This window comes from Paludisphaera sp., from assembly GCF_037189885.1.
Taxonomy (GTDB): domain Bacteria; phylum Planctomycetota; class Planctomycetia; order Isosphaerales; family Isosphaeraceae; genus Paludisphaera.
The window spans coordinates 114437-171951 of sequence record NZ_JBBCIR010000004.1 but is presented as its reverse complement, the minus strand read 5'-3'; the positions used below and the strand labels follow the sequence as shown (position 1 = coordinate 171951).

At 71.0% G+C, this 57515-nt stretch carries 47 protein-coding genes (1 of these 47 cut by a window edge); 21 read left to right on the top strand and 26 right to left on the bottom strand.

Features of this window, described 5'->3' with window-relative positions; genetic code table 11:
- Positions 1-328 precede the first annotated feature (328 nt).
- Both WG209_RS01325 and WG209_RS01320 read left to right on the top strand, forming a co-directional pair.
- Entirely contained in the window at positions 329-1549 is a 1221-nt protein-coding gene (locus tag WG209_RS01325) for a C45 family peptidase (RefSeq protein WP_337173187.1), read from the top strand.
- Positions 1546-1905 (top strand): hypothetical protein, encoded by a 360-nt coding sequence (locus WG209_RS01320; RefSeq protein ID WP_337173186.1) that lies wholly within the window; start codon positions 1546-1548, stop codon positions 1903-1905. Before WG209_RS01325 ends, WG209_RS01320 begins: the two co-directional genes overlap by 4 nt.
- A 13-nt stretch (positions 1906-1918) precedes the next feature.
- On the opposite strand, the gene WG209_RS01315 is transcribed toward WG209_RS01320, so the two are convergent.
- Positions 1919-2227 (bottom strand): hypothetical protein, encoded by a 309-nt coding sequence (locus tag WG209_RS01315; RefSeq protein WP_337173185.1) that lies wholly within the window; start codon positions 2225-2227, stop codon positions 1919-1921.
- Positions 2228-2524: 297 nt separating this feature from the next.
- Here WG209_RS01315 and WG209_RS01310 point away from each other — a divergent pair, with 297 nt between their 5' ends.
- The 4 genes from WG209_RS01310 to WG209_RS01295 all read left to right on the top strand — a co-directional run bounded on the left by WG209_RS01310 (position 2525) and on the right by WG209_RS01295 (position 7212).
- Positions 2525-4192 carry a protein kinase gene (locus WG209_RS01310; RefSeq protein WP_337173184.1) on the top strand — a complete coding sequence of 556 codons (1668 nt, stop codon included), beginning with the start codon at positions 2525-2527 and terminating at the stop codon, positions 4190-4192.
- A gap of 56 nt (positions 4193-4248) precedes the next feature.
- Positions 4249-4449, top strand: coding sequence for a hypothetical protein (locus WG209_RS01305; RefSeq protein WP_337173183.1), 201 nt, complete (start codon positions 4249-4251; stop codon positions 4447-4449).
- Positions 4450-4840: 391 nt separating this feature from the next.
- Entirely contained in the window at positions 4841-6220 is a 1380-nt protein-coding gene (locus tag WG209_RS01300; RefSeq protein WP_337173182.1) for a Gfo/Idh/MocA family oxidoreductase, read from the top strand.
- A gap of 305 nt (positions 6221-6525) precedes the next feature.
- Complete coding sequence (locus tag WG209_RS01295; RefSeq protein ID WP_337173181.1) at positions 6526-7212, top strand: GDSL-type esterase/lipase family protein; 687 nt, start codon at positions 6526-6528, stop codon at positions 7210-7212.
- 35 nt (positions 7213-7247) lie between these two features.
- Here the strand turns inward: WG209_RS01295 and WG209_RS01290 are convergent, their stop codons facing one another.
- The 5 genes from WG209_RS01290 to trpS all read right to left on the bottom strand — a co-directional run bounded on the left by WG209_RS01290 (position 7248) and on the right by trpS (position 13016).
- Positions 7248-8414, bottom strand: a complete 1167-nt coding sequence (locus tag WG209_RS01290) for a hypothetical protein (RefSeq protein ID WP_337173180.1) — start codon at positions 8412-8414, stop codon at positions 7248-7250.
- The gene (locus WG209_RS01285; protein WP_337173179.1) at positions 8415-11042 is read right to left on the bottom strand and encodes a serine/threonine-protein kinase; all 2628 of its coding nucleotides are present in this window, start codon (positions 11040-11042) and stop codon (positions 8415-8417) included.
- Positions 11039-11599, bottom strand: coding sequence for a sigma-70 family RNA polymerase sigma factor (locus tag WG209_RS01280; protein WP_337173178.1), 561 nt, complete (start codon positions 11597-11599; stop codon positions 11039-11041). Before WG209_RS01280 ends, WG209_RS01285 begins: the two co-directional genes overlap by 4 nt.
- A 149-nt stretch (positions 11600-11748) precedes the next feature.
- Entirely contained in the window at positions 11749-12000 is a 252-nt protein-coding gene (locus WG209_RS01275) for a GlsB/YeaQ/YmgE family stress response membrane protein (protein ID WP_337173177.1), read from the bottom strand.
- A gap of 41 nt (positions 12001-12041) precedes the next feature.
- Positions 12042-13016, bottom strand: coding sequence for a tryptophan--tRNA ligase (gene trpS / locus WG209_RS01270; RefSeq protein WP_337173176.1), 975 nt, complete (start codon positions 13014-13016; stop codon positions 12042-12044).
- A 455-nt stretch (positions 13017-13471) separates the two neighbouring features.
- Between trpS and WG209_RS01265 the strand changes: the two genes are divergently transcribed.
- A complete protein-coding gene (locus WG209_RS01265) occupies positions 13472-13894 on the top strand; it encodes a hypothetical protein (protein WP_337173175.1) in 423 nt (140 codons plus the stop codon).
- Positions 13895-13943: 49 nt separating this feature from the next.
- A complete protein-coding gene (locus WG209_RS01260; protein WP_337173174.1) occupies positions 13944-14963 on the top strand; it encodes a DUF1559 domain-containing protein in 1020 nt (339 codons plus the stop codon).
- A gap of 81 nt (positions 14964-15044) precedes the next feature.
- Here the strand turns inward: WG209_RS01260 and WG209_RS01255 are convergent, their stop codons facing one another.
- Positions 15045-16484, bottom strand: a complete 1440-nt coding sequence (locus WG209_RS01255) for a sulfatase (RefSeq protein WP_337173173.1) — start codon at positions 16482-16484, stop codon at positions 15045-15047.
- 209 nt (positions 16485-16693) lie between these two features.
- Between WG209_RS01255 and WG209_RS01250 the strand changes: the two genes are divergently transcribed.
- The 3 genes from WG209_RS01250 (at position 16694) to WG209_RS01240 (ending at position 20655) form a co-directional block, all read left to right on the top strand.
- Positions 16694-17125: a hypothetical protein gene (locus WG209_RS01250; protein WP_337173172.1), complete on the top strand. Its 432-nt coding sequence runs from the start codon at positions 16694-16696 to the stop codon at positions 17123-17125.
- Positions 17126-17353: 228 nt separating this feature from the next.
- A complete protein-coding gene (locus WG209_RS01245) occupies positions 17354-19294 on the top strand; it encodes a tetratricopeptide repeat protein (protein WP_337173171.1) in 1941 nt (646 codons plus the stop codon).
- 248 nt (positions 19295-19542) lie between these two features.
- Positions 19543-20655: an acyltransferase gene (locus WG209_RS01240; RefSeq protein ID WP_337173170.1), complete on the top strand. Its 1113-nt coding sequence runs from the start codon at positions 19543-19545 to the stop codon at positions 20653-20655.
- 1 nt (position 20656) lies between these two features.
- Here the strand turns inward: WG209_RS01240 and WG209_RS01235 are convergent, their stop codons facing one another.
- Complete coding sequence (locus tag WG209_RS01235; RefSeq protein WP_337173169.1) at positions 20657-23170, bottom strand: hypothetical protein; 2514 nt, start codon at positions 23168-23170, stop codon at positions 20657-20659.
- Between the two features lie 917 nt (positions 23171-24087).
- On the opposite strand from WG209_RS01235, the gene WG209_RS01230 reads away from it, so the two are divergent.
- From WG209_RS01230 to WG209_RS01220, 3 genes are all read left to right on the top strand, one after another.
- Complete coding sequence (locus WG209_RS01230; RefSeq protein WP_337173168.1) at positions 24088-25533, top strand: YdiU family protein; 1446 nt, start codon at positions 24088-24090, stop codon at positions 25531-25533.
- A gap of 155 nt (positions 25534-25688) precedes the next feature.
- Entirely contained in the window at positions 25689-25982 is a 294-nt protein-coding gene (locus tag WG209_RS01225) for a hypothetical protein (RefSeq protein WP_337173167.1), read from the top strand.
- 115 nt (positions 25983-26097) lie between these two features.
- Positions 26098-29637, top strand: a complete 3540-nt coding sequence (locus tag WG209_RS01220) for an FAD-dependent oxidoreductase (RefSeq protein ID WP_337173166.1) — start codon at positions 26098-26100, stop codon at positions 29635-29637.
- 79 nt (positions 29638-29716) lie between these two features.
- Here WG209_RS01220 and WG209_RS01215 read toward each other — a convergent pair whose 3' ends face one another.
- From WG209_RS01215 to WG209_RS01205, 3 genes are read right to left on the bottom strand one after another with little or no spacing between them, the layout of a single operon-like run.
- A complete protein-coding gene (locus WG209_RS01215) occupies positions 29717-30586 on the bottom strand; it encodes a lipase family protein (RefSeq protein WP_337173165.1) in 870 nt (289 codons plus the stop codon).
- A gap of 36 nt (positions 30587-30622) precedes the next feature.
- A complete protein-coding gene (locus tag WG209_RS01210) occupies positions 30623-31282 on the bottom strand; it encodes a leucine-rich repeat domain-containing protein (RefSeq protein WP_337173164.1) in 660 nt (219 codons plus the stop codon).
- Positions 31283-31334: 52 nt separating this feature from the next.
- The gene (locus tag WG209_RS01205; RefSeq protein ID WP_337173163.1) at positions 31335-32624 is read right to left on the bottom strand and encodes a hypothetical protein; all 1290 of its coding nucleotides are present in this window, start codon (positions 32622-32624) and stop codon (positions 31335-31337) included.
- A gap of 103 nt (positions 32625-32727) precedes the next feature.
- Here WG209_RS01205 and WG209_RS01200 point away from each other — a divergent pair, with 103 nt between their 5' ends.
- Complete coding sequence (locus WG209_RS01200; RefSeq protein WP_337173162.1) at positions 32728-33444, top strand: hypothetical protein; 717 nt, start codon at positions 32728-32730, stop codon at positions 33442-33444.
- 315 nt (positions 33445-33759) lie between these two features.
- On the opposite strand, the gene WG209_RS01195 is transcribed toward WG209_RS01200, so the two are convergent.
- The 5 genes from WG209_RS01195 to WG209_RS01175 all read right to left on the bottom strand — a co-directional run bounded on the left by WG209_RS01195 (position 33760) and on the right by WG209_RS01175 (position 40317).
- Positions 33760-36657 (bottom strand): FG-GAP-like repeat-containing protein, encoded by a 2898-nt coding sequence (locus WG209_RS01195; protein ID WP_337173161.1) that lies wholly within the window; start codon positions 36655-36657, stop codon positions 33760-33762.
- A gap of 104 nt (positions 36658-36761) precedes the next feature.
- On the bottom strand, positions 36762-37880 hold the full coding sequence (locus WG209_RS01190) for a DUF1559 domain-containing protein (protein WP_337173160.1): 1119 nt from the start codon (positions 37878-37880) through the stop codon (positions 36762-36764).
- A 264-nt stretch (positions 37881-38144) separates the two neighbouring features.
- Positions 38145-38327: a hypothetical protein gene (locus WG209_RS01185; RefSeq protein WP_337173159.1), complete on the bottom strand. Its 183-nt coding sequence runs from the start codon at positions 38325-38327 to the stop codon at positions 38145-38147.
- Positions 38328-38730: 403 nt separating this feature from the next.
- Complete coding sequence (locus tag WG209_RS01180; protein WP_337173158.1) at positions 38731-39888, bottom strand: DUF1559 domain-containing protein; 1158 nt, start codon at positions 39886-39888, stop codon at positions 38731-38733.
- Between the two features lie 123 nt (positions 39889-40011).
- Entirely contained in the window at positions 40012-40317 is a 306-nt protein-coding gene (locus WG209_RS01175) for a hypothetical protein (protein WP_337173157.1), read from the bottom strand.
- 445 nt (positions 40318-40762) lie between these two features.
- Here WG209_RS01175 and WG209_RS01170 point away from each other — a divergent pair, with 445 nt between their 5' ends.
- The 3 genes from WG209_RS01170 (at position 40763) to WG209_RS01160 (ending at position 44719) form a co-directional block, all read left to right on the top strand.
- Positions 40763-42097, top strand: a complete 1335-nt coding sequence (locus tag WG209_RS01170) for a MotA/TolQ/ExbB proton channel family protein (protein ID WP_337173156.1) — start codon at positions 40763-40765, stop codon at positions 42095-42097.
- Between the two features lie 306 nt (positions 42098-42403).
- Entirely contained in the window at positions 42404-43180 is a 777-nt protein-coding gene (locus WG209_RS01165) for an Ig domain-containing protein (protein ID WP_337173155.1), read from the top strand.
- Between the two features lie 165 nt (positions 43181-43345).
- A complete protein-coding gene (locus WG209_RS01160; RefSeq protein ID WP_337173154.1) occupies positions 43346-44719 on the top strand; it encodes a hypothetical protein in 1374 nt (457 codons plus the stop codon).
- A 74-nt stretch (positions 44720-44793) separates the two neighbouring features.
- Here WG209_RS01160 and WG209_RS01155 read toward each other — a convergent pair whose 3' ends face one another.
- A complete protein-coding gene (locus WG209_RS01155; RefSeq protein ID WP_337173153.1) occupies positions 44794-45501 on the bottom strand; it encodes a hypothetical protein in 708 nt (235 codons plus the stop codon).
- Between the two features lie 163 nt (positions 45502-45664).
- On the opposite strand from WG209_RS01155, the gene WG209_RS01150 reads away from it, so the two are divergent.
- Both WG209_RS01150 and WG209_RS01145 read left to right on the top strand, forming a co-directional pair.
- The gene (locus WG209_RS01150) at positions 45665-46177 is read left to right on the top strand and encodes a cupin domain-containing protein (protein ID WP_337173152.1); all 513 of its coding nucleotides are present in this window, start codon (positions 45665-45667) and stop codon (positions 46175-46177) included.
- 137 nt (positions 46178-46314) lie between these two features.
- Positions 46315-47952, top strand: a complete 1638-nt coding sequence (locus tag WG209_RS01145; protein WP_337173151.1) for a TolC family protein — start codon at positions 46315-46317, stop codon at positions 47950-47952.
- A gap of 18 nt (positions 47953-47970) precedes the next feature.
- Here WG209_RS01145 and WG209_RS01140 read toward each other — a convergent pair whose 3' ends face one another.
- The 9 genes from WG209_RS01140 to WG209_RS01100 form a co-directional block, all read right to left on the bottom strand.
- Complete coding sequence (locus WG209_RS01140; RefSeq protein ID WP_337173150.1) at positions 47971-48957, bottom strand: HTTM domain-containing protein; 987 nt, start codon at positions 48955-48957, stop codon at positions 47971-47973.
- Positions 48954-49499, bottom strand: a complete 546-nt coding sequence (locus WG209_RS01135) for a hypothetical protein (RefSeq protein ID WP_337173149.1) — start codon at positions 49497-49499, stop codon at positions 48954-48956. The genes WG209_RS01140 and WG209_RS01135 overlap by 4 nt, the downstream gene beginning before the upstream one ends.
- Positions 49500-49673: 174 nt before the next feature.
- Positions 49674-50726, bottom strand: coding sequence for a DUF1559 domain-containing protein (locus WG209_RS01130; protein WP_337173148.1), 1053 nt, complete (start codon positions 50724-50726; stop codon positions 49674-49676).
- 59 nt (positions 50727-50785) lie between these two features.
- Positions 50786-51022, bottom strand: coding sequence for a hypothetical protein (locus tag WG209_RS01125; protein WP_337173147.1), 237 nt, complete (start codon positions 51020-51022; stop codon positions 50786-50788).
- A gap of 218 nt (positions 51023-51240) precedes the next feature.
- A complete protein-coding gene (locus WG209_RS01120) occupies positions 51241-54171 on the bottom strand; it encodes a DUF5060 domain-containing protein (protein ID WP_337173146.1) in 2931 nt (976 codons plus the stop codon).
- Positions 54172-54238: 67 nt separating this feature from the next.
- Positions 54239-54700, bottom strand: coding sequence for a type II toxin-antitoxin system VapC family toxin (locus WG209_RS01115; protein WP_337173145.1), 462 nt, complete (start codon positions 54698-54700; stop codon positions 54239-54241).
- Positions 54701-54703: 3 nt separating this feature from the next.
- Entirely contained in the window at positions 54704-54997 is a 294-nt protein-coding gene (locus WG209_RS01110; RefSeq protein ID WP_337173144.1) for a hypothetical protein, read from the bottom strand.
- 72 nt (positions 54998-55069) lie between these two features.
- Positions 55070-56206, bottom strand: coding sequence for an agmatine deiminase family protein (locus tag WG209_RS01105; protein WP_337173143.1), 1137 nt, complete (start codon positions 56204-56206; stop codon positions 55070-55072).
- A gap of 75 nt (positions 56207-56281) precedes the next feature.
- A complete protein-coding gene (locus WG209_RS01100; RefSeq protein WP_337173142.1) occupies positions 56282-57169 on the bottom strand; it encodes a carbon-nitrogen hydrolase in 888 nt (295 codons plus the stop codon).
- A 190-nt stretch (positions 57170-57359) separates the two neighbouring features.
- On the opposite strand from WG209_RS01100, the gene WG209_RS01095 reads away from it, so the two are divergent.
- A protein-coding gene (locus WG209_RS01095; RefSeq protein ID WP_337173141.1) for a RidA family protein crosses the window boundary here: on the top strand, positions 57360-57515 show its beginning. Its footprint extends 306 nt past the window's final position; the window shows 156 of its 462 coding nt (coding positions 1-156); it begins with the start codon at positions 57360-57362; the stop codon falls past the right edge of the window.

Sequence of the window (57515 nt, the reverse complement as noted above, 5' to 3'; positions counted from 1 at the left end):
CCCTCCCGACCCCGGCCCCCTACTCCCTAACCATGTTAGCCGCCGACTTTCAAGGCTACGGAAGCGGATCACGCCCGTCGCCGGCGGAGCGAAGACGTCCGTGACGACGATCGAGGAATCGTGTGAGAACCGCGGCCGCGCAAGCCCCTCGGCGTGGCGTCTGGAGTCAACTCTCGCCAGCCCCGGGGCCAGCGCCCCCGCGCCGGCGATCGCCAGCGGAGCCATCGCGAGGAAACCGTGTTGGAGCGGGCCGGCGGGTGGGGTAGAGTCGGGTCGTCCGTCCCGCGTCGACTCGTCGCCCCTCCTCCCGCACGAAAGGACGCCCGCAATGCCGGCCCGAGGATCGTTCCGAGCCGCCCTGGCCTGCCTCGCCCTGCTCGCGGCCGCCGTCGCGGCGAGGGCGGAGACGAAGACCATCGCCCGCTGCGGCGAGGGCTTCCTGGAGGAGGTGGACGGCTACCGCGTGCTGCACGTCAAGGGGACGCCCTACGAGATGGGCTTCCAGCAGGGCGCCCTGCTCCGCGACTCGATCCGCGAGAATGTCCATTACCTGTTCGAGGTGAAGGGCAAGGAGCTGAAGATCGACGTCGCCGGGCTGAACCTGCTGGACCCCAAGCGGGTCATCGCCGGGATCGCCGCGCGGCAGAGGAAGTTCGTCCCCGATCGGTTCTTCGAGGAGATGCAAGGGGTCGCCGACGGCGCGGGGATGGACGTCCAGGACATCGTCATCGCCAACTTCATCCCCGAGCTATTCCATTGCTCCGGCTTCGCACTGGGTCGCTCGACCACCAAGGACGGCCGCGTCTATCACGGCCGCGTCCTGGACTACGGCTGCGACTGGCGGCTCCAGGAGCACGCGATCCTGACCGTCGCCGAGCCGGAAGGCCGCTCGCCGTTCGTGAACGTCACCTACGCCGGGTTCGTCGGCTCGGTCACGGGCATGAACGCCGAGAAGATCTCCATCGGCGAGATGGGGGGCAAGGGCCTGGGCCGCTGGGACGGCGTGCCGATGGCGTTCCTCATGCGCATGGCGCTGGAGGACGCGAAGTCGCTCGACGAGGCCGTGGCCGTCTTCCGGGACAACCCCCGCACCTGCGAATACTACTTCGTCATCGCCGACGGCGAGACCGGCCGCGCGGTCGGCATGGAGGCGTCGGCGGACGTGTTCAGCGTCGTCGCCATGGGCGAGGCGCATCCCAAGCTCCCCGAGGCCATCCCCGACGCCGTCGTCCTCTCGGTCGGCGACCGATACGCGGAGCTGGTCCGGCGCGTGAAGGAAGGGGCCGGCGGCTTCGAGGCCGAGTCGGCCATCAGGCTGATGGACCGGCCGGTCGCGATGAAGTCGAACCTGCACAACGTCCTGTTCGAGACCGACACCGGCCGCTTCTGGGTCGCCAACGCCGACAAGCAGGGGAACCCGGCCGCCGAGCAGCCGTATCACGCCTTCGACCTGGGCGCGCTGCTGGCCGGCCGCCCCGACCCGTCGGCGCCGAGCCTGGACTCTCCCCCCCGCTCGGCGCGGGCCGGCGAGCCCGCCGCGGCGCGATGACCCCGAAGGGCCAGCGCGACTACGGCTCGGCCCGGCTCTCTCGCCACGCGCTCGAGCGGTTCGTCGAGCGGTTCGGCGTCGACCCGGGCCAGGCCGAGCCCCTCCTCCGGGCGGCGCTGGCGCGCACGCGACGGCTGGGCCGCAACCCGGCCAACGGCGCCGTCGCGGCGCTGGCGCTGCATCGGGGCCGCGTCCTGGTCGCGATCCTCCAGGACGGCTCGTGCCTGACCGTCCTGACCTGGAACCAGTTCGAGCCCCGGATGCCGGAGTTCGGCCGCCCCCGCGTCCCGCGCAAGTGGGGACGGATGTTGGGGCGCCTCGCCGCGTCCGACCCCGAGCCCGACCCCGAGGCGTGATGATCGCGGGGCGTCAGTCCATCAGGCCTTCGGTCTCGGGCTTCTCGTAGCCCAGGCTCTTGAGGACTTCCAGCACCTCGCTCCAGGTGGGGAACATCCGGCCGCTGCGCTTCTTGTAGTCGTTCATGGCCATCATGAACTCCATCTCGGCGTCGCTGTAGTCGCGCTCGCAGGTCGTCGGGTCGACGAACCGGCGCCGGCCGCTGGCCTGGCGGGCCATCGCGGCGCGGGTCGCCTTCTCGGTGGCGCGGCGGTTCAGCCACTCGGCGGGCTCGACCGGCGGGGAGGGCTGCGGGAGGTCGGTCGGCTTCACCTTCGCCATGAGGGGGGTCCTGGCCGGGTCCGCGATCGGGATGGTCCGCGCTCTTCCTGATGCTTCCAACATGGTGTGCTCCTCTTCATGGTGTTGCCGCGGGCCCGGCGCGGTGCAACCCGCCGACCGCTCGTGGGTGAATATAAGACGCCGCGATCACGGATGGGGACGCGCCGACGCGAAAATCCCACGCCGCGGGGCGAGGCGTCACGCCGCCTGGGCGCGGGCGTTATGATAGGATTGGCGCTTCGTCGGGGCCCGCCGGGGCCCCGGGGCCGAACCCACGCGCCCGGCCAGGACACGACCATGCCGGATATCGACGCCGAATCGCTCGTGGAGCAACTGGCCCTCATCGGCCTGATCTCCCGCGACCAGTACCGCGAGGCCCGGGCCGACGCCGAGGACGGCTCGCCCGAGGCCATCGTCCGCGCCTGCCTGCGCAAGGGTTGGATCACTAGCTGGCAGGTGGAGCGCCTGAAGAAGGGGGACTCCGACAACTTCTTCTTCGGCCCCTATCGCGCGCTGTTCCACCTGGCCGAGGGGACGTTCGCCCGGGTCTACCGGGGCGAGCGGTCGGGGACCGGCGAGCCGGTGGCGATCAAGGTTTTGCGGCAGCGGTTCGCGTCCGACCCCGTCGCCGTCGCCTCCTTCCACAAGGAGGCCGAGGCCGGCATGAAGCTCCGGCACGACAACATCGTGCGCATCCTGGACTTCGGCCGGCGCGACGACAAGCACTTCATGGCGATGGAATACGTCGAGGGGATGAACCTCCGCGAATTCCTCCGCCTGCGCGGCCGGCTCGACGGCGACGAGGCCCTGCCGCTGATGATCGGCCTGGCCGAGGGGCTGAAGTACTCGCACGATTGCGGCGTGGCCCATCGCGACATCAAGGCGACCAACATCCTGATCTCCAACTCGGGCGTCGCCAAGCTCGTCGACTTCGGCCTGGCCGACATCGCGACCGAGGACGGCCAGGGGATGAAGTCCCAGCGCACCGTCGATTACTCGGCGCTGGAGCGCTCGTGCGGCAGCCCCAAGGGGGACGCGCGGTCGGACATATTCTTCCTCGGGTGCGTCTTCTATTACATGCTCACCGGCCAGGTGCCGCTGGAAGACTCCGAGAGCAAGGACCCGCTCAAGAAGATGCTCAAGCGGTCGTTCGGCGGCATCCGACCCATCTCCGAGCACCCCCGCGCCCCCGCCCCGAAGCTCGCCCGCGTCGTCGAGAAGATGATGAAGATGGACCTCAAGGAGCGATACGCGTCCATGGCCGAGGTCGTCGCCGACCTGGAAGCCCACCGCGACGGCCGCTCCGATTCCGAGCCCGGCTCCGACGGCGAGATGGCCCTCGACCCGGAACTGGAGAGCGCCATCTTCCGCAACCCGTTCCTCTCCAACGACCCGGACGCCCCCCCGCCGGCGGCCGCCGAGCCCGCCGTGACGGACCCCACCGACCTCGACCTGGCGACGTTCGAGACAAGCCCCGAAAACGCCTCCGACCTCGCCTCGCTCCTGGGCCTGACGCCGGACGAGGCCGCGACGCCCCCCGCGCCCGCGCCGACGCGCGCGGCCGGGCCCGTCGAGCCGCGCGAGGCGGCCCGCCCCACGCTCCTCTGCGTCGAGTCCCAGCCCGAAATCCAGGACGCCTTGCGCAAGAATCTTTCGAAGCGGGGCTACCGCGTCTTCCTGATCGCCGACGCCGAACGCGCCGCCGAACGCTTCCGCGACGGCCCCGCCGACGTCGTCCTGTTCGACCTCGACGGCCAGGAGCCCGACGCCCTGGACCACCTGGCCGACATGCGCAAGAAGGCCGAGGAAGACGCGGTCCCGTTCCGCGTCCTGGTCCTCCTCGGCCCGCGTCAGGAGGCCCTCCGCGCGAAGCTCCCCCCCGCCGACGGCCTCGCCGTCCTCACCAAGCCGGTGAAGCTCAAGGAAGTCCAGGAGGCGCTGGCGTCCCTGACGCCGACCGGCTGAACGGACTCGCCGCCCCGCCGACTCTCGCCGTAACGCCGCGCATGAGGATCCTCGCGATGAGCACGATCGAGGAGATCGAACGAGCGATTACGAGTTTGCCCCCGGAGCAACTGGCTGAGTTTCGCGCCTGGTTCGCCGCGTTCGACAACGAGGCGCGGGCCCGGGACTTCGAGGCGGATGTCCAGCCGAGGCGGCTCGACGGCACCGCGGAAGAGGCGCTTCGAAACCTGGACGAGGGGCGATGCGCGGACCTGTGAAGCCTCGCGTCCGACCCCGCTTCTGATCCCCGCGAGGCCAGTGCCCGTCGACTATGCGGGACCTCGCCGATTCCTGCTTCGCGCTCCTTCAAGTCGATCCGAGGCGTCCTTCGCCTCATTTCCGGGCGGTGGGCCGCTCCTGGTCGGCTCGCGTGAAATCTCCGCTATCGGGCCTTGGCCGTCCGGCGGGACGACGACCTCGCCTGGTTCAGGATCGGCTCGCGCGCCGAGCACGACCGGCTCGTCGGGTGCCCGTGAAGCGCCGGCGACGGGCCGGCGATTTCGTTGGCGTCACGCTTTGGGGCGCGCTATGCTGGGCCCGACGTCGCCCCCCCACGCCGATGTGAGCCGGGGCGGCCCCACCCGACGCCCCTCACACGGAGACTCCACGATGTCGACCCTGCCGACCATGGATCGTCGCGCGTTCCTTTATGGGGCCTCGCTCGCGGGCTTCGGGATCTTTTGCCAGGGCCGCAACGGCCGGGCGGCGGGCGTGGGGCCCAACGACGTCATCCAGGTGGGATGCATCGGCGTCGGCGGCAAGGGGAGCAGCGACACCGACCACGCCGGCAACCACGGCCGCGTCGTCGCGCTCTGCGACGTCGACGACGACACGCTGAAGGCCAAGGCCGGGCGGTTCAAGGAGGCGCGGACGTTCCACGACTTCCGCGAGCTGCTGGCCGAGATGGGCGACAAGATCGACGCCGTGACGGTCTCGACGGCCGACCACGCCCACGCCCAGCAGTCGCTCGCCGCGATGCGGATGGGCAAGCACGTCTACTGCCAGAAGCCCCTGACCCACACCGTCCGCGAGGCCCGGCTGATGCGCGAGGCCGCGCGCGAGCACGGCGTCTGCACCCAGATGGGCAACCAGGGCTCGGCCACCGACGCCCTGCGCACGAGCGTCGAGATCCTGGAGTCGGGCGTCCTGGGCGACGTGGCCGAGGTCCACGTCTGGACCGACCGCCCCCGCGAGTTCTGGAGGCAGGCCCCCGACGTGGTCGCCCGCCCCGAGGGGACGTTCGAGATCCCTTCGCGCCTGCATTGGGATCTCTTCCTCGCCGGAGCCCCCGAACGCCCCTACGCCCCGGTCTACACGCCGATGCTCTGGCGCGGGTGGTGGGACTTCGGCACGGGCGTCCTGGGCGACATGGGATGCCACAACACCAACGTCCCGTTCCACGGCCTGAAGCTGGGCCTGCCGACGCGCGTGTCGTCCAACAACGGCGAGATCAACCCCGAGACCTTCCCCGCGTGGGCCACCGTCGTCTTCGAATTCCCCTCGCGCGGGAACCTGCCGCCGACGCGGCTGACCTGGTACGAGGGGGCGAAGGACGGCGCGCCGAACCGCCCCCCCGCCGACCTCTTCGCCCCCGGCTTCCAGCCCGCGGCCAACGGCTGGCTCTGCATCGGGACCGAGGGGACGATCGCCTCCTCGGGGGGCGAGGACCGGGGCCATGTCCTCTGGCCGCGGGAGAAGTTCCGCGACTTCAAGCTCCCCGCCCACACCATCCCCCGCATCCAGGGGGGCCGGGACAACGACGACAACCACAAGCTGGAATGGTTCCAGGCCATCCGCGCCGGCAAGCCGGAGATCGCGTACTCGAACTTCGACTACGCCGCCGTCCAGACCGAGGCCATCCTCCTGGGCAACATCGCCATGCGGACCGGCGAGGCGATCGAGTACGACGGCGAGGCCGGCCGCGTCACCAACAGCCCCGCCGCCGACGCCCTCGTGAAGGGGACGTACCGCTCGGGCTGGGAGATCTGACGGGCCGATGGGCCGGAGTCTGGGGAAACGATCTTCCCCCCTGGAGGGGGAAGACAGACTCCGAAGGAGTCAGATGAGGGGGAGCTTGCCCGCCGAGCTTTGGGATTCGGAACCCGGCCCAGGCCGACGGCCCCGGAAGGCCCCTGGGAACGCCAGTGTCTGTCTCGCTCGTCCCCCCCTCATCCGGCCCTCCGGGCCACCTTCCCCCTCCAGGGGGGAAGGCCGTTAGGATTCACCAAAGGACGCACCATGATCGCGCCGGCCTAGGCGGTCGGCGCGCCCGAATGAATCCCGAGGCGCCAACCATGAAATCCCGCCACGCCGTCGCGATCGTCCTGTTCGGTTTCCTGTCCGTCGCCGCGTCGTCGAGCCTGCTCGCGTGGCAGGCGCCGACGCACGACTACGCGCGATGGGAGCCGGACATCGCGGCGATGGAGGCGGCCGACCGCGAGTCCCCCCCGCCGAAGGGGGGGATCGTCTTCATCGGCTCGTCGGGCATCCGGCTCTGGAAGACGCTCGCCGAGGACTACCCCGACCACAAGGTGATCAACCGGGGCTTCGGCGGGTCGCAGCTGATCGACTCCAGCTACTTCGCCGACCGGCTCATCTTCCCGCACGAGCCGAAGCAGGTCATCATCCGGGCCGGCGGCAACGACATCAACGACGGCCGGCTCCCCCGCGAGGTCGCCGACGACTTCGCGGAGTTCGTCCGCCTGATCCACTCGAAGCTGCCCGAGACGGAGATTCTGTTCATGGGCTGGAACCCCTCCCTCGCGCGCTGGGGCCAGACCGACAAGCTCATGGAGATGAACCGCCTGATCCGGGAGCAGGCGCTGGAGATGCCGCGCGTCGGCTACATCGACACCGCCTCGTTCGTGCTGGGCGAGGACGACCTCCCCCGCCCCGAGCTGTTCGTCGAGGACCAACTCCACTTCTCCCCCGAGGGCTACAAGCTCCTCGCGGAGATCGTCCGGCCGTACCTCAAGAAGTGAGCCGAAGCCCCACGGCCGACGCCAGGTCGTGGGGCTTACTCCGGGGCGAACGGGTCGTCGGGGAGCTCGGGCGGGCCGATCAGCCGCTCGGCCTCCAGGAAGCTCTCGATTTCGATCGCATCGTCGCGCGGCGAGCTGGGTCTGGTCTCACGCATTCGGGAATCGATCTGTACGAGAAAATCCCTGTGCCGCCGTGCGAGGTCGAGGCGAGCCCGCGCCTCCCGGAGACGCCCGAGCCGGAACTCGGCCATCGCCATCACGCTGAGCAGATCCAGTCGGGCCTTCGCGAAATCACTGTCCCGCATCTCAGTGAGGGCCTTCACCATATCGCGGTTCCACTTCTCGATCTGGGAGTCGACCTCAACATCCAGCGGCGCCGCGAGGTCGGGACTGCGTCTCCAGGCCTCCGAGGCGACGAGTCGGTCGAGCGCTTCCTGGTCCTTCCCGACCCGTAAGAGGGCCCAGGCGGATGTCACCGACCGGTCTTTTTCCGAGCCCGGAAACGGCGGATAGATGCGCTCGTTGGCGGACCAGCGACGGGCGGCTCGTTCGTAGGCGTCGGTCGGCAAGTCTCGCCGCCGGACCGCCCGTTCCAGGAGATGGCTCTCGGTATCGGGGTCGGCTTCGAGATTCCTGAGCCGATGGCCGAGCACCTCGGCGACTTCCGGAGGATAGGCGCGGAGCCTCGCCTCTCGGTCGCCCACCAGATAAAGCAACTCCTCCGTCGCCCCGTCGACGACGTGACCGGGGAAGAACCGCCAGTACCATTCGCCTCCGGCGATCCGGCGAGCCGAGAGATAGGCTTCGGCCGCCTCTTCACGATGGCCCCCGATGAAATGCCACTCGGCCAATCGTTCGTACCCGTCGATGGTCGGACTCGTGGCGCAGAGCCGCGACAGCAGCCCCACGAGCCTTTCCCGTTCATCCGGGCTTATGAGGTGGAAACTGTTGTGATAGTACTCTTCGAGCTGGACGCGAAGCCAGGTCGATTCATCCCTCGCCACGGTCCAGAGGAGAGGAGAATCGGACGGCTTGAGCCTGTCCAGCAGTCGGCGACGGCGCTCTTGCCACTCCTCCTCCGCGAGCGCCTCCATGATCGAGCCCGTCCCCAACTCGGCGGCGGAGAGGACCTCGGCCCAGAGGCGGGCGACTTCGGGATCGTCGGAGATCTCGGCGGCCGGGAGGAAGCGCCACTCATCCAACTATCCACTATCAACCAGGAAACCGCCCGGGCAATCCGTGACACGCCCAACAATCGACGTCCGCGTGTGAGGCAGTTCGACCGACAGATCCCATGCCCCCATAGATCCGGGAATCTGCACGCCACAGAGGAAACGTCCGTCGCTTGCGACGTCGCGCAGCCGCGGATGGAATCGGCCCACTCGGGCTCCTGGGTCCATCACGCCCGTTTCCAGGTCGAACAGGCTCCCATCCCAACTCGCGACGTACCGCGAATTCCCCGCGCGGAACAAGGGCTTCTCGAAACTATCCCCGACCATCCACGCTCCGTCCGCCCGAGCATAGACGCCCATTCGCCATCCACCCGCATGCTCATGCGAAGTGAGGATCAGATATCGATCCCCCGGACCGTACTCCAGGCCGGTGTAATCCGATCGCTCGGGGAGTTGGAGATGCCCTGGCAGGATCCGTCCGTCGCGTGCCGACAAGAACTCCACCCGATCATCCCCGCGGAAGATTGCGAGTTCCTCGCCCGATCGACTCAACACGGGCCGCCTGTCACGCTCTAATCGGTGGCCGTACTTCGAGATCGGCCCAGGAATCGTGAATCGCTCGGCCCCATCGACACTGTCGATCACGCGGATCGCCTCCCCCCCATCCGACTCTACCGCGATGAGGACGAGTCGGCCGGCGGGGGTGAATTCGATCCAATCCAATTTGCAGTTCTCGATCCGTTGCAGCTCGCGCCCCGTCTCAAGATCGAGGAGGACGCCGTCCCAACGACGCTCGTCCGATTTCGCCGCCCCATTCCGCTCGACGTAACCGGCCAGCCGGCGCGAATCGGGGCCGAACTTGACCCAGTCCAGGCTCGGGTACTGGGGCCAGGACTGGAGGATCTCGCCGGAGGGGATTCGTCGGAGCGTCGTGGGTGCCTCGTCGATGAGGCGACCTTCCCAGCCCGGACTGCCCGGGCCGCTCCAGGCACGGCCGAAGTCCTTCTTGCCCCGATTGCGAATCGACGTGGCGGTCGTCAGGAGAGAGGAGCCATCGGGGCTGAGGATGAGGTCGCCGGGTTCACCGCACGGGATCGAAGCCATAAGCCGACCGGAGAGGTTGTCCCACAAGCGCACCACGCCGTCGGTTCCTGAAGCGGCGGCGACGCGGCCGTCGTCGCTATACTTGACCCCCGTGGTGACCAGCCTCTCCAATCCTTCGAGGGCCGGGAGGAGCCTATGGTTGTCCTGGGCCAACAAGGCCATCTCCGAGGCGACGAAACGCCGCAAGTCGGCGGTTCCCGCGTGTCGATCGGCCAGGTCGAAGGCGTCGGCGTAACGCAGGAGGGCGGTAGCCCTAGAAGTATTGTCCTCCAACTCCGCGATCCGATCGGAATCGGCCTGGATGGCGAGGATCTGCGACCGGGTCGCGGCGACGAGGGCCTCGCCGGCGCGGGCTTCGACGCGGAGGGCGAGGGCCAGGGCGACGGCCGAGCCGACGACGAGCGAGCCGGCGAGCGCGACGAGCAGGGAGGCGACGGCCGGGTTGCGCCGGCCCCAGCGCCAGGCGCGGCCGATCGGGCCGACGGCGCGGGCGTTGATCGGGCGGCCGGCCAGCCAGTTCTCCAGGTCCTCGGCCAGGGCCTCCGCCGAGGCGTAGCGGCGGCCCGGATCCTTCTCCAGGCATTTCGCCGCGATCACGTCCAGGTCGCGACCCACCCGGGAGTCGAGCGACGAGGGCCGGGGCGGCCGCCGGGTTCGGACATCCAGGAGGATTTGCGCCACGTTGTCGCCCGGGAAGGCCGGCCGGCCGGTGATCCGCTCATGGAGGAGCAGCCCCAGGGCGTGGACGTCGACGGCCGTGGTCAGGTCGCGACGCCCCTCGGCCTGCTCGGGGGCCATGTATCGCGGGGTGCCCAGGAGTTGCCCGGTCTCGGTCAGGTCGGCCCCCCCTTCGGACAGCCGCTTCGCCAGGCCGAAGTCCGTCACCAGCCGCGTCCCGTCGGGATCGACCAGGACGTTCGACGGCTTCAGGTCGCGATGCAACACCCCGCGGCGGTGCGCGTGCTCGATCGCCCGGGCGACTTGGAGCAGGCCCTCGACCTCCTCGCGGATCGTCCCCCGCTCCCGCCGGTCGAGCGACGGCCCGTCGACCAGCTTCATCGTGAAATACTGCCGGCCGTCGTGCTCGCCGACCTCGTGGATCGGCACGATGCCGGGGTGGTCGAGGTTGGCCGCGGCCTCGGACTCGACTCGGAACCGCTGGACGACGCGCGGGGTCGCCAGCGCCCCCGACAGGATCATCTTGAGGGCCACCGTCCGATTCAGGCTCGTCTGGCGGGCGAGGTAGACCACCCCCATCCCGCCCCTCGCGATCTCGCCCAGCAGCTCGTAGTCGCCGAAGTAGCGGACCGTCGCCGGGACCGGATCGGTCGGCTCGGCGACGGTGGCGTCGGCCTCGATACGGAGGGGGGAGGCGACCGCGTCCATCCGATCGAGGTCGGCGAAGAACGCCCGGAGCCGATCCGCGTGCGCGGGATGGGACGCGATCCACGCCTCGCGGTCGGGCGGGGCACCGGAGTCGGCGGCCTCCATGTAGGCGGCGATCAGCCCGTCGATCGCCGAGATGTCGCGCGTCGAGTCGTCCGGCGTCGTCATGATCGATCCTCCGCGTCCAGTCGTTCGCGCAACCGCTCCAGCCCACGCCTCAGCAACGACGCCACGGCGGGGACGGTCTTGCCCATGCGAGCGGCGATCTCCTTCAGCGACAGCCACTGGCAGTGCTTCAGGACGACGGCCTCGCGCATCGCGGGGGGGAGGACCGCGAGGGCCTCGACGACGCGGAGCAGCTCCTCGTCGCGCTCGGCCCGGCCGCTGGGCGAGGTGCCGCCGTCGGCCAGCCAGGCGGCGAACCGCGAGGCCGAGCGGTCCAGCTGCTCGTGGATCGACCGCTCCAGGCCGACGTCACGCCTGTCGCGGCGGTAATACCGGGCCGCGTCGGCCAGGACGCTCGCGAGGATCGTCCGGAGCCAGGCGGCCAGGCGCATGGAAGTCCCGGGCTCCAGGCCCTCCAGGGACGGGTAGGCGCGCGCCATCGTCTGCTGGACCACGTCGGAAGGGTCCAGCTTCCCGCGCAACCGCCGGTCCATGTGCAACTCGGCCAGGATCCGCAGGTATTTCCGATATGGCTCCAGCGTCTCGCCTCGTCGCGTCATCGAACGCCCTCCCAAGGCATAGGAACGACGTCCGCGACGGGACGAACCAGGAATTTCCCGAGAAACCGCGCGGACTCCTCGCGACGGTCGCCGGGAGGGCGGCCCGGGACGCGGCGAGGCGTGGATCCGCGACGCGGGGGGCGGCCGGGCTAGAGCTTCCGGCCGAAGCGGTTCATCAGGTAGAGGACGACGACCGCGCCGACGGTCGCCGTGATGATGCTGCCGATGACGTTCGTCGCGCCGAAGCCGACGAGGCGGAAGAGGAAGCCCCCCACGAGCGCCCCCAGCGCGCCGACGATCATGTTGTTGACCGCGCCGAAGTCGCGGCCCCGGGTGATCTGGCCGGCGAGCCAGCCGGCGACCAGCCCGATGAGCAGGAACCAGATCAGCGAGAACAGCATGGGACGCTCCCGTTGGGTGGGTTGATGGGAAGGCGGCCGGGTCAGCCCAGGCCGCAGGCGGCGCGGGCGCGTTCGAGGACCTCGCGGGCGGTGGCGCGGGCCTTCTCGGCGCCGGCGGCGCGGACGGCGGCCACCCGCTCGGGGCGCGCGACCCATTCGGCGCGGCGTTCGCGCGCCTCGGCGAAGGTCTCGATCAGCGCCTCGCCCAGGCGGGTCTTGACCTCGCCGTAGCCGATGCCCCCCTCGCGATATCGCCGCTCGACCTCGTCGCGGTCGGCCTCCTTCGCGAACAGCTTGAACAGGCCGAACAGCGGGTCGGCGTCGGGGTCCTTGGGGGCCTCGACGGGGGTGCTGTCGGTCACGAACTTCTTGACCTTCTTCCGGATGACGGCCGGCTCGTCGAAGATCTCGATCGTGTTGCCGTAGCTCTTGGACATCTTCCGCCCGTCGAGCCCCGGGACGACGGCGACGGAGTCCAGGATGTAAGGCTTGGGGAGGCGGAAGACCTCCTTCTTCTTGCCGCCGTAGACGTGGTTGAAGCGCTCGGCCACGTCGCGGGTAATCTCCAGGTGCTGCTTCTGGTCCTGCCCCACCGGGACCAGCTCGGCGTCGTATAGCAGGATGTCGGCCGCCTGGAGGACCGGGTAGGCGAACAGGCCGTGCTCGGCCGGCAGGCCCTGCTGCACCTTGTCCTTGTAGCTGACGCACTTCTCCAGCCACCCCATCGGCGTGACCGACGTGAGGAGCCAGGTCAGCTCGGCCACCTCCGGCACGTCCGACTGGACGAACAGCACCGCGCGGTCCGGGTCCAGCCCCAGCGAGAGCAGGTCGATCAGCACGTCCGACACATACTTGCGCAACGTCGCCGCGTCGCGGACGCTCGTCAGCGCGTGGAAGTCCGCGACGAAGTAGTACGCGTCGTTCCCCTCCTGGAGCGCGACGTACTGGCGGATCGCCCCCAGATAGTTGCCGATGTGCAGCGCGCCCGAAGGCTGAATCCCCGACAGAATCCTCATCGTCCCCTCCTCGACCTCGGGCCGCGTCGCTCACGGCCTCGTGGCCAGTCACTTTATCAGGAACGCCGCGAGGCGGCCATCGAAGGGGTCGCGAGACGCCCCTTTCGGGCCCCGCCAATCCCGGCGTCATCTCCGAAGGAATTCATCAGCAATCCGACATACTAAACGGCGAATCTCTTTGACAGCCCCGGGTCCGCGCGGTAGTTAAGAAGGCGTCACGGCCGCGGAAGTTACCCACGGTCCCTGGCCCTCTCTCCTTAGCTCCGGGCCGTCTCCCGCCTCGTCATGCGGGGGTCGGTGCTCACAACGGTCCATCATCGAGTCATAGCATGCGCGGGGTGCGATCCGTCCCGCCCGAGCGACGCCGCGCGCACGCCGCGTCGGGACGGCGTGCCCCGGGGAGGTGAGCCATTCGTTCGCGCATCATCCGATGGGGGGCGGTCGCGTGCTCGACCGTGATCGCCGCGACGCTGTCGCTGCCGGTCTCGGGGTGCGGGAGCGCCTCCGGGGACGGGCTGAATCGCAAGGCCGTCAGCGGCCGGGTCACGGTCGACGGGACGCCGCTGGCGAAGGGAGTGATCGCCTTCGAGCCGGCGGAAGGCTCCTCCGGCGGGGTCCCCGCGGGGGGGGTCGTCATCGACGGCGCCTACTCGATCGACGCCACGTCCGGCCCGACTCCCGGGAAGTACAAGGTCTCGATCCGATCGGCCCCCACGGTCGCCTCCCCCGCCGAGAAGGCGGCGCCCGGCGCGCCCCCGAGGCGAACCAAGGGCGAGGCCGATTCGATCCCCGCGAAGTACAACACCGCGTCCGAATTGACCGCCGAGGTCGCCGCGAGCGGCGCGACGTCGGCCGACTTCGCGCTCGTCACGAAGTGAATCGTCGGGTCCGCCCTTCCACGTTCCGAGTCCCAGGGAGACTTTCGTCATGAGCTCGCCCCGCCGGAGATCGGGCTTCACGCTGATCGAGCTGCTGGTCGTCATCGCCATCATCGCCGTGCTCATCGCCCTGCTGCTGCCGGCCGTCCAGGCGGCGCGCGAGGCCGCTCGCCGCTCGCAGTGCGTCAACAACCTCAAGCAGATCGGCCTCGGCATGCACAACTACGAGAGCTCCAACGGGGCCTTCCCGCAGGGGATGCGCGGGTGCTGCTGGGGCTCGTGGCTCATCCCCGTCCTGCCGTTCGTCGAGCAGCAGGCCCTGTTCAACTCGTGGAACTCCTCGGGCAACAACAACGCGGCGCTCGCGGCCAGCTACGCCCACGAGGGGCTGTTCCGCTACGCGGGCCCCGCGAACATCACCGTGACCTCGACGCGCGTCAACGCGTACATGTGCCCCAGCGACGGCAACAACACGCGCACCACGGGGATCGCCAACCTCGGGATGAACGTGACGTCGCAGAACTACGTCGTGAACTTCGGCAACACGACCATGCAGCAGAGGGACCTGACCGACAACGGCATCGTCTACAGGTTCCTGGGCGCCCCGTTCGGGGACGTCGGCGCGCCGCTGCCGGACATCGCGGAGGGGGGCGGCCAGGGGGCGACCAACGGCGTCGTCCGGATCTCGGCGATCACCGACGGCCTGAGCAACACCATGATGACGTCGGAGGTCCTCGTCGGGATCTCCGGCGCGACGTATGACCTGCGCGGGTTCTCGCACTGGGCGTACGCCGCCAACTTCTCCGGCTTCCTGCCGCCGAACACCTCGATGCCCGACTGGATGCAGGACGCCGGCTACTGCAACTACCCCGCCAGCAACAACCCGCCGTGCATCGGCGGCCCCTCCAACCAGGTGATCATCGCCGCGCGGAGCCGGCACTCCGGCGGCGTGAACGTCGGCTTCTGCGACGGCTCGGTCAAGTTCATCAAGAACTCCGTCAGCCGCGCGACCTACCAGGCCCTCTCCTCCAGCCAGGGGGGCGAGGTCGTCAGCTCCGACTCCTACTGACCCGAAGGGCCGACGCGCCCCGAGGAATCCCGCCGGCCCGGCCGCGCCCCGCGCGAGCCGGGCCGGCGTCGTTTCGCGGACTCACTCGTCGTCGTCGCCCCCCTTCCCGGCCTTGCGGGCGGGGGCGTCGGGGTCGGGCGCGCGCGGGGTCGGCATCGGGGCGTTGATCGCCTCCCGCCAGGCGACGAGCGCGGCTCGAAGCTCCACGGCGCGGCCGGGCTGATCGGCGGCCAGGTCGTTCCGCTCGCCGGGGTCGTCGCGGAGGTGGTACAGCTCGACCTTGCCGGTCTCGAACCACTCGATCAGCTTCCAGTCGCCGTCGCGGATCGCGCCGGCGGGCGTGGCGCGCCACTGGCCCTTCGAGGCCCCCAGGTAGCCGGGGAAGTGCCAGTAGATGGGCCCGCGATCGGGCTTCCATTCGCCGCCGCTTGTCAGGATCCTCAGGTAGCTGGAGCCGTCCAGCGTCCCCTCGGAGCGGCCGTCGGCCACTTCCAGAAGGGTCGGGTAGAGGTCGACGCTGTTGATGGGCCGGTCGCTGGTCCTGCCGGCGGGGATCTTGCCGGTCCAGCGGAAGATGTAGGGGACGCGGATCCCCCCCTCGTACAGCATGCCCTTGCCGCCGCGGAGCGGGGCGTTGTCGGTGATCTCCTTGCCGACCTTGATCCCCTCGCGGGAGTAGCCGCCGACGCCGCCGTTGTCGCTGGTGAAGATGACCAGGGTGTCGTCGCCGAGGCCCATGTCGTCGATGGCCTTGAGCACCCGGCCGACGCTCTCGTCGACGCTGGCGATCATCGCGGCGTAGGTCGGGTCGTGATGCCCCCCCTCGGGCCTCGTCCCGACGAACCGCGCGACCATCTCCGGCTTGGCCTCGTGGGGCGCGTGGACGGCGTAGTGGTGCAGTTGCAGATAGAAGGGCCGGTCCTTGTGGCGCGCGATGAAGTCGACGGCCTTGTCGGTGAGGAAGTCGGCGAGGTACTGCCCTTCGGGGTGGTCGACCTCGGGGATGGTGTCGAAGTCGAAGTGCTTGCCCATCGAGACGATCGCCTCGTCGAACCCGCGCTTCAGGGGATGATGCGCCTCGTCCTGCCCCAGGTGCCACTTGCCGAAGTGCCCGGTGACGTAGCCGGCGTCGCGGAGGGCCTGGCCCAGCGCGCGGATATCCAGGGGGAGCTTGCCGACGTTGTCGACCGGTCGCAGCGGCCGGGTCCGCCAGGCGAATCGTTCGATCGAGCCGACGGTGTAGACGCCGGTGCGCGGGCCGTACTGGCCGCTCATGAGCGCCGCGCGGGTGGGCTGGCAGTTCGGGCCGCAGGAGTAGCCGTCGGTGAATCGCAGGCCCTCGGCGGCCATCCTGTCGACGTTCGGGGTGCGGTAGAACCGGCTTCCCTGGCAGGCGAGGTCCGTGTAGCCCAGGTCGTCGGCCAGGATGAAGACGACGTTCGGCTTGCGGGCCTCCGCCGCCCCGGCCGCCGCCGCCCCCGCCAGGGCGGACGCCGCCGCCAGCAGCCCCAAGGATCGCATCAGGTTACGCATCGTCGCCGGTCCCCCTCGATTCCAATCGTTGAAACGCGACGAAATATAGAGAGCCTCGTCCGGAGCGGTCAAGACGCCGCGCGGGGCGGATTGGCGGCGGGGCCTCCGCGCGGTAGGATCGGCGGTCGGACCGTGGCGTGAAGGAGGACGGGCGATCGGCCTCGGGCCGGGCGCCCCGCCGGCGAGGGAGGGTGGCGATGACGACCCAGACTTACGAGGACGAAGGGCTCCGGTTCGAGTACCCGCCCGACTGGGTGCTGGAGGAGACCGACGCGGGGGATGTGAGGACGGTCGCGGTGCAGGCGCCCGACGGCCTGGGCTTCGCCGTGATCCAGACCGACGACTCGCGGCCCGACCCGGAGGAGATCGCCGGCGCCGCCCTCCAGGCCATGCGCGACGACTATCCGGAGCTTGACGCCCGCCCCGTGCTGGAGACGATCAACGACCACGCCGCGACCGGCCACGACCTGGACTTCATGGCGCTCGACATGTCCAACTCGGCGTCGATCCGCTGCTTCCGCACGCCGAGGCGCACGGTCCTGGTGCTGGGCCAGTGGTCGGACCTGGGCGACGCCGGCCTGCCCAACCGGGTCCTGGACGTCGTGAGGTCGATCGAGGAGACCGAGTAACCCCCCGTCCCCTCCCCCCCGCGCCACCCGCGCCAGGGCCGATCACCGCGCGGGGCCTCCTCCTCGCGCTTCCGCCCCATTCCGGCGCCCTCGGCACGCCCGCGAGGACCGGAGCGGCGGTCGGATTCCCGCGCCGTTGCGGCCGTCGACGCCCCGCCCTCCTCGCCGATGAGGAGGACGACGGACACGATCGATGACATCGCCCCTTGACCAAGGACGGTCGTCGGCATGACGGCGAAGACGGCCCCGCGCGCGGCCTGCGCGCTGCTGCTGGCCCTGGCGGGCGTCGCCGCCTGCTGGGCCGGATCCACGAACGACCAGAAGGCCGAAGCGCTGGCGCTCCAGCGCGCCGGGCGGTACGCCGAGGCCGTCGAGCGGCTAGACGCCGTCATCGGCCGCCATCCCAACGACGTCGAGGCCCTCTCCCGGCGCGGCGGTGCCTACCTGCGCCTCGGCCGCCCGTCGAAGGCGCTGGCCGACTTCGACCGCGTCGTCGCCCGCGACCCGATGGGGGCGGCCGCCTGGACGGACCGCGGCGTCGCGCTCATGATGCTGGGCCGGCTCGACGAGGCGGAGGCCGCGTTCATCCGGTCGATCCGCCTGTGGGACATCCCCCTGAACGGGGCCCGCGGCCTGGGCGGCGACGGCCGCGACTCCGCGCGCGAGGCCCACGCCACGGCCTATGCCGGGCTCGCCCAGGTCCACCACCGGCTGAACCGCCACGAGGACGCGCTCGCCGAGTACGACAAGGCGATCGGCATCGACCCGAGCGACCCCAACAGCCGCATCGGCCGGGGCGACGTCCACCGGGCGCTCGGCGACCTCCCCCGCGCGCTGGCGGATCTGGACGAGGCCGTCCGGCTCGGCCCGGACCTCCCCCGGGCCTACGCCAGTCGCGGCCGGCTCCTGGAGGACATGAAGGAGGACGCCCGCGCGGAGCGGGACTACTCCCAGGCGATCGCGGTGGACCCGAACTACGCGTTCGCCTATCGCCTGCGCGGGGCGATCCGCTCGCGGACGGGCCGGAACGAGGAGGCGCTGGCGGACTTCGAGGCGGTCGGCCGCATACGCCCCGACGACGCCGAAAACCTCAAGGATCGCGGCGGCGTCCTGGTCCGCATGAACCGCAACGAGGAGGCGGTGGCCGAGCTGGACCGCGCGCTGGCGATCGACCCGAAGAGCGCCAGGGCCTACCAGAACCGGGGCGCGGCGTACAACAACCTGCGGCGATACGCGGACGCCGTGGCCGACCTGAACCGGGCCATCGACCTCGAACCGGAGAACGCCGGGGCGCGGACGAACTGCGGCCTGGCCCTGTTCATGCTGGGCGAGTACGAACGGTCGCTGGAAGACCTGGGGGCGGCGGTGAAACTCGCCCCCGGCAACGCGGTGGTCCACCTCAACCGTGGGAACGTCCTCGCGAAGCTCGGCTTCCGCGAGCAGGCGCTGGCGGACTACCGCGCCGCGGAGGAGGCCGACCCGCGGCTGCTCGCCTCGCTGGGCGGCATCCCCGCGGTGCTGTCCGAGATGACCCGCGACCGCATGGCGATCCGAAGCCCCGAGCCGCGGCCCGACGCCCGCGCCGAGGCCGACGCGCGCCTGGGCGAGGGCCGATCGTTCCAGGCGTCCGGCGACTGGCCCCGCGCCCTCGAGGCGTTCGATCGGGCCGTCGCCGCCGACCCGCGCCGGGCCGACGCGTACCTCGCGCGGGGATGGTCGCGCCTCTGCGCCGACGTGGACGGCGCGGAGACCGACGCCCGCGCGTTCCTGAACCTGGCCGGCTGGGGGGACGCGGCGGCCCCGTACATGGCGATCCTCGGCGTCCTGGCCGAACGCCGCGCGGGGCGCGAGCCGGCCGCCTACGCCTTCCTGGAGGAGGCGCTGGCGAGGCTTCCCCGGACGGACGCCTGGCCCCGCCCCGCCCTGCTCCACCTCAACGGCGACCTCTCCGCGGCCGACCTGATCGCCGCCGCCGGGGGCGACGTCCAGCGCGTGGAGGCCCACGCCTTCGCCGCGCTCACCCGCCTTCGCGAGCGCAAGTCGGCCGAGGCCCGCGAGCACCTGACCTGGGTCCGCGACCACGCCGTCGACCGCTCGATCGCCGCCGACCTCGCCCGCGCGACCCTCGCGAGGCTGGACGAGGCGGACCGCATCGCCCGCAAACCCTGACTAACCATCACCCGGGAGCGATCCCGGGGCCGATCCGGCTGGCGGCCCCCCCCCGCCTCGCCGATGAAACGAGGCAACCGAGCTAGACGCCCGCCCGTCTCCTCCGGGCCGCGGACCGCCCCTCGTGCCGGGGTCGATTCGACTCAAGGGCGCGACGCCGGCCCTGGCGGCCCGCTCGATCCACACGGACGTGGATCTACCCCGATGTGGGGACGGCCCGTCGTCTCCGAGGACGGATACATAAGCTCATGAAAGACCATCCGGGACTGGATCGCCCGCCTGGCGATCGCGACAACGCCGTGGGGCTCGCGAGGTTCGTCCTCTCCAGCATGGTGGTCCTGTCGCACTCGTTCCACCTCTTCGTCCGTTCCCTCCAGGACGACCCGCTGGTGGGCCTGACTCACGGCCAGTACACGCTGGGGCGGGTGGCCGTGGACGCCTTCTTCGTCCTGAGCGGCTTCCTGGTCGCCCGGAGCTGGGCAGGCTCGCGCGGCCTGGGAGACTTCCTGGTCCGTCGGGCGACGCGGATCTACCCGGGGTTCCTCGTGGCGGTGCTGTTCACCAGCCTCGTCGCGGCCCCCTGGCTGGCGGCGCGGGGGGGGATGCCCAGGCCGGTGGTCCCCTCGTGGGCCGAGCTGCTCCTGCCGGCGCTGGTGCTGTCGTATCCGGAGCTGGCGGCGAACGGGTCGGTCTGGGTCCTCAGCTACGACTTCTATTACTATCTGCTGCTGGCCGCGATCGGCTGGTCGGGGCTGCTGGCCAGGCGCTGGCCGGTGCTGGCGATCTGGGCCGCGTCGTGGGGGGTCTACGCTTACTGGTTCACCAGCGGGGTGGAGATGGGGATGTACAACCAGCATCCCCGGCTGCTGACCTGCTTCCTCTCCGGCGCCGTGGCCTTCGCCTTCCGGGGCGTGATCCCGCTGCGATGGCCGCTGTTCGTGGCGTCCATCCTGGTGCTGGGGCTGTTCGCGGCGGGCTGGCTGCCGTACCGCGTGTGGCCGTACCGGGTCATGTCGCTGGTCTTCCCGATCGTCGGGGCGTACGCGACCCTCTTCATCTGTTTCCGCCCCGGCGCCATCGCGGGGAAGCTGGGGAAGCTCGGCGACTGCTCCTACGGGCTGTTCCTCTACGCCTACCCGATCCAGCTCATCGTGGTGACCGCCTATCGGCCCAAGCTCACCCCCTACACGCACTTCCTGATCTCGTGGGGGCTGGCGATCGTGGCGGCGAGGCTCAGCATGCGGCTGATCGAGCGGCCCGCCATGAAGCTCGGCCGTCGCGAACGCACCAAGCCTCGCGAGGTCCCCGCGCCCCACTTCCGGCCGGCGGCCGAGCCCGCCGCGGTCGTCGGCGGCGGGTGACTCAGGCGTCGCCCTCCCCCGCGATGGGGCCGGCCGTCCAGGCCAGGACCACCTGGTCGACGGTGATGTCCGACTTGCGGGGGGTCAGCTCCAGGGGGACGAGCTGGAGCAGCTCGGGGCCGCGTACGGCCTTGATATGCTCCAGCTCGGCGTGGAACTCGGTCTCCAGGTCGACGTACTCCTCCTGGAGCTTCCTAAGCCGATCCTGGGCCGCGCCGATCTGGCCCCGATCGCGGGCGGCCTTGCTGGCGGCCTTGGCGGCGGCGCCGGCCTTGGCGACGTTCGTCTTCGACCAGGTCTTGCGGCCGGTCAGGGCCCCGAGGACCGACGTGCCGAAGGAGACGACCGCGTCCAGGCTCGACTGCGAGGCCTCCGCCCGCTCCTTCTCCAACGCCTCGTGGGCGGCGGCCAGCTTCTTCTCCAGCGCCACGCGCCGGGGGCCGAACTGGGAGCGCAGCTTCTCGACCTCGGCGTCGCGGCGCTCGCGGGCGGCCTGGGCGAGCCGGGCGCGGAAGTCGCGAGCGGTCTCCTCCGGTCGGCCGAACGCCTTCAGCTCCGGGCAGGTCCAGATGGTCAGCCGTCGCTCGCGATACAGGTAGTTCTTGAGCGACCTCGTCCAGTCCGCGTAGCTCCTGGCCCGCGCCATCGCCGCGGGGAGCGGCGCGAACGAGGCGTCGGGCGCGGGCGACCTGTCGAGCACGGGGATCCGTTCGGTCATGTGCCTCCCCTCGTGCCAGACGTCGGCCGGGGCCTCGTCGCCGATGGGGCGCTGCACGGCCAGCATCTCCCAGTAGTCGACGCCCGCCTTCTTGTCGACGTAATGCAGCCGGGCGACCCCCAGCAGCGTCGGCCGATACGTCGGCGACGCGCCCACCTCGGGCGAGGCCACGAAGAACTCGGGGACGTCGGGGGGGACCACGGGGCGACGGCCGGAGTTGGTCGACGTGGGCTTTGGCGTCGGCGGCCGATTGGCGGCCTCCGGCGTGGGGGCCGTCGGCTCGGGCTCGTCGGCCTCGTCCGGGTGGGTCGGCGCGGGGGGGGCGGGGGTGGTGGCTGCGGCGGGGTCCCTGGGAGCGAGGGCGGCGGCGCGGGCGGCCTTCCTCGGCGCCATCAGCGCGTCGATCTGGTCGCGGTTGAGGGGGCCCCGCAGGTAGGAGAGCGCCCAACGGCTCTCGAAGACGACGGGCTGGGCCTCGTGGACGTTGTTCAGCAGGAAGACGCGCTTGCCCAGCGAGGAGAGGATCCTGTCCATCGTCTCGCGGTCGAAGCTCGCGCCGGCGGCGGCCGAGACGCCCTCCAGGCCTTCGAGCACGCGATCCTTGTCGCGCTTGGTCTGGAGCCGGCCGAGGAACCACGTCCCGCAGTTGGAGAGGCCCTTGTAGTCCAGGTCGACCGGATTCTGCGTCGCCAGCACGACCCCGACGCCGAACGCCCGCGCCTGCTTCAACAGCGTGAGCATGGGCTTCTTCGTGGGGGGGTTCGCCGTGGGGGGGAAGTAGCCGAAGATTTCGTCCATGTAAAGGATGGCGCGGAGGCTGGACGTCCCCGGCTGCGACCGGACCCAGGAGAGGATCTCGTTCAGCAGGATGGTGACGAAGAACATCCGCTCGGCGTCGCCCAGGTGGGCGATCGAGAGGACGGAGATCCGCGGCTTCCCCTCGGGTGTGTACAGCAGCGCCCCGACGTCCAGCGGCTCCCCTTCCATCCAGGCGGCGAACCCCGGTGAGGCCATCAGGTTGTTCAGCCGCACCGCCAGGGCGAATCGCTCCTTGGCCGGGTAGAACGTCTCCAGGCCGATGACGCCGACCTTCTCGAACGGCGGCGACTGGATGCCGTGGATCAGGTCGGTCAGGTCGAGGTCGCGGCCCTGCTTCCAGGAGTGATCGAGGAGATTCGAGAGGAGGATGTGCTCGCGGCCCCCCATCGGATCCGAGTCGACGCCCAGCAGGGCGAGCAGGCCGGAGACGGCCGAGGTGATCCGGTCGCGATAGGTCTCCGCCTGTTCCAGCACGGCGGGCGTCGGCGCGGCGAACGAGCGGAGGACGGTGAGCGGCAGGCCGGCGGAGCCGCCGGGGGTGTAGATGGCCATGTCGGCCGAGTCCATCAGCCGCTGGATGCGCGCCCCGTCCTGGCCCCACCCCGCCAGGCCGTCGCGCCAGTTCTCGGCGGTCTTCTCGGCGAACGCCTCGCGATCCATCCCCCGGCGTTGGGCCTCGTCGGGGTCGACCCAGGCGAGGAAGTCCTCGCCCCGGAGCTGGGGGAAGGTGAGCAGGATGTTGCCGATGTCCCCCTTGGGGTCCACGGCGATGACGGGGATGCCGTCGATCGCGGCCTCTTCCAGCAGGTCGATGCAGAGGCCCGTCTTGCCGCTGCCCGTCATCCCCACGCAGACCGCGTGCGTCGTCAGCTGTCTCGAGTCGTACAGCACCAGGTCGGAGGTCGTCGTCCGCTCCTGGACGTCATGCTCCTTGCCGAGATAGAAAACCCCGAGCTTCTCGAAATCCTCGTTCTTCATGAAACGGATCCCGCCCCGGCGCTGGTGGTTCGATCGATCGACAAGCTTGCGCGGCCCCGACGAACGACCGGCCCGCGCCGCTACTATCTTACACGCCTCGCGCCGGGCCGCCACGCCGCGGGCGAGGCTTCGACCCCACGCCGTGCGACCTCCCCGAAGTTGGCTTCGTTCGTCGTCGCGCGCCCTCCTCGTTTCCCGACCTAAACCCCTGCCTCACAACATCTTCGCGGCGACATCGAGTTGGCTTCGTTCGTCATTTTCGAAGTGGTTTTCTCGCCTCTCATGGTGGGCGTCCCACGGCCGAGTTCCGCGCGTCGAGAGCGGCCGAGATCGGTCCAGGCCACGGCGTTCGAGGCTCCCTACGATCCGGCATTCGCGGGCGGCCTCGCGGGGCTGGCGGATCGTCGAGGATCGCGCGAGACGGAGTCTCGCATAGGGTAGTGCGCTACAAATCGAGGTTCGAAACCACGGTGTGTCCGAATTTCCTGGCTGGATTCAGGGAGCGAGCGGCTTATGTCCTTGCGCTGATTGCCGTTACGAGGGATGACCGGCCTCGATCCTTTCAGGAGGCGAGGTGACACGCCGCGGTCGACGAGCGGGTTGGGCGCGAGTCATGCAGGGGGAATGTTGCTTGACGTGTGAACAGGGACCGATCGACCGGCGTACCACGGTAATGCCGTCCACGATCCCGCGATTTCGCGGACTGGGTGGAGGCCCGGCGCGGACGAGGTGTCGGGTTTGCCGGGCTGGGCTACGTCCCGGCCCGCGGGGACTTCCCGCCCCTGACTCTTGCCTATGATTAAGCCTGCTGGGCGCGTCCTCGACGGAACGCCGGCCGGGCATGGTCCGATATTCCTGGAGGATGGGTGGATCAACCGACGATCGCACCGGCCCCCTCGGCCGGGCATGAGACGGATATGGGTTGGCGATTCGACGACACCTATGCCCGGCTTCCCGAGCGGCTGTTCGTGGAGGTCAAGCCGGCGCGGGTGAGGGAGCCGAAGGTGTCGGTCCTCAATCACGGGCTGGCGGGCGAACTCGGGCTGGATCTGGACTCCGTCTCGCCGGAGGCCGCCGCGGCGGTGTTCGCCGGGCAGGAGTTTCCGGCCGGGGCGAGGCCGATCGCGCAGGCCTACGCCGGCCACCAGTTCGGCCACTTCACCATGCTCGGCGACGGCCGCGCCATCCTGCTGGGGGAGCATCGCGCCCCCTCGGGTCGGCTCGTCGACGTCCAGTTCAAGGGGTCGGGCCGGACGCGGTTCTCCCGCGGCGGCGACGGCCGCGCGGCGCTCGGGCCGATGCTCCGCGAGTACATCGTGAGCGAGGCCATCGCCGCCCTGGGCATCCCCACCACGCGGAGCCTGGCGGTCGTCACCACCGGCGAGCCGGTCTATCGCGAGACGATCCGGCGCGGGGCGATCCTCACGCGCGTGGCCGCCAGCCACCTGCGCGTCGGCACGTTCCAGTTCGCGGCGGCGCTGGGCGAGGACCACATCCTGAAGGCGCTCGCCGACTACGCCATCGATCGACACTACCCCGAGGCGGCCGACGCCCCCGCGAAGTACCTCGGGTTCCTGCGGGCCGTCGCCGACCGCCAGGCCGCGCTGATCGCCCGCTGGCAGCATATCGGGTTCATTCACGGGGTCATGAACACCGACAACATGGCGATCTCCGGCGAGACCATCGACTACGGCCCCTTCGCGTTCATGAACGCCTACGACCCGGCCACCGTGTTCAGCTCGATCGACCGCCAGGGCCGGTACGCTTACGGCAACCAGCCCGCCATCGCCCAGTGGAACCTGGCCCGGCTCGCGGAGTCCCTGCTGCCGCTGCTGGACCCCGACCAGGAGAAGGCCGTCGCGATCGCCACGGAAGTCCTGGAGGAGTTCGCGTCCCGGTTCGAAGCCTACTGGCTGGCCGGGATGCGGACCAAGCTTGGGCTGCGAACGGACGAGGCGGCCGACGCCGAGCTGGTCCAATCGCTCCTCACCTGGATGCACGAATCCGGGGCCGACTGGACGAACACGTTCCGCGAACTGTCGGCGGAAGACCTCCCGGCCGGCGACCCCTACCAGGATCCTGGATTCCGGGACTGGCACGCGCGATGGCTGGAACGGCTCGGCCGCGAGGGCCGGCCCCGCGCGGAGGTCGCCGACCTGATGCGGAGCGTCAACCCGGCCGTCATCCCGCGCAACCATCGCGTCGAGGAAGCCCTCGCCGCCGCCGAGGAGCGCGACGACCTGTCGCCGCTGCGCGACCTCCTGGCGGCGCTTGCGTCCCCGTACGAGGATCGGCCCGAACTGGCCCGCTATCAGCAACCGCCCGAGGACGAGCGCGGCTACCGCACATTCTGCGGGACGTGATCCGTCGGCTCGCGCGTCGCGCGTCCATGCCTTCCAAGATCCGGGTGCCCGCGGCGAATGGCCCCCATCGGATCGAGTCAGATCGTCGGCCGCGTCGCGTCCCGTTCGCGAGGCTCGGCCGAATCTCGATGGGCTCTTGAAGGGGAGGGCGCGCCGTGAGTCTCTGGAAAGGCATCATGCGCGGGGCGAAGGCGCTCACGGGGGGTGGCGAGGCGCTTCCATACATCGCCGGCGGGGTCGCGGTGGCCTGCCCCCACTGCCGCGGCGACCGATTCCTCAAGGCACAAGCCCTCCGGAACACCGTCGGCATGACGTTCCTCAACCTGGACTGGGCCGACAAGAGCGCCATCACCCTGACCTGCGACCGTTGCGGCCTGATCCAGTGGTTCGCCCGAGAACCGCGACGAACCGCGTCCGGCGCCAAGCCCGACCGCGAATGGTCGGACTAGCGACCGCGGCCGATATTGCCTAATTCCTATCGAGAACGTACGATATCCAGGGGAAGTCACGGCCGCGCGAGGCGACCCCCCCCGCCACGATGGATTGGAAACGACCCGGGACGACATGCACGCCGACATCGATAGTCCGCTGAATTTCGGCCTCTCCTTCTACGACATCCACACCAGGGACGGCCTGGTCCGGCTCGACGCCGAGTTCCTGTCCGACCTGCGCGACCGAGCGCCGGCGCTGTGCGAGGCGCTGGTGGCCGCGCGTCGGGATCCGTCGTGTCTGGCGCCCAAGGCGGCGTCGGAGCTGATGATCGAGCTGGGGCCCTACGTCGAGGATTTCGTCGGCCGGCTGTTCGGGGTCGAGGCGGAACTGACGGCGTTGCAGGCCCGGCATGACGCCCTGGCCCCCCTGCGCGCGGTGAAGCGGAAGTTCGTCCAGCGCCGGCTGGCGGGCAAGACGGTCGAGCAGGCGAAGGCGATCGACGCCGCGAAGGTCTCATCGGAGCTGGAAGCCTTCCTCCTGGGGCCGATCACCGACGAGACGTTCGCCAGGCACGTCGAACGCTGGCTGGAGGACGAGGCCGGCAACGCCGAGCAGCTCCAACTGGCGGCCGACTACGCCGTGTGGGCCGTCCTGACCCCGGAGGGACAGGCCAGGCACCCGTCGAACGTCGTGTTCGGCGTCCCGCACAAGCTCGACGTCCTCCACCTGGTGCCGCACGCCGAGCGCTCGGAGGGGGGCTTCACGCAGTTCGTCGCCCAGCCCGGCCACCTGCGGCATCGCGACGGCTTCAGCCTGACCGACCCGGGGACGGACCTCGCCGGGGCGCTCGACCAGTCCGGCTACTGCATCAAGTGCCACAACCAGGGGAAGGACTCCTGCTCCACCGGCCTCCGCGAGAAGACCGGCGCGTTCAAGAAGAGCGTCTTCGGCGTCACCCTCGCCGGCTGCCCGCTGTCCGAGAAGATCTCGGAGATGCACGCGCTGAAGGGCCAGGGGAACCCCATCGCCGCGCTGGCCGCCGTGACCGTCGACAACCCCATGTGCGCCGGCACCGGACACCGCATCTGCAACGACTGCATGAAGTCGTGCATCTATCAGAAGCAGGAGCCCGTCGACACGCCCCAGGTGGAGACGCGGACGCTCAAGGACGTGCTGGAACTCCCGTGGGGGTTCGAGATCTATGGATTGCTCACGCGCTGGAACCCGCTGAACTTCGAGCGGCCGTATCCGCGCGAGGCGAGCGGGCGGAAGGTGCTGGTGGTGGGGCTGGGCCCGGCGGGCTACACGCTGGCGCACCACCTGATGAACGACGGCCACGCGGTCGTCGCGGTCGACGGCCTGAAGATCGAGCCGCTGCCGGAGGAGCTGTCGGGGGTCGACGCCTTCGGGGCGCGGGCGCCGTTCCGGCCGATCCGCGACGTGACGACGATCTACGAGCCGCTGGACCGCCGGGCGATGGCGGGCTTCGGCGGCGTGGCGGAGTACGGCATCACGGTCCGCTGGAACAAGAACTTCCTGAAGGTGATCCGCCTGCTGCTGGAGCGTCGCGCCGAGTTCGCGATGTTCGGCGGCGTGCGGTTCGGCGGGACGCTGACGGTCGACGACGCCTTCGCGATGGGCTTCGACCACATCGCGCTCTGCATGGGCGCCGGCCGGCCGACGGTCATCCCGATGAAGAACGGCCTGGCGCGGGGCGTGCGGCAGGCGTCCGACTTCCTGATGGCCCTGCAGCTCACCGGCGCGGCCAAGGCCGCCTCGCTGGCGAACCTCCAGATCCGCATGCCGATCGTCGTCATCGGCGGCGGCCTGACGGCCATCGACACCGCGACGGAATCGCTGGCGTACTACGTCGTCCAGGTGGAGAAGTTCCTCGACCGCCACGAGGAGCTGGTCCGCGCCAACGGCGAGGACCACGTCCGGTCGAAGTGGGTCGGCGACGAGGCGGAGGTCGCGGCGGAGTTCCTGGCCCACGGCCGCGCGATCCGCGCCGAGCGCAAGGCCGCCGCGGCCGAGGGGCGCTCGCCGAACTTCCTCGACCTGCTGGATTCGTGGGGGGGCGTGACCCTCGCCTACCGCCGCCGGATGGTCGACTCGCCCAGCTACACCCTCAACCACGAGGAGATCACCAAGGCGCTGGAGGAAGGCATCCGGTTCGCGGAACTCCTCGTCCCGGAGGAGGTCGAGCTGGACGCCGGCGGCGCGGCGAAGGCCCTGCGATTCAAGCGGCAGGCGTTCGACGAGGGGACGGGGATGCTCGCCTCCGCCGGCGAGGTGACGCTGCCGGCGCGGACGATCCTGGTGGCCGCCGGGACGCAGCCGAACACCGTCCTGGCGCGCGAGGACGAGTCGAACGTGGTGGTCGACGGCCGCTACTTCCGCGCGGTCGACGAGGAGGGGAACCCGGTCGCGCCGGAGAAGGTGGCGAAGCCGTCGGAGGTCCGCGTGCTGATGTCCACGCGGCCGGACGGCCGGTCGATGAGCTTCTTCGGCGACCTGCACCCCTCGTTCGCCGGCAACGTCGTGAAGGCGATGGCGAGCGCCAAGCAGGGCTACCCGGTGGTCTCGCGGATGCTCGGGCGGGCGGAGCCGACCGGCCCCTCGCCGTCGGAGCTGGTCGACCGGCTCAACGACGAGCTGCGGTCGGTGGTCCACGAGGTTGTCCGGCTGACGCCGAACATCGTGGAGGTGGTCGTCCGCGCGCCGATCGCGGCGAGGGCGTTCCACCCCGGCCAGTTCTACCGGCTCCAGAACTTCGAGGCGCTCGCGGCGCGTTCCGGCGCCACAACGCTGGCGATGGAGGGCCTGGCGCTGACCGGCGCGTCGGTCGACCGCGAGGCCGGGCTGCTGTCGATGATCGTGCTGGAGATGGGGGGGTCGTCGGACCTCTGCGCCCTGCTGAGCCCCGGCGAGCCCGTCTGCCTGATGGGCCCGACCGGGACGGCCACGGAGACCCCCGGCGGCGAGACGGTGCTGCTGGCCGGCGGCGGGCTGGGCAACGCGGTGCTGTTCTCGATCGGCCAGGCGCTGCGGGCGGTGGGCTCGCGGGTGCTGTACTTCGCCGGCTACAAGAAGATGATCGACCGCTACAAGGTCGAGGAGATCGAGGCGGCTGCCGACGTGATCGTCTGGTGCTGCGACGAGGCGCCGGGCTTCACGCCGGGCCGGGCCCAGGACCGCGCGTTCGTCGGCAACATCGTCGCGGCGATGGTCGCCTACGCGAGCGGCGAGCTGGGCGAGCCCGAGATCTCGATGGAGCAGGTCGACCGCCTCGTGGTCATCGGGTCGGACGGCATGATGAACGGCGTGCAGAAGGCGCGACACACCGTGCTGGCGCCGTTCCTCCGGCCCCGGCACCGGGCCATCGGCAGCATCAACTCGCCGATGCAGTGCATGATGAAGGAGATCTGCGCCCAGTGCCTCCAGACGCACCGTGACCCGGAGACGGGCAAGGAGACCGTGGTCTTCTCGTGCTCCAACCAGGACCAGCCGCTCGACCACGTCGCCTTCGACGCCCTGCGGGGCCGGCTGTCGCAGAACTCGGTGCAGGAGAAGCTGACGAAGCTGTGGATCGACGAGTGCCTGCACGGGCTCGGCCGCCGCATCCGCAAGCCGCCCATCCCGGTCGAGGCCGCCGCGACCGGGGCGAATTGACCCGATCGATCGACCCCGGCGTCCCGGGGCGCGGCTCGTCGGCCGCGCCCCCGGCGCTCGGGGGTTTAGCGACCCGCCGTCAAGCCGTGCCGTCGATCTTCTTCCGCACGCGGTCGAGGTAGCGGTCGATCATGTGGGCGTCGATCCGGCCGTGGACGGCGTCCCAGATCTCGTCGAGGATGCCGGCCTGGAGCATCGCGTCGGCCGCCGCGCCGGCGGTCTGCTTGAGGGAGTCCAGGGCCGAGGCGGCGGCGGGGTCGTCGCGGAGCGAGAACTCGGCCGGGCAGTGGACGTAGGCGTTGGTCGCCAGGCTCACCGAGGGGAGCAGCGGCACCGGGTCCTCGAAGTTGACGTAGCGCGCGATCCGATCGCCGAACTGCTTCTCGAAGGCCGACGCCGCGGCGTCGTTGCCGATCATCGGGGCGCCGAAGGTGACGACCTGGTCGACCGCCAGGAAGTTGCGTTCGAACCGCCACGCCGCCAGCAGCGCGAGCGCCCCGCCCAGGCTGTGGCCCGTGACCCAGAGGGGGCGCTCGCCCTGGCGCATGGCCTCCTCGACGGCGACGAGCATCGGCGTCCAGATCACGTCGAGCGCCGCCATGAAGCCGCGATGGAACCGGGCGCCGACCCCCGCCGCGGCGAAGTCGGTGCCGATCCGCCCCTCCGGGAGGACGAGGTAGTTGCTGGCGTTGGTGAGCAGCCAGTCCTTGAAGCCGTCCAGGCTGGAGGGGGTCTGCGAGCCGCGGAAGGCGACGAGGATCACCTCCGGGGAGTGGGCGACGTAGACCTGGGTGTTCTCGGCCGAGATGAGCCGGGCGTCCAGGCCCAGCCGGTCGCGGAACCCCGCCGGCCCATCGGGCTCGGGGAGGTAGGCGAGGGAGCACGCCTCGCCGAGCAGCAGGACGTTGCGAGGGTCGTCGCGTCGGGACACGTCGAGCTTCGTGGTCATGGCTTCGCTCCTCGGGCGCGGACTGGCCGCGCCAGGCTACTTCATGGCCCGACGGCCGGGCTTCGCGGCGCGCCAGTCGGCGACGGTCTCGTCGGCCACGGCGGTCCCGGAGAGGTCGAGCCGCGTGAGCGACTCCTTCCCCGCCAGCGAGTCCCGGAAGCCCGCGTCGGTGATCCTCGTGTTCCCCAACCGCAGGGACGTCAGCGCCGGCAGGTCGCGCAAGACCTTCAGCCCCTCGTCCGTGACCTTCGTGCCGCCGAGGTCCAGCTCGCGGAGGCGGTCGAAGCCCTTGAGGCGGGCCACCACGGCGTCGTCGACGTCCGGGTTCGCCATCTGGAGCACGACGGCGTCGGACTTGGAGCCGAGGAAGCCGTAGTCCTGGCGGTCCCAGCCGGTCAGGGTCAGGTGGCGCTCGCCGTCGACGACGCGCTCGCGAGGGCCGAGGTCGATCGGCACCAGCCGCGTGTACAGCGGGGGCGTCGCCGTCAGCGCGACGCCGATCGCCAGCACGGCCGCGGGGAGCCAGGCGGAGCGGCCCTTCTTCAGCACGTAGACCGGGGCCAGCGGCGGGAAGGCGAGGATCCCCGCGCCCCACCACGCCGATTCCCCGAACGCCCTCGCCGCGATCCAGGACCAGCCGATCGCCATCAGGGCGAAGCCGGCCAGCATCATCTGTAAGCCGTACAGCTCGACCATGCGCCTCGCGATCCCGGGAGGAAGCGGGCGCGTCGACGCGCCCGGGCTCATCTTACTCGGCGGAGACGGCCGTCAGGTAGGCGATGATGTCGCGAATCCTCCCCTCCCCCAGCGCGGGGAGGAGGCCGACGGGCATGATGGACGTGCTCGCGGGGCGGAGTTGCTCGACCTCGTCGCGGGGGAAGGCGACGGACTTGGCCTCGGTGTCGATGACGCGGATCGCGTCGGGCCCCTCGGCTCGGACGACCCCGGCGGCCACGCGGCCGTCATGGAGCGAGACCGTGTAGGTGACGTAATCCGGCGTGATGTGCTCGCTGGGCGCGGCGATGCTCCGATACAGGTGCTCGGCCCCCTTGCGGCCGATCGTCGTCAGGTCGGGGCCGACGCGGTCCCCCCTGCCCTTCACGACGTGGCACTGCGAGCAGAGGGCTTCCTTGCTGAAGAACGCCTCCTCGCCGCGCTTCGGATCGCCGCCGGTCAGGTCGGGAATCTCCATCGGGGCCGGTCGCGCGGAGGCGAGGCCCGCGGAGACCCAGGGCGGCAGGTACGCCTCGGCCGCCAGCTCCCGCCCGTCCGCCGTCAGCTTGACGGAAGGCGCCGGCGAGTCGGGGCCGGTGCGGAGCGTGAGGGAGAAGAAGGCGGGCCGGGGGCCGTCGTCGATCGTGAATCTCGCGACCCAGCGGCCGTCGCCCGACTTCGCGACGCCCCCCTCGGGCTCGCCGTCGCCGAGCAGGCATTCGACGATCTCGGCCGTCGACTCGACGGTCGCGACGACCTTCCCCGCGGGGAGGTCGATCTGGGCATCGAGCCGCAGCAGGCCGGGCTTCGCGAGGTCCGGCAGGCGCCGGGCGTGCTCGGCCGAGATCGCGGCGAGCTCGCGGAAGCCGGCGGGGTCGGGCGTGGGCAGCCACGAGGACCACGAAGGGTCGGCGTACGGGTCGTCGCCGTCGATCCTCGCGACTTCCACGCCGCGGAGGTTGTAGCCGAGGGGGCCGCCGGGCGCGATGGGGCCGAGGTCCAGGACGTACCGCGCCGGTCGCGGCTGGGGGTCGACGGCGAGGCGGAGCGTCCGGCCGTCGTCCTCCGCGACGGCGCCGGCGACGTGGAGCGTCCCCAGCGGCTCGGCCGTCGCCTCCTCGGCCCCTTCCTCGAAATAGGGGATGGAGCGGCCGACGAGCCCGGCGACGGCCGCGGCTTCGGCCGGCTTCGGCAGCGCGACGACGACGTCGAGCGGGCCCGGGGCCCACGCGGTCGCCTCGCCCGAGGGGGGCGGCGCGGCGGCGGTCGCGAACAGGCACGCGACGGAGCAAGAGGCCCAGGCGAGGCGTCGGGCGCTGGTCATGGTTCGGATGGGCTCGCGAGGTTCGTGGAAGTCGGGGACCGTTACCGCAACCATCGTAGTCGGACGATCAAGCCCGGTCGATCGCCAGGGGGGGAGCGAAGCGATGAGCCGTATCGATGTCGAGGTGTACAACGAGGCCGGGGGCTTCACGATCGCCTCCGCGGGGCTGTGCGGGCGCGACCTCGCCGGCGTCATCCCCGGGGACGAGCGGTGGATGGCCGCCGTCGCCGACGGCGTGTTCATGCCGATCGAGCTGGCCCAGGACGACCCGATCGTCATCCGCGTCGTGGTCGACGACCCGTTGACCGACCCGGAACGCGACGAGTGGGTGGCGCGCGTCCGGCATCGCCTCTCCGTCCCTGACGGGCGTCTCCTGATCATGGGGGGTGCCTGCGAGTACTTCGACGGCGAGGACATGGAAGAGTATAGCCGGACGCTGGACATCCCGGCCGGCGACTACCAGGCCGAGGTCTACACCTACCTCCACGGCGCCAACGGCGACTACGCGCTGGACCAGGCCGGCCCGCCCGAGGCCGTCGGCGCCTACTTCCGACGGACCCGACCCGGCGAGCCGTTCCCCGGCTGGCTCCGCGCCGAGTGCCGCGACCGCCCCGGCGTCGACCCCGGCCACGAGGACGAATGGCGCGATGCCGGGGATGACGCGGAGGGGGACCGGCCCCGATTCCTCCACTTCCTGCTGCGCCTCTCGCCGGACCGGGGCGAGCCGGGCCCGCCCCCCGATACCCGCGGCTGGTACAGCGCCGGCGCCGAGGCCCGGCGGCCCGCACGATGCCCGCTGGGCATCCCCGCTTCCCTCTGAGCCGACGAGGCCCGGGGCGACGGCCGGCATGCCGTCCGACACTTGGCGACGTAGGCGGCGACAAACCTCCCTTTTCCCCTCGTGGGAGAGGGCGGCCGAAGGCCTGACGATGGGTCTCTCCCCCGCCGGCCTTCAGTCGCGCGCGCCCTCATCCGCCCCTCCGGGGCACCTTCTCCCACGAGGGGAGAAGGGGGGATGCACTCCTCCCGCGCGGTGTTTTCGACGGAGCACCACGCGGGAAGAAGGAGGCGAACCAAGTCACTCAATGGCTCGTCCGTGCCAGCGCCCGCGCGGCGGATTGGCCCCCTTCCCGGCTCAGCGCCGCATGCGGCGAAGCTCGCGGGGGACCGGGTTGCCCTCGGTGATTTGATACAGGCGGTCGGCGTCGAGGTTTTCGAAGACGTCGACGCGACCGGAGGGCCAGGCGACTTCCAGGCGGTCGATGGTCGCGGCGGGGCCCAGGCCGAAGTGGACGAAGGGGGAGCCGGCGGACTGGTAGCTCCCGCCGCCGAAGCGGACGGCCGTCTGGCGGCGGCCGCCGGCGGTGACCGTCAGCCGCGCGCCCACGCCGTCACGGTTGGACTCCTTGCCGACGAGGCGGAACTCGACGTTCCGGCCCGGCGACGAAATTTGATGGAAGCAGGCCAGCGGCGCGGCGTCGGCGGTGACGAGGATCTCGGGGCGGCCGTCGCCGTCCAGGTCGCCGGCGGCCAGGCCGCGGCCGACGAGCGGGACCGACCACGGGGCGCCGGCCTCGGCGGAGACGTCGCGGAGCCGGCCGCGATCGTCGCCCAGGAAGAGTTGCGTGGGCATGGCGTATCGGATGGCCGGGGAGTAGTCGTTGACGTGGCCGTTGGCCTGCGCCAGGTCGAGCCGGCCGTCGCCGTCGGCGTCGAGCGCGGCCAGGCCGAAGCCCAGGACGTATCGCGTGGCCGCGGCCAGCCCGGAGGGGACGGAGCGGTCGCTGAACAGCCCGCCGCCGTGGTTGTGGTAGAGGGTGGTGGACTCGCCGTGGAAGTTGGTGACGGCCAGGTCGACGCGGCCGTCCCCGTCCAGGTCCCCGCACGCGATCCCCATGCCGGCCAGATAGCCCCCGCGCCCGGAGGCGGCCAGCCCCGCCTCCATCCCCTGCTCCGCGAACCTCATCCCGCCGAGGTTGCGGAAGAACAGGTTCGAGGTCGTGTCGTTCGCGACGAACAGGTCGACCAGGCCGTCGTCGTCCAGGTCGGCGGCGACCACCCCCAGGCCGCGGCCGTCGGGGTCGACGATCCCCGCCTCCTCGGTGACGTCGACGAATCGGCCGCCGTCGTTGCGGTACAGGCGGTCGCCGATCGCGGGGAAGTCGCGCGGGTCGCAGTACGAGAGGCCGCGGCCGTCGGGCGCGGGGCAGCGCGCGGGGTTGGACTCGTCCCAGCGGAGGTAGTGGCAGACGTAGAGGTCGAGGTCGCCGTCGCCGTCGAGGTCCGCGAACGCGGCCGAGGTCGGCCAGTCGCGATCGCCCCCCAGGCCGACGGTCTCGGTGGCGTCCTCGAACGTGCCGTCGCCCCGGTTGCGATAGAGGGCGTAGCGGCGCCATCGGGTGATGAACAGGTCGGCATGCCCGTCGCCGTCAAAGTCCCCCACGGCGACGCCGTGGCCGTAGCCGCCGGGAAGCTTCGTGAGCCCGGCCCGCTCGGAGACGTCCTCGAACGTGCCGTCGCCCCGGTTGCGGAACAGCCGGTCGGCGCAGGGGCTCGAAGGGGGCGGCGGGAACGGCCCCCCCTGCACCGCGTAGACGTCGAGCCAGCCGTCGCCGTCGTAGTCCAGCAGGCCGACGCCGCCGCTCATGGTCTCGGGGAGCTGGCGGAGGTCGCTCTTGCCGTTGTCGAACGTGAACGTCAGCCCCCGCGCCGGGGCGTCGTCGACGTACCCCGGGACGGGCGACGCGGTCGCGACCGACTCGTCGGCCGTCGACGATTCCAGCGTAGGGCCTAGCCAATCGGCGACGGTGGCGGCGGCGGGCGGGCCGTCGGCCTCGGGGCGCGCGGCGAGCTTCCGCGCCTCGTCCTCGGCGAGGGTCCGCGCGGCGGCGTCGGTCGCCCCGCGGGCGGCGAGGAGCCACCAGAGCCTGGCCTCGTCGCGGCGGCCGGCGGCCTGGCAGTCGCGCGCGATCTCGGCGGCGCGGGGGGACGGGTCGGGGCCGGCGAAGGCGGCGCGGAGGCGTTCGCGGGCGGCCTCGACGTCCGCCTTGCGGCGCCGGAGTTCCGAGGCTCGGCCGGCGTCCCCGGCCTCGGACTCGATCCCGGCCAGGCGGTCGAGCGCGGCGATCGCGGCGGGGTCTGCCTCCAGCCAGGCCCCCAGCGCGGCGCGTTCGGCCTCGCGGTCGCCAGATCGCGCCGCGAGCCAGTGGCGCAGGGCGTGGCGCTCGGAGGGCGAGAGAGCGGCCGCGGGGACCAGCCTCGCCGCCCTCGCCGCGGCGTCGGGGCGATCGGCGGCGCGGGCCCAGAGGAGTCGCTGGCGCGCGACGAGCGGGTCGTCGGGCGCGGCCGCCTCGCACTCGATCAGCAGGCGATCGGCCTCGTCGAGCGCGCCGGCGCGGAGGGCCATGGCGGCGCGGGCCAGCTTCAGGCGGTCGTCGTCGGGGGACCGGCGGGCCAGGTCGTCCAGGACCTGTCGCACGCCGTCGACGGGGAAGCCGACCCCGTCCATGGCCCAGAGAGACCGCAATGGCTCGACGGGATCGTTCCTGCCCTCGGCCTCGCGGAGGAGCAGGGCGCGGCGGTCGGGGACGCGCCCGGAAAGGTCGTACAGCCGGCCCAGCGCCTCGCGAGCCTGGTCGGCGATCGGCCCCCCGCCGGCGAGGGCACGGGTCAGCGACTCCTCGGCGGGGCGGAAGCGGCCGATCTCCAGCTCCAGGCGGCCGAGCGAGAGCGCGGCCTGCCGCGCGATCGGGTCGTCGGCCGGGACCCGACGGAGCGCGGCGAAGGCGGCCTCGCGATCCCCGACGGCGGACGCCGCCGCCCCCAGCCAGTAGGCGACGTCCCCCCGGTCGGGCCTTCGATCGGCGATCGGCGTCAGCCGGGAGACGGCCTCGGCCGCGCGGCCGGCGTCGAGGTCGGCGCGGGCCAGCCGGAGCGCGTCGTCCGCGATCCCGTCGTCCCGGATCCGGAGCATGAGCCAGCCGAGGACCGCGACCAGCGCGGCGATCAGCACGAACAGGGGGAGGCGACGCATCGGCGATCCTGGGTGAAAGCGCGAGGACCCGGCCGGGCGCGGGGCCGGGCCGGGTCCTCGATCTTACACGATCTGGCCGTCCTGGGGTGGACCCCCGAGGCGGGTCAGAACTGGTCGGCGGAGACGACCTCGCCCTGGTTGCGCGACCCGATGGACCACAGGACCATCTGGTTGGTCGACGCCTTCAGGAAGCGGACGGAGCCGTCGCCGAACAGGGCGTTGGCGCCGCCGGAGTGGAAGCTGCTCATGCCGACGTTCGCCGCGCCGGCGCCGTCCATGTCGCCGCCCCAGACGACCATGGCGCAGTAGGGGTAGTTGGAGTTCGGCGGCGCCACGACGTTGCCGACCGCCGAGCCGAACATGCCCTGGGCCCACTTCTGGCCGACCCAGCTCCGGTTCACGTCGCCGTTGCCGATGCTGGACGCCGCGGCCGCGGTGCAGGTGCTGGAGAGCCACTGGTTCAGGAACGCGCCGCCCTGCGGCATGTTCAGGTTCGGCGAGCCGGACGGGGAGTTGGGCGGGTACTCGGTGACCTTGATGATGTCCTGGGGCACGGACAGGCGGTTGGGGTCGTTGTCGCCCGTCCGCCACTCGCTCATGAAGACCGTGTTCGAGGTGCCGTCGGTGATGCTGGCCTCGGAGAAGGCGTCGCCGAGCACCTCGAACGGGCCGTTGGGGCGCGGGCCGAAGCCGGCCCCCTGGCTCAGGCTGGAGCCGACGGAGACGAAGTAGTTGTTGCCGGGGAACGGCCGGCCGTAGTAGTCGGCGCCCCCCGGGAACTTGGGGGCCGAGGGGCAGAGGAAGGCCGACACGACGCTGCTCACGCTGGTCGTGTTGAACTGATACCCCTGGTACTGGTCGCCGCCGGCGTTGGAGGTGTTGAAGTTGATCGAGCTGTAGAGCGGCTGCTGCTCCATGTAGGGGAGCATCATGGACTGGGCGCTCCAGCAGCCCCAGGGGGTGTTGACCGGCTCGCCGATGTTGCCGGCCCTGGTCCCGCCCGGCGGGAAGCTGCCGATGGTCGAGTGGTAGTTGTGCAGCGCGAGGCCCATCTGCTTGAGGTTATTGACGCATTGCGAGCGGCGGGCGGCCTCGCGGGCGGCCTGGACGGCCGGGAGGAGCAGGGCGATGAGGACGGCGATGATCGCGATGACCACCAGCAGTTCGATCAGCGTGAATCCGCGAGTGCCGGAGCGAGCAAGCCTGATCGTCGGACGCTTCATGCGATGTCTCGATTCGTGAAGGTGCCGGGTCCATCCGTCGGGGGGGCCGTCGGGGCTGGTCGAGGCGGGGCGTGGTCGCCGATCGTCGCGCCGTGGGCCGGCCGACGCGCGCGGACTTCCCCGGCCAATCCTTCGGGATGGAGGGATTCGGAAGAGGGAGGGAGGCCGGCCGCGATGGTCGCGGGCCGGGGGGTCGCGAGGTCGTCGCCTCGCGCGACCGGGCCACTCGTGGCGCCGGGGGACGGCGCCGGCCCGGCCTGGTCGTCACTTGTAGATCAGCTGGCTGGGGCTCGTCGGCGTGTTCTTGGGGGGGGCGGTCTCGCCGGACTGCTTCGGCGCGTCCGCGGGGGCCTCGACCTTGGCCAGGGGAATGACTTCCCCGGTGTCGCAGCCGCCCGCCGTCGCCGCCGCGGCGAGCGAGATGAAGAGGAGATTCCGCATCGTCATGAGTCTTGTGCTCCCGACGCCGGCTCGTCGGTCGATATCGTGGACGCCCACGGCGGCGGCGACGGGCCGCGGCCGGTTCAGCTTCGCGCGAGGACGTGGGCCGGCCGTCCCCGAATTACTTAGTGGCGCCTGATCGTCGCCAATTACAGCGCAAACGCCCCTCCAGAGTCAAGGGCCCGCCCGGGACTCTCGCCTGATAACGGAGACTCGCGTCGGGCGTCAGCCACGGTCATGTCGGCGAAATCGATCGCGCCGGCGCCGCCCCGAGCCCGGAGGTCTGGGCGATTCGGAGGGGCGACTCGCCGGCGATCTGGATGGAAGCGCGAGGACCCGGCCGGGCGCGGGGCCCGGCCGGGTCCTGTGTCTTGCGCGATCGGGAGGCCTCGCCGGGCGGCGGGGCTCGTCAGAACGAATCGGAGTTGACGACCTCGCCGCCGGCCTTGGTGCCGAGGGCCATCCAGGTCCGCATGTTGATCGAGTCCTTGACGAACTTGACCGAGCCGTCGCCCATGAGGACGTTCACGCCGCCGGAGTGGTTGCTCTGGGCGTTGGAGTAGGCCGAGTCGTCCGGGCCGCAGCCGCCGCAGTCGGGGCGGCAGGAGTTCCAGGCATGCTGCTTGGAGTTGGGCGGGACGATGGTGTTGAACAGCGTCATCGTCATGGCGCCCCAGCCCCAGCGGTTGCCGTTGGCGTTGCTGATGGTGTTGGTGCCGGCCCCGGCCCTGTAGGCCGTGGTGCAGGCCTGGAGCGAGGCCTGGATCAGGACGTCGTTGAGCTGGGAGGCGTCCTGCACCAGGTTGGTCGCGCCGCTGACGCCGGTCACCGAGTTGTTGGGGCGCATGACGTTGGGGGTGGCCGGGTCGCCGACGAGCGACTCGGAGAAGGCGATGGTGTTGGAGCTGCCGTCGGTCACGTCGCTGAGGTTGTTGGAGGCCCAGTAGACGAACATCCCGCTGGAATACGGGTTGCAGCCCGGGCTGCCCCCTTCGAGGCGTAGAGTGTCGGGGCGGCACTGCGAGTAGCCGGGATACTGCTCCCAGCGGGCGGAGGAGGTGCCGATGCTGCCTCGATAGCTGTTGGTGTTGGCCGGGCCCGTGCCCACGGGGACGGTCCCCTTGCCGGCGTTGCCGTCGGAGGGGCAGAGGAAGCCGGCGATCTTCGCGGTCCAGGCCGTCTGATTGATCTGCGCGCCGTCATCGTAGCCGCCGCAGAACGCGAAGTTGATGGAGTTGTACATCGACCCCTGCTCCATGTAGGGGAGCAGCATGGCATGGGCGCTCCACTCGGTCCAGCCCGCGTAGGGGCCGCCGTTGTTGCCGCTGGGCTGATAGTTCAGCGAGTGGGCCGACTGCAACTGCCCCGGCGGGAAGGCCCCCACGGCCGAGTGATAGTTGTGCATCGACAGGCCGATCTGCTTCAGATTATTGACGCACTGGGACCGCCGGGCGGCCTCGCGCGCCGCCTGGACGGCCGGCAGGAGCAGCGCGATGAGCACCGCGATGATCGCGATCACCACCAGCAGCTCGATCAGCGTGAACCCGCGCCGATTCTGACCCCGCATTGGCGTGACTCCTAGATCGATGACCGATGAGGAAGGGAGAAGAGGCCGGGCGGCGCGGGCTCCGCCGTCGCCGGGGCGGCGGGACGTCCGCGACGCGAGGCGAGGCAAGGCGAACGAACGGGCTCAGGGGGCCGGCTTCTCGGCGGGCTCCCCGGCGGGCTTCTCGGCGGGCTCCCCGACGGGCTCGGCCGTCTGCGCGGGCTTGGCGGCGGCCCGTCCGGCGGACTTGCCGGTGGGGGAGCCCTTCTTGCCGTAGGCCTTGGCCCGCGCGTCCGCCTCGCTGGCCTGACGCTGCTGGATCTCGGCCTCGCTCAGCTCCGGAGGGGTCCCGGTGCTGTTGTCGCAGCCGACGAACGTCGGCGCGCATAGCCCGAGTAGGGCGGGAGCCAAAAGGCCACGGGCGACCCGAGAGACGGATGAGAATTGCATGAACACACCCCGGATGACATGAGCACGACCACGCACGCGGTCGTACAAGACGTCGATGAGAGGGACCGGAACGTGAAAAATCCAGGCGCGTAATCCGCGCGCACTCGCGGAACGGCGTGGATTACGGAAACGTAAAAAAGCCCCACCCTTCCTGTCAAGATCCCAGGACACCCGTTTCGGCCATCTCCGAAATATTACGTACATCGGGGCAACCGGCTCAGGGCGAAACGAACGGTTTCGCCATTCATTTCGAATCCGACCGAAATCGCCCGCCGCCCTCCCACGCCGGGGCCCGAGGTCACCGTATCCGTCAAGTCCGGCCCCCCGATCGACCGACATAATCGATCGTGCCGACGTCGCCGCGAGCCCGGTGGGCGAGGCGGGGCGCCCGCCCGTCGGGGGCCCCCCCCGCGGAGTCGACGCGAACCAGGATGGAGGTCCCGGAGTGGCCAAGGACGGTTTCGACGCCCCCAGGGCGGCATATCTGGCGACGGCGGCCCTGCTGGGGCTGGCCTTCCTGTTCCCGGTCGCGCTCATGGTCTTCGACCCCACCCTGATGTTCGAGCGGGGGTGGGAGCAGTACGTCGGCACGGGCATCTATTTCTGGGCCGTGACGACCCTGGCGATCGAGCTGCGCCGGCTCTGGCGCGAGGAGCGTGCCTTCGAGGAGGCTCCCGCGCTGCGGAAATATCTCGAGGCGCGGCTCGATGGCGAGGAGGCGGGCGCTTCCGCCGGCCGGTTCGCGGCCGACGGTCGGACGCTGCCGTCCCGGGTGCGGCAGCTCGCCGGGTTCGCCCGCGAGGCGCGATCGGCCCCGGCGGAGCAGCTCATGGAGGTCAACCGCGAGGCCTCGGGGCTGGACCAGGAGCAGTGCGCGGGCCGGTTCACGCTCACGCGCTACATCCTCTACCTGCTGCCGGTCATCGGCTTCATCGGGACCGTCGAGGGCATCTCCAAGGCGCTGATGAAGATCAGCCAGGTCCTGCCGATGGTCAAGGACCTGGACGCCTTCCTGGGCAACCTGACGGGCGTGACCTCGGCGTTGCAGATCGCCTTCGACAGCACCCTGCTGGCGTTGTTCCTGGGCGCGTGGCTGATGCTGGCGCAGACGCTGGTGTTCCGGCTGGCGGAGCGACAGCTCGCGCGGGTGGACCGCTGGGTGGTCGAGCACGTCCTGCCGGGGATCGGCTCCCGCGACCCGATGTCGGCCCGGATCGACGACCTGATCGCCCCGCACGTCGAGCGGCTGCGGTCGGAGCTGGCGACTATCCTGGAGCCGGCGGCGCTCGCGCTTCGGGGCGAGGCCGAGAAGATCGGCGTCAGCCTGCGGGGCCCGGTGGAGCAGCTCGCCACGGCCGTCGACCGGCTGCCGGGCTCGCTCTCCTCCTTCCGCGACGGGGCCGACGCGATCGCCCGGGTGGGCCAGGACTTCGAGGCCCTGGGCGCGTTCGGCGAGTCGTCGCGGCGAGCGGCGGCGTCGCTGGCCCGGATCGAGGAGGCGATGGACCGTGGCGACGAGCCCGACCCGCAGCTCCACGAGATCAAGCGGGCGCTCGACCGCAACACGGCGGCCGTGGAGGGGATGGCTTCGGCCTGGGCCTCGGCCTACGAGAAGTCCAGCCGGACGACCCAGGAGCAACTCGCCAAGACGATGAGCAACCTGAAGGACGCCCTCGACCTGATCAACGTCAGCATCGAGCAGGCGAACTCGCTGTACCGCAACATCGTCAAGCGGATGTTCGACGAACGGTCGCGCGGCGGGGACACCCGCGCGGCGTGAGGCTAAACCTGGGAAACCATCTTAACGGCCTTCCCCCCTGGAGGGGGAAGGTGGCCCGAAGGGCCGGATGAGGGGGGGACGAGCGAGACGAGCATCGGCCTTCGTGGGGGCCTCCCGATGCCGGCGGCCTGGGCCTTGTCCCGAACTCCGATGCTCCCCGGGCAGCTCCCCCTCATCTGACTCCTTCGGAGTCTGTCTTCCCCCTCCAGGGGGGAAGGGCGTTTTCAAGGAGCCGGCCATCCTTCCCGTGGTCTGTCTTCCCCCCCGGGGGGGAAGGCCGTCCGCTTCCAGGAGGTTCGACGAGCCATGCGACGGAATCGGCGAGGGGCGGGGGGCGGCCTGGAGTTCGGCGGCTCGGGCGAGGATTCGTTCGTGGCGGTCGTGGTGACGAAGCTCACCGGGGCGCTGCTGTTCATCCTGCTGCTGACGATGGTCATCATGGCGTTGCTGCCGAAGGCCATGGACGTCGGCCCGGCGGGGCCCGAGGCGGGCGAGGAGGCCCGGCCGCTGCGGATCGCGACGCCCGCCGAGCTTCCCGAGGCGATCGCCGGCCGGCCTTACGCCGTCGCCCTCGCCGCCGAGGGGGGCCGCGGCCCCTTGAAGTGGTCGCTCGACGGCGACCTGCCCGACGGCCTGGCGTTCGACGGGGCGTCCGGCCTCCTGAAGGGGACCCCGACCGCGGGGACGCCGAAGCCCGTCGAGCTGGCCATGCGCGTCAGCGACGGCGGATCCATCGCCGCCGGGCCGCTGCGGCTGGTCGTCTATCAGAGCGACGTCCCCCTCTCCACCCCGTCTTGGTGGAAGCCCGGGATCCCGCCGGTCCCCTGGAGGGCCTGGCTGGAGAGCGGCGTCGGCTTCCTCCTGCTGGCGCTGGTCCACATGGTGGGCATGGCGACGATCGCCGGGTTCGAGCGCCAGGCCGCCGCGGCCCTGGCCGTCGAGGGAGGGGGAACGGCGAGCGCGGGGCGGGTCGACCCCGCCCTCTCGCCACGGCGGTTCGCCCTGTATCGCGCCTTCATCCGGCTCTGCACGCTGTCGGCGACGCTGGGCCTGGCGGCCTGGCTCTGGACGGCCCGCCCTTGACGGGGGGTCCCCGGCGGGTTTCCCTCGCCGCGATTCCAAGTTCTCCGGCCATGGCGGCCGCGGAAGCCGCTATCATCATTGAGAAGCGGACCCGCGCGCGGACGCTCGACGTCCGCCCCGGCGTTCCCGCGTGACCCCGGCCGGATTACTTGGAGGAGCATCGACATGACGCGAGGTCGTCTCGGCCTGATCGCGGGGGGGATCGCGGTCGCCTTCGCGCTCGCCGCCATCCCCGCGATGGCGCAAGATCAAAACAGGGGCGGGCGTCGCGGCGGCCCTCCCGGCGGCTTCGGCGGCCCCGGCGGCCCCGGAGGCTTCGGCCGCGGCGGGCCCGGCGGCGGCGGCCTGATCGACCTGGCCGGCCGCGAGCCGATCCAGGAAGAGCTGAAGATCACCGAGGAGCAGAAGGCCAAGATCGCGAAGCTCGCCGAAGAAGCCCGCGCCCGCCGCGAGAAGGTCCTGCAGCCGATGCGCGAGCAGTTGCGGAACCAGATGCGCCAGCAGGAAGGCCGCGGCGGCCAGCAGCAGCCTCGCGGCAACCAGAACCGTCGCGGCGGCAACCAGGGCTCGAACCTCCCGTCGGCCGGCCCGGCGGCGACCGGCGTGATCCTCCGCGCCTCGTACCAGCCCCAGGACGGCGGCTACGGCGGCTTCGGCGTCAACCCGTACGTCCAGGAGCAGCCCGTCGACCCCGCGATGCAGCAGCGCATGATGCAGGAGCAGCAGCGCATGATGCAGAACCAGCAGCGCATGATGCAGCGCATGCAGGGGATGCAAGCTTTCCAGCAGGTGCGCCAGGCGGAGCAGAAGCTCCGCAAGGACGAGGAGGCGGCCCTCGCGAAGATCCTCGACGCCAAGCAGATGAAGCGGCTCCGCGAGATCTCGGTCCAGCTCGAGGGCCCGTTCGCCATCCTGAGCAACGAGGAGCTGGCCCAGAAGCTGAGCGTCAACGAGGAGCAGTTCGGCAGGATTCGCGAGATCCAGCAGAAGTCCATGCAGTCGGGCCGGAACGCGTTCCAGCCGATGCGGGAGCTGATGGAGAAGTTCCGCGCCACCCAGCCTCAGGCCCAGAACCAGGAGGGCAACGCGCAGAACCGCGGCCGCGGCGGCTTCGGCAACTTCGACCGCGAGGCCTTCCAGAAGTTCATGGACCAGCCCGACAGCAGGGCGGCCCTCGAGAAGATGCGCGACGACCAGCTCGCGCGCCGCGACGCCGAGTTCTCCGCCGTGCTCAAGGTCCTGGACCGCGGCCAGGCCAGCAAGTACCGCAACATGCTGGGCGACAAGTACGACACCACCGCCCTGATGCGCGGGATGTTCGGCGGCCCTCGCGGCCCCGGCGGCCCCGGCGGCCCCCCCGCGGGCCAACCCCCGGCGGCCGGCGCGGCGGCGACGGCGGCGACCCCCGCCCCGGCCGAGACGGCCGCGGAGGCGGCCCCGAAGGCCGAGGCCGCGAAGGCCGAAACTCCGAAGGCGGCGGCCCCCGCCGGCCGCGGCGGCAGCCTTCGCGAGCGCCGGGGCGTCGGCCCCCGCTCCTGACGAGCGGTCGCGCCGCGAAACCATCAGCCCGCCGGCGTCGAGCGCGTCGGCGGGCTTCGCGTTTCGAACGATCCTCAGTCGAGGGTCACCCTGGCGCGGTAGCCTGCCGGCATCGGCAGGGCCTCCAGGGCCCGGCGGGCGCTCCAGCGATACCAGAGACGCGAGGCGCGGGCTCGGATCGTGACGGCCCGGCCGGAGACGCGCACGTCGACGTCCTCCACCCGCCCCCCCAGCGCCTCGGCAACCTGCTTCTCGACGCGCCGCTTGACGGCGGCCTCGACGGCCGGGTCGCCGCTGGACTCGATCGAGAGGGCGTCGCGATCCCCGGCGTTCGTCGGCGTCCCCAGCAGCCGGCCGAGCGGCGACATCACGCGCCCGGTCGGGGGCTCGGCCGGCGGCTCGCGGTCGGGCGCGGGGCGCGCCGGGCGGGCTCGCGCGGATCCGTCCGACGCCGGATCGTCGGCGATCGGTTCGAGCCGAAGGTGGATGTCGGGCTCGACCACCGGGGCGTCGAGCGCCGGCCGGGCGGGCTCGGCGGCCGGCTTCAGGGACGTGCGCCGCGACGGCGGGGCCGTCACGCCGGGGATCACCAGGAGCGGGCCGCTGGGCGCGAGACCGGTCGGGCGGGGGCGCTCGACGGCCGGGGGCTCGGGGGGCGTGCCGGAAGGGGCCTCGACCGAGACGTCCAGCGGAGCCTCGAGAGCCGGTGGTTCCTGCGCGTCGGCGAGCCCCGCCCCCAGGGCGATCGCCCCGAGGGCCGCGACGACGTTGGTTCGTCTCATGCCTGCCCCGCCTTCATGGAAAGGGCGTTCCCGTCCCGCGATACCGTCCATGGAAAAGGATCGGCCCCGCGCTCGGGGTAGCATGCGATATTCTGGTAAGCAGAGGGTCCCGGGCGTGATGGATAAACCGCCGGTACCCGTCATTCGACCGGAGTCAGGCCCGATGTCCCAGGCGAGCGAGATCATCAAGGCGTTGAACCTCCAGCCCCACCCGATCGAAGGGGGCTTCTTCCGCGAGACCTACCGCGGCGCCGCGACGGTCTCGGGCGGGCAATTGCCGCAGGGCTATCGCGGCAAGGGGCCGCGCGCGTTGGGGACGGCCATCTATTACTTGCTGACGGCCGAGACGTTCTCGGAAATGCACCGACTGCCGACGGAGGAGGTCTTCCACGTTTACCTGGGCGGCCCGGCGCGGATGCTCCAGATCGATCCCGACGGGACGCACCGGGAGATCGTCCTGGGGACGGACGTGCTGGCCGGTCAGTCCCCGCAGGTCGTCGTCCCCCCCGACGTCTGGCAGGGGACGACGCTGGAGCCCGGCGTCGAGTTCATCCTCCTGGGGGCGACCATGGCCCCCGGCTTCGACTACGACGACTACGAACAGGGCCGCCGCGCCGACCTCGTCGCCCGCTACCCGCGCGCCGCCGAGTTGATCGCCCGCCTGACGCGCGTGTGAGCCGGGGTCGGGTCGCGAGACATGTCCCGCCCGCGCGGGTGGCGCTGGATTGACCGGCGGGCGACAGCCGATACCGAGAAGTGGCGCGAGCGGTCGATCCGACCGCCGACGATCGGGGCACCGGCGGCGAGGTCGGCGTGAGGCGAACGAGAGTCCAGTCCAGTTCGACCCCGTGGTGGCCCCTGCTCGCCCTGATCCTGCTGGCGACGGCGGCGCGCGGCCGCGCGCAGGAGGTCGGCGAGACCTCGGTGTCGGGCGGCCCCCCCCTGGGCCGGCTGTCCGACGCCCCGACGCTCGGCCCGTCGCCGGGGGTGATGATGCCGGGGCTGCCGACCTCGCCCGGGTCGCTCCAGCCGAACCCGTTCGCGCTCGACCCGGGGATTATCACCGGGCCGCGGCGGGGCCCACGGAGGATCGCCCGCCCTAACCCGCGGGGGTTCTCGCGATCGGACGTGCAGCGGCCGTCTCGATTGCCGGAGGCCCTCCCCGGCGTCGAGCAGCCCGAGATGGACGAGGGGCCGCCGGCGGGGGACATCGCCGACCTGGTCGACGACGAAGGCCCCCCCGACGGCCTCACCCTCGACGCCGCCATCGAGCGCCTCCGCGCCTCGAACCTCGACGTTTTGGCGATCCGCTACGAGCTGCCCCAGGCCCAGGCCGACATCCTCACCGCCGGGCTCCGCAACAACCCGCTGATCTACGGCGACACGCAGTTCCTCCCCTACGGACGCTTCAGCGAGGAGCGGCCCGGCGGCCCGCTCCAGTACGACCTGAACGTCACGTTCCCCATCGACGTCTCGGGCAAGCGCGCGGCGCGGGTCGCCGTCGCCTCGGCCGCCAGGCAGGTCCTGGAGGCGCAGTTCCAGGACGTCGCGCGGCGGCAGATCGGCAACCTGTACCGCGCGTTCGTGGACCTCCAGGCGGCGCGGATCAGCCTGCTGGCGAGCGAGACGATGGTCGCCCGGCACGAGGAGGTCCTGGAGCGGCTCCGCGGCGGCGAAGGGCCCGGCAAGCCTTCTCGCCTGGAGATGGACCGGCTGGTCCTGGCGCTCGCCCGGCGTCGCGCCGGGATGCACGACGTCCGCGACGCCCTCACCGACGCGCAGGAGGCGCTGGGGCTCCTCCTGGCGCTGCCGGACGCGGAGGTGGCGCGACTACTTCCCCGGGGTCGGCTACGGATGACCCACCCGGAGCCCCCGTCGCAGGACGAGGCGATCGCCGTCGCCATGCGGTCCCGGCCCGACCTGATCGCCACCCGGCTCGGCGTCCGACGCGCCGACTCGGAGGTCCGCCTGGCCCGGGCCAATCGGTACGACGACGTCTACGTGTTCTACGCCCCGTACATCTACCAGGACAATAGCCCGTTCGGCAACCTCAGCGCCCGGTCGTGGGCGGTCGGCATGACGTTCACCGTGCCGATCTTCAACCGCAACCAGGGGAACATCGCCAAGGCCCGCGCCAACGTGGCCCAGAGCCATGCCGAGGTGGCCGCCCTGGAGCGCCGGATCGCCGCCGAGGTCCGGCAGGCCTATCGCGAGTTCGCCGCCGCGCGGCAGGCGTTGACGCTCGTCGAGACCACCGTCGTCGCCCCGGCCCGCGACGCCACGGCGCGGGCCACGCGGGGCCTGCTGGACGGCGAGGTGGAGGTCGACCAGTATCTCGACCACGTCGAGGACGACGCGGACGCCGCCCGGATGTACCGGGACGCCATCCTCCGCTTCCGACGGGCCATGCTCGACCTGAACACCGCCGTCGGAGCGCGGATCATGCCTTGAAGACCAACCGTCGTCGGATCACCTGTTCGCCGGGGTCGCCGTGAAGGCCAGCTCCAACTGGCGACCGCCGCGGGCCGGCGCGTGTTCCACCGACACTTCGCCCCGGCGGAACCAGCGGGCCGGCGCGGTCAGGAACCGGCCCAGGGCCGACAGCTCGTCCGGGGCGAGGAACAGGAGATACAGCGCCGTCATCTGCTCGCCGAACAGCGGGACGTTCACCAGCGGGACGATCCCGGCGTGCAGCATCACCCCCAGCAGCGCTACCCATCGCCGGGTGGGTCGGAACCAGAGGAGGAAGGCCAGGGCGAACTCGAGGACGAGCGCCCCGTGCGCCATCAGGTTCAGGAGGATCGGGTAGCCCCCCAGCCACTCCAGGTTGAACTGGCCGATCTCGTGGTTGAAGAGGACGTAGTGGATGGCGGTGCCGTCGGCCCAGGTGCGGCCGTTGCACTTGAGGAACGCGGTGACGAAGTAGACCAGGCAGAGCTGGAGCTGCATCAGCCGCTGGGCCCACGGATGGATCAGCGGCTCGGCGAGCGTCCCGCGGCGGCGGGCCTCGCGGCGGGCGTCGAGCGAGAGCGCCGCGCCGCAGGGGGCGAGCATCATGTAGAACGAGGTGATCATCATCACCTGGTCCGGCCCACAATTCGTCAGCAGGTTGCGGTTGTAGAAGGTCATCACGCCGAGGTAGAGCAGCACGCCCATGACGCGGGTATGCCAGCCGAGCGTGAACGCGACCGCCACCGCCGCCACGACCGCCACCGCGACCCGGACCGATATCGGGTCCTGATAGTGGTTCAGGATGCTGAACCGGTGGGGCCCGGCGGTGGCCGCGGCCTCGTCGCCCACCATCAGGCCGCGGTCGGTATACCAGAAATCCAGGTCGACCGAGATCAGGGCCAGGTGCGCCAGGACCATCAGGCCGAAGAGGACGCGGAACGCGCCGAGCGGCCGGGCCGAGATCGGGGCGAACCAGAAGCGGTTCCAGGCGTGGATGGGATTCATCGGCGGTGGACCTCGTCCCACGAGTCGAACTGGAATGCGGCCAGGTCCTCGATCGTCCGGGGCTCCATCGGGTCGGCGGCCGACGAGCCCGGCGGCGGCGGCTTGACGACCTGGTAGTACAGCCGGACGTAGACCGGGAACGCCTCCGGCGGCAGGCCGAGCGTCCGGACGACGTGCCTCGCCGCGATCACGCGCTGGGGCTCGTACTCGGCGATCGCCAGGTTCGCCGCCATCTTGGGGTGGCGGAACCTCGGGACCTTCTCCCACCAGGGGAGGTCGGCCACGCTGGCGAATTCGTGGATCCGCCCCATGCCCCTGGAGTCGACGACCTCGGCCTCCAGCGTGTACGTCGTCTGGACCGGGTCGGGGGCGAACATCCCCCAGCTCTGCCAGAGGGCCAGCGGGATCATGTAGGGGCGGAACGCGGGGAAGAGCGCCGCCTTGACGGGCGAATCGGGGACGACCCACGCGAGCGTGGCCGTGACGTGGAACAGCACGAACGCCGAGATCCCCAGCTTCCAGGCAGTCCATCGCCAGAACAAGGCGCGCTCCTTTCGATCCGTCGTCCGAGGCCCGCGAAGGGGGCCGAGAGCGCGGAGAAATTAGCGCAAGGCACCGGATCCGTCAAGCGGAGACGATCCGAGGGGCGCGCGCGACGGCCCCCGGAGGGAATCTCCGGGGGCCGCGGGAATCAAGCGTCGGGCGGGCCGATCGGATCAGTAGGAGTCGGAGCTGACGACCTCACCGCCATTGCGGGTGCCAAGGGCCCACCAGGTCGGGCGGCTGACGGAGTCCTTGATGAACTTCACCGAGCCGTCCGAGAAGCAGATGTTGACGCCGCCGGCGTGGTTGCTGTTCGGCGGGGCCGAGCCGTGGCGATCCTGCCCGTAGGTGTTGCCGCCGGCGTTCGACGAGGAGCAGGCGGTGGTGTTGGGCGTCCCCATGTGGTTGTAGACGCTGTAGTTGATGTAGCCGGGATAGGCCTGGAACCAGTCGCCCCGGGCACCGTCGCCGAGCGAAGTCGGCGCGATGGCCTGGCAGGCGGCGAGGTTGGCGTTGACGGCGATGTCCGTGGCGGCGAAGTCCGACATGGCCGGCGCCATGTAGTGGGACCGCTTCGAGCGCGGCCGGGAGCCCGCGGGCACGCCGGCGGCCGGGTTGGCGCCGGTCAAGACCTCGCTGAACAGCGCGGTGTTGCTGGTGCCGTCGGTGATCGAGGCGATCTTCACGGTCGCCGAATTCGACACCATGCCGTCAAGGGGGCTGGGGGTCGGGATGAACGTCCCCGAGTAGGCCTTGAGCTGGTAAGGGCCGCCGTAGTTGCCGACGTAGTTGCTGAGAGACACGGTGCGTTCCGGCCCGTCGGAGGGGCACAGCCACGTCCCGACCTGAGTGTTGAACACGGTGGTGTTCTTGTTGTACAGGCCGAACCCGTCGGTGCTGTTGCTGGCCACCGGGCCCACGTTGTAGGCGTTCCAGAGGGCGCCCTGCTCGATGAACGGCAGCATGCTCAGCATGCCGCTCGGGGCCCAGCCCCAGTTGTCGACCGGCGAGGGGACCATGCAGCTCGGGATGAACGAGCCGTGCGTGCTCTCATAGTTGTGGAAAGCCAGCCCGATCTGCTTCAGGTTGTTGACGCACTGCGAGCGCCGGGCGGCCTCGCGCGCCGCCTGAACGGCCGGCAGCAAGAGGGCGATCAGGACCGCGATGATCGCGATGACGACGAGCAATTCGATCAGCGTGAAGCCGCGAGACGAGCGTCGATTCATAAAGCCGCTCCCTCCATCATGTAGACCGGATCTGGTGATAAGAATCATGGATCTTCGGATCATCGGCCCGGAAAGTGGCCCGGCGTGGGGGCCGAGGCCTTGGACGCCGCCTTCTTCAGGCGAGCCAGCTCCGCGTCGGGGTTCGGCCCGAGGGCGTGCTGCCCCGCGGTGGCGCCGAAGCTCCTTTCGTCGCGTGGCGACGCGGCCTGGCCCGTGGCCGGGGCGTCGCCGCACCCGACGAGCGACGAGGCGACCAGCACCAGCGCCGCCGCGACGAGCTTGAATCGCTTGAACATCGTGGTTCCCCCATGGGATCGAGCGGAAATGAAACGGGGGCTGAAGAGGAGGCCCCGGAGAGGGACAGGTCGGCGAACCAGAGCAGCGTATCATGAGCTTGACGCGACGGGGAGAAAAAAAACGGACCCGCCGCGTCTTTTCACGGCCCAAGTGGCCGGCCCCCCCGCGACGTGGACGCACGCTACCGAGCGCGATCGCACGCGCCAAGCGGGGCCCATCACTTCTCCCGGGAGAGCCGGGCGGCCAAGTCGCGCTCGAACGCCGGGGGCGAGAGCGACAGCGACCCCGAGATCGGACGCGCCTCGTCGGAGCGGACGACGGTCCCCTGGAAGGTGTCCCACCACTCCACGCGCCATGCGTCGGTCGAGTCGGTCGGGATCGAGAGGGTCAGGCCCTCGCGGCGGGGGGGAGTCGGGCCGTCGTAGGGGTCGCGCCAGGTGCTCCGACGGTCGTGGATCCACAGGACCATGGCGTCGGCGCCGGCCAGGCCGATGGCGTCGACGTCGGGATATCGGCTCGACACGTATCCCGGCAGCGTGATCGAGGGGACGCGCATCCAGTCCCCCTCGGCATTGGCGATGGTCAGTTCGTGCCGGCCCGCGGGGACGTCGACGGTCACGTCCTCGTCGTAGTCGGCCACCCAGATCTTGTAGGGCTCCACGAACTTCGACGACTTCCACGGCCCCTCGCCGGGCCCGCCGGTCGGCAACGGCCGGTCGACGACCGTCTCGCCGTCCAGCGCGACCCTCAGCCGCGCCCGGGACGAGACCTCGCCCACGCGGATCTTGACCTCGCCGGCCTTCGGCATGTCGAGCGTCCAGACGACCTCGGAGTACAGCTCATCCCCCCTCCGCCCCGGGGCGCCGAGCGTCATCGCCACGGGCCCCCCCCGCACCGTGCCGTCGCGGAGGGCTTCGTGGCGATTCGACGGGGTCTTGCCCCAGTCGACGGCCGCCGAATGCCTGATGTCGGCGAAGGTCTCGGGCGCGTCGACGGGGGCCTCGACGGTGATCTTCTCGATGGGCTCCATCGGGGTCCCCGCCCAGTCGACCGCGTCGGCGAACTTGCGGAGGGGCGTCAGGACGTGGTAGACGTCCAGCGGGTGGACGTAGGAATCCCACCACCAGAGCATCGCGGTCCCCGCGCCGCCGGACGCGACCGCGGCCCACGCGCCGTTGTGCATGTTCAGGCCGACCCCCTTCGGATCCCACTTACGGTCGCTCGCCTGCCAGTCGATGCCGAACTCGGCGAGGATGTAGGGCTTGCCGAACCTCAAATGGGCCTGGGTCTCGCGGCGGATGCGCTCGGTGAAATCCAGGACGTTCCCCGCGGTCCCGTACATGTGGGACATCGTGAAATCGACGTTCGGATCTCCCCAGATCGCGGGGGAGCCGTAGCTGGTGCTGACGAGTCGGCGGTTGGGGTCGATCTCCTTCAGATATGCGGCCATCTCCCGCGTCCACGCCTCGACGGCCGGGGTGGGCTCGACCTCGTTCCAGAATTCCCACGCGAACACGAACGGTGAGTGCCCCCAGCGAGCCACCAGATAGTGCAACCGTTGCTTGTAGAGCTTGCGGGCGGTGGGGTCGGTCCAGAAGTCCTCGGGCTTCGCGCAGGGGCCGCCGTTGCGGGCGTTATAGGGGTTGCTGACCCAGCTCCCCTCGTTGAAGAAGCCACCGTCCTTGAACTCGCCGTAGGTGCCGATGCAGTAGACGAGCCTGACGCCGTTCCCCTCGGCGACCCGCAAGACCTCGTCGAGCCGCCAGGCGTTGTCGAGCGCGTAGCGGCCGAGACCCTGGTAAGAGCCGGTCCCCGGCTTGGGCGTCGGCTTCGGGCTCCATTCGAGCCCCTTCTCGTTGAACGCGAGCCAGAGCCTGGCCCAGTTGCCCCCCGCCTTGCCGAGCGCCCCGAACCACGCCTCGTACTCGGCGATCGGCGTCCGCCAGCCCGACCAGCAGACGTTCTCGCCGACGGCGAAATAGGACGAGCCGTCGTCGTGCCGGAAGTATCGCGGCGACTTCTCCGCGACCCGGACGAACCCCGGCGACTTCGAGGCGACGGCCTCGAACGCCATCGGCGCCGCCCGGACCACGCCGCTCGCGTCCCTCGCGCGGAGGACCATCGAATGCGGCCCCGCGACCGTCGGCGCGTACCGGACGCGGAAGCCGGGCTCGCCATCGGGCCGGAGCGACTCACCGCCGTCGCCGCGCTCCAGCCGGAACGGGGCGTGATAATATCCCGGCACATCCACCTTGCGGCCGTCCGGGGTCGTGACCTCGGCGTCGACGGCGATCTGGCCGGGGTCGAAGGGGTTGTCGTGGCGAGCGTGGACGTCGGTGTCGAGGGTGATCGTACCGAACACGTCGACCCGGTCGCGATCGAGCCGCGCCGAGGCGATCGCCAGGGGTCGGTCGTCGGGCGCGGGGGCGCCGCCGGCCTGGGCTTGTTCCCTGGCCAGCGCCCCCGACGGCTCGGCGCGGAGGACCATGCCGAACTGGATCGGCTTGCGCGGCAGGATCTCGCCGCCGCTGGCCTGGAGCATCAGGCGGAACCCATCGCCGCCCCACTTGCGGTCGTCCTGAAGCTGGACGCGATCCCTCCTCGGGTCGATCCTCAGCCCCCCCGCCCCTGGCCGCTCCAGGCCGATCCAGTCGGGCTGGCCGCTCCACTGGATGTACCGGTCGGCGTCGAGCGTCGCCGGGAGCGTGCCGCGGTCGCCCCCCGGGTCGCCGATGAAGTACGCGGTCCTGCCCGCGTGCTCGCCCGCCGCGAGCGTCCCCCCGAGGACGACGGCCTCGATCTCCTCCCCTTCGTCGGGGATGACCTCGTACTCCAGCCGGACCTGGCCCGGCTCGCGGACGACGCGCGCGATCAGCACGCCGGGCATCGGGTCGCGCAGCGGCACGACATGGATGGTCGTCGCGCCGTCCTGTTGGATCGAGACCTCCGCCGGATCCGCGGCGCGCTGGTTCGCCAGCTCCCCGCTCCACCCGGGTTTCACCACCGACACGCCCAGGTCCGTCAGGTACGGCGTCCCGCCCACCGACACCGAGACGACCCCCCGCCCGTCGGCCTCGACGGTCAACTGCCCCCGGGCCGGGGCGACGAGGATGCATAGCAGCGCGACGGTCGGGAGGGTGGGTCGCATGGCGAGACTCCGCCTTCGATGCGAGACGAATCGAGCCAGGGCATGGCGCGCGCCGCGCCGTCGAGGCTCACGGGCTCGCCTCTGGGTTCAATACGGCCAGCCCCTCGCCGGCCGCCAGGTTGCACAGTCGCTGGTCGGCGCACACGAAGGAATCCAGCGGGGCCGCCCAATGCAATTCCAGGGCGACCGCGAGTTGCAAGGCGTCGAGCGTCCGGATTTGTCGAGCAGTCCCGTGATCTCGAATCAACCGTTGAGCCCGGGCGTAATGCGAGGCGCGCATCCTCGCCACACGATACCGCCCACGGGCGACGTGGGACGCGAGGAGTTTACGCAGTCGCTCGAAGCCGCCGGGCGGGATCTCGCCGGTCCGGGTCTTGACCGCGAACACCGAAGTCGCCTCCACCAGCGTCAGCCGCGAGATTACCAGTTCGTTGGCCGGATCGTCGGCGAGTCGATCGACGACGGCCGTTCCCGCCTCGGGATGATAGCGTTTCACGAGAGCGCTGGTGTCGAGGAAGAGTCGCGCCATGGCTCAGAATCGCTCCGCCCGCTCCTCGTCGATGACGAGCCTGGACATCGACCCGCGAATGCTCGCCGTGGCGGCCCGGACCTCTTCCAGGGTCACGGTGTCGTCGGCCTCGCGCTCGCACTGGGCGACCGCGTCATGGTCCAGGAGATGGTCGGGGATCGCGTCCGGCCGAGGGGCAGTCCCACGGTCGGGGGCGGGAGCGTCATCCAGCAGGATGACGCGAACCCGCCGGCCGGCGAACTCCGTCGCGCGCGAGGCCACGTCTTCCCAGGTCCCCTCAATCGTCTTCGGCGACATGGCCGTCTCTCCTTTCGCGCGCCGTGCCGAGAGTTGGACGGACCGACCCGAGGCCCGCCAGGCGCCCGGGCGTCACCACTCCGGCGCGGCGGGCTGCTGCTGGGTGAGGCAGTGGAGCGTGCCCAGGCCCAGGACCAGGTCCAGGCAGTGGATGCCGACGACCTCGCGGTCGGGGAAGAGGTCGGCGAGGGTGTTCAGCGCGACGCGGTCGTTGGGGTCGTTGAACGTGGGGACGATCACGACGCCGTTGGCGATGTAGAAGTTCGCGTAGCTGGCCGGGAGGGCCTCTCCCTCGAACGTCACCGGCGCCGGCATGGGCAGCTCGACGACGCGCAGGCGGTTGCCGTCCTGGTCGCGCGCCGCGAGGAGGCGCTCCAGGTTCTCGCGCAAGGGCTCGTGGTTGGGGTCGGCCTCGTTCGGCTCGACGACCGTGACCACGGTGGACGGGTCGACGAACCGGGCGATGTCGTCGACGTGGCCATGGGTGTCGTCGCCGTGGACGCCGCGGTTGAGCCAGACGACCCGGGAGACGCCCAGGTACTTGGCGAAGATCCGCTCGTACCCCTCGCGCGTCAGGCCGGGGTTGCGCTCCTGGACGTCGCTCAGGATGCATTCCTCGGTGGTCAGCAGCGTGCCCTTGCCGTTGACGTCGATCGCGCCGCCTTCAAGCACCACGCGCCTCGGCTCGCCGTCGATCTCGACGCGGGGGACCCAGCGGCGGAGGCCCGTCTTGCGGGCGATCCGGCGGCCCAGGCGCTTGTCCTCCTGATGGTTGTCGTACTTGGCCCAGGCGTTGAACTTCCAGTTGACCATCGCGACCGACCGGGAGGGCTCCCCCTCGACCCCGAGGGGGCCGCCGTCGCGGACGACGAACGAGGGGGCGGAGTCGCGCAGCCAGACGCGGTCGGTGGCGGCCTTGAAGAAGCGGACGCGCCCCATGTGCGCGCCGGCGGCCTCCAGCATCCTCGACGCCTTCCGCCGCATGGACCAGTCGGCGACGACGATGTTGACCGGCTCGTGCCGGGTGAGGACGCGGACGATCTCCGAGTAGACCCAGGGGGTGGGGGCGAACTTGCCCGGCCAGTCCTCGCGGTTGTGAGGCCAGGCGATCCAGGTCGCCTCGTGCCGCTCCCATTCGGCGGGCATGCGGAAACCGAGCTGATCTGGGGTCGGGGACGGGTTCGGGTTCGGGGTCGTCGGCGTGGTCATGGCGGGGTCCGAGGTTCGTCGCTGTTCGATGGGTTCGACGCGCGGCGCGGGCAACCCGCGCCGCGCGGGATGGCTTCAGTCCAGGAACCGCCGGGTGATCGGCGCGTAGGCGTCGATGCGGCGGTCGCGGAGGAACGGCCAGTTGCGGCGGGTCTCCTCCTGGAGCCGGGGGTCGCAGTCGGCGACGAGGATCTCCTCCTTGTCGCGCGACGCCTTCGCCAGGATGCGGCCGAAGGGGTCGGCGATGAACGAGCCCCCCCAGAACTCGATGCCGCCGTCGGCCGCGCCTTCGTGGCCCAGGCGGTTGACCGCGCCCACGAACACGCCGTTGGCGATCGCGTGGGCGCGCTGGATCGTCTCCCACGCCGAGGCCTGGGCCTCGCCGAACTCGGCCTTCTCGCCAGGGTGCCAGCCGATGGCCGTGGGGTAGAACAGCACCTCGGAGCCCTGCATCGCCGTGAGCCGCGCCGCCTCGGGATACCACTGGTCCCCGCAGATCAGCGTGCCGACGTTGGCGTGCTGGGTCGGGAACGACTTGAAGCCCAGGTCGCCGGGGGTGAAGTAATACTTCTCGTAGAAGAGCGGGTCGTCGGGGATGTGCATCTTGCGATACATCCCGACCATCGACCCGTCCGCGTCCAGCACGACGGCCGTGTTGTGGTAGACCCCCGCCGCGCGCCGCTCGAAGACCGAGCCGACGATCGTCATCTTCGTCTCGCGCGCGATCGCCGCGAGCGCCTCGGTCGTCGGCCCGGGGACGGGCTCGGCGAGGTCGAAGATGCTCGCGTCCTCGACCTGGCAGAAGTATTCCGTGAGGAACAGCTCCGGCAGGCACGCGACGCGCACGCCCTTCGACGCCGCCTCGCGCAGCATCTCGCCCGCCCGGCGCAGGTTGTCGGCCGGGTCGTTCGAGCACCTCATCTGGATCAGCCCCACGCGGAACGGCGGGCGGTTCGCCCTCATGTCTCTCGATCCCTCGTCAGCCAACTCGGAACGGAAGCTCCCACACCAACATCGTAACAGAACGGCCCTCGCGGGGCTAAGATCACCGCCGCCTCCCGGCCGCGGCGGTTGAAACGCGGGGCGCGAGCCGCTACCCTCGTCCGGTATTCCCGTGTCCGACAACACCCGATCGACGAAGGACGACGCCCCGATGGGAGCCGAAGAACGCCTCGCCGCCCTCAAGCTGGAGCTGCCCCCCGCCCCGAAGCCGGTGGCCACCTACGTCACGGCCCTGCGCGTGGGCGAGGGGCTGTACATCTCCGGCCACGGCCCGCTCAAGCCCGACGGCACGCTGATCCTGGGCAAG

Excerpts from the sequence above, each read along its gene's own strand:
- WG209_RS01325 (WP_337173187.1), top strand. The coding sequence starts at position 329 with ATGCCGGCCCGAGGATCGTTCCGAGCCGCCCTGGCCTGCCTCGCCCTG.
- WG209_RS01320 (WP_337173186.1), top strand. The coding sequence starts at position 1,546 with ATGACCCCGAAGGGCCAGCGCGACTACGGCTCGGCCCGGCTCTCTCGC.
- WG209_RS01315 (WP_337173185.1), bottom strand. The coding sequence starts at position 2,227 with ATGGCGAAGGTGAAGCCGACCGACCTCCCGCAGCCCTCCCCGCCGGTC.
- WG209_RS01310 (WP_337173184.1), top strand. The coding sequence starts at position 2,525 with ATGCCGGATATCGACGCCGAATCGCTCGTGGAGCAACTGGCCCTCATC.
- WG209_RS01305 (WP_337173183.1), top strand. The coding sequence starts at position 4,249 with ATGAGCACGATCGAGGAGATCGAACGAGCGATTACGAGTTTGCCCCCG.
- WG209_RS01300 (WP_337173182.1), top strand. The coding sequence starts at position 4,841 with ATGTCGACCCTGCCGACCATGGATCGTCGCGCGTTCCTTTATGGGGCC.
- WG209_RS01295 (WP_337173181.1), top strand. The coding sequence starts at position 6,526 with ATGAAATCCCGCCACGCCGTCGCGATCGTCCTGTTCGGTTTCCTGTCC.
- WG209_RS01285 (WP_337173179.1), bottom strand. The coding sequence starts at position 11,042 with ATGACGACGCCGGACGACTCGACGCGCGACATCTCGGCGATCGACGGG.
- WG209_RS01280 (WP_337173178.1), bottom strand. The coding sequence starts at position 11,599 with ATGACGCGACGAGGCGAGACGCTGGAGCCATATCGGAAATACCTGCGG.
- WG209_RS01275 (WP_337173177.1), bottom strand. The coding sequence starts at position 12,000 with ATGCTGTTCTCGCTGATCTGGTTCCTGCTCATCGGGCTGGTCGCCGGC.
- trpS (WP_337173176.1), bottom strand. The coding sequence starts at position 13,016 with ATGAGGATTCTGTCGGGGATTCAGCCTTCGGGCGCGCTGCACATCGGC.
- WG209_RS01260 (WP_337173174.1), top strand. The coding sequence starts at position 13,944 with ATGAGCTCGCCCCGCCGGAGATCGGGCTTCACGCTGATCGAGCTGCTG.
- WG209_RS01255 (WP_337173173.1), bottom strand. The coding sequence starts at position 16,484 with ATGCGATCCTTGGGGCTGCTGGCGGCGGCGTCCGCCCTGGCGGGGGCG.
- WG209_RS01250 (WP_337173172.1), top strand. The coding sequence starts at position 16,694 with ATGACGACCCAGACTTACGAGGACGAAGGGCTCCGGTTCGAGTACCCG.
- WG209_RS01245 (WP_337173171.1), top strand. The coding sequence starts at position 17,354 with ATGACGGCGAAGACGGCCCCGCGCGCGGCCTGCGCGCTGCTGCTGGCC.
- WG209_RS01240 (WP_337173170.1), top strand. The coding sequence starts at position 19,543 with ATGAAAGACCATCCGGGACTGGATCGCCCGCCTGGCGATCGCGACAAC.
- WG209_RS01235 (WP_337173169.1), bottom strand. The coding sequence starts at position 23,170 with ATGAAGAACGAGGATTTCGAGAAGCTCGGGGTTTTCTATCTCGGCAAG.
- WG209_RS01230 (WP_337173168.1), top strand. The coding sequence starts at position 24,088 with ATGGGTTGGCGATTCGACGACACCTATGCCCGGCTTCCCGAGCGGCTG.
- WG209_RS01220 (WP_337173166.1), top strand. The coding sequence starts at position 26,098 with ATGCACGCCGACATCGATAGTCCGCTGAATTTCGGCCTCTCCTTCTAC.
- WG209_RS01215 (WP_337173165.1), bottom strand. The coding sequence starts at position 30,586 with ATGACCACGAAGCTCGACGTGTCCCGACGCGACGACCCTCGCAACGTC.
- WG209_RS01210 (WP_337173164.1), bottom strand. The coding sequence starts at position 31,282 with ATGGTCGAGCTGTACGGCTTACAGATGATGCTGGCCGGCTTCGCCCTG.
- WG209_RS01205 (WP_337173163.1), bottom strand. The coding sequence starts at position 32,624 with ATGACCAGCGCCCGACGCCTCGCCTGGGCCTCTTGCTCCGTCGCGTGC.
- WG209_RS01200 (WP_337173162.1), top strand. The coding sequence starts at position 32,728 with ATGAGCCGTATCGATGTCGAGGTGTACAACGAGGCCGGGGGCTTCACG.
- WG209_RS01195 (WP_337173161.1), bottom strand. The coding sequence starts at position 36,657 with ATGCGTCGCCTCCCCCTGTTCGTGCTGATCGCCGCGCTGGTCGCGGTC.
- WG209_RS01190 (WP_337173160.1), bottom strand. The coding sequence starts at position 37,880 with ATGAAGCGTCCGACGATCAGGCTTGCTCGCTCCGGCACTCGCGGATTC.
- WG209_RS01185 (WP_337173159.1), bottom strand. The coding sequence starts at position 38,327 with ATGACGATGCGGAATCTCCTCTTCATCTCGCTCGCCGCGGCGGCGACG.
- WG209_RS01180 (WP_337173158.1), bottom strand. The coding sequence starts at position 39,888 with ATGCGGGGTCAGAATCGGCGCGGGTTCACGCTGATCGAGCTGCTGGTG.
- WG209_RS01175 (WP_337173157.1), bottom strand. The coding sequence starts at position 40,317 with ATGCAATTCTCATCCGTCTCTCGGGTCGCCCGTGGCCTTTTGGCTCCC.
- WG209_RS01165 (WP_337173155.1), top strand. The coding sequence starts at position 42,404 with ATGCGACGGAATCGGCGAGGGGCGGGGGGCGGCCTGGAGTTCGGCGGC.
- WG209_RS01160 (WP_337173154.1), top strand. The coding sequence starts at position 43,346 with ATGACGCGAGGTCGTCTCGGCCTGATCGCGGGGGGGATCGCGGTCGCC.
- WG209_RS01155 (WP_337173153.1), bottom strand. The coding sequence starts at position 45,501 with ATGAGACGAACCAACGTCGTCGCGGCCCTCGGGGCGATCGCCCTGGGG.
- WG209_RS01150 (WP_337173152.1), top strand. The coding sequence starts at position 45,665 with ATGTCCCAGGCGAGCGAGATCATCAAGGCGTTGAACCTCCAGCCCCAC.
- WG209_RS01140 (WP_337173150.1), bottom strand. The coding sequence starts at position 48,957 with ATGAATCCCATCCACGCCTGGAACCGCTTCTGGTTCGCCCCGATCTCG.
- WG209_RS01130 (WP_337173148.1), bottom strand. The coding sequence starts at position 50,726 with ATGAATCGACGCTCGTCTCGCGGCTTCACGCTGATCGAATTGCTCGTC.
- WG209_RS01125 (WP_337173147.1), bottom strand. The coding sequence starts at position 51,022 with ATGTTCAAGCGATTCAAGCTCGTCGCGGCGGCGCTGGTGCTGGTCGCC.
- WG209_RS01120 (WP_337173146.1), bottom strand. The coding sequence starts at position 54,171 with ATGCGACCCACCCTCCCGACCGTCGCGCTGCTATGCATCCTCGTCGCC.
- WG209_RS01115 (WP_337173145.1), bottom strand. The coding sequence starts at position 54,700 with ATGGCGCGACTCTTCCTCGACACCAGCGCTCTCGTGAAACGCTATCAT.
- WG209_RS01110 (WP_337173144.1), bottom strand. The coding sequence starts at position 54,997 with ATGTCGCCGAAGACGATTGAGGGGACCTGGGAAGACGTGGCCTCGCGC.
- WG209_RS01105 (WP_337173143.1), bottom strand. The coding sequence starts at position 56,206 with ATGACCACGCCGACGACCCCGAACCCGAACCCGTCCCCGACCCCAGAT.
- WG209_RS01100 (WP_337173142.1), bottom strand. The coding sequence starts at position 57,169 with ATGAGGGCGAACCGCCCGCCGTTCCGCGTGGGGCTGATCCAGATGAGG.